General features: G+C 35.4%; 52 protein-coding genes and 2 pseudogenes (2 of these 54 cut by a window edge). 12 read left to right on the forward strand and 42 right to left on the reverse strand.

Annotated elements, in window-relative coordinates:
* The 5 genes and pseudogenes from Q9306_RS08405 to Q9306_RS08425 all read left to right on the forward strand — a co-directional run.
* On the forward strand, positions 1–1,589 hold the 3' portion of the coding sequence (locus Q9306_RS08405; protein WP_306197206.1) for a transglycosylase domain-containing protein. The gene continues 529 nt to the left of window position 1, outside the view; the window shows 1,589 of its 2,118 coding nt (coding positions 530–2,118); its start codon lies off the left edge, out of view; the stop codon is at positions 1,587–1,589.
* Between the two features lie 269 nt (positions 1,590–1,858).
* On the forward strand, positions 1,859–2,905 hold the full coding sequence (gene hemE, locus Q9306_RS08410) for a uroporphyrinogen decarboxylase (RefSeq protein ID WP_306197208.1): 1,047 nt from the start codon (positions 1,859–1,861) through the stop codon (positions 2,903–2,905).
* Positions 2,906–2,918: 13 nt separating this feature from the next.
* A complete protein-coding gene (gene hemH / locus Q9306_RS08415; RefSeq protein WP_306197210.1) occupies positions 2,919–3,854 on the forward strand; it encodes a ferrochelatase in 936 nt (311 codons plus the stop codon).
* Positions 3,855–3,876: 22 nt separating this feature from the next.
* Positions 3,877–5,301 (forward strand): protoporphyrinogen oxidase, encoded by a 1,425-nt coding sequence (gene hemY / locus Q9306_RS08420; RefSeq protein WP_306197211.1) that lies wholly within the window; start codon positions 3,877–3,879, stop codon positions 5,299–5,301.
* A 350-nt stretch (positions 5,302–5,651) separates the two neighbouring features.
* A pseudogene (locus Q9306_RS08425) lies at positions 5,652–7,919 on the forward strand (DUF6359 domain-containing protein); the annotation flags it as partial.
* Positions 7,920–8,400: 481 nt separating this feature from the next.
* Here Q9306_RS08425 and Q9306_RS08430 read toward each other — a convergent pair.
* Positions 8,401–9,801 carry a zinc dependent phospholipase C family protein gene (locus tag Q9306_RS08430; RefSeq protein WP_306197215.1) on the reverse strand — a complete coding sequence of 467 codons (1,401 nt, stop codon included), beginning with the start codon at positions 9,799–9,801 and terminating at the stop codon, positions 8,401–8,403.
* A gap of 225 nt (positions 9,802–10,026) precedes the next feature.
* On the opposite strand from Q9306_RS08430, the gene Q9306_RS08435 reads away from it, so the two are divergent.
* Entirely contained in the window at positions 10,027–10,599 is a 573-nt protein-coding gene (locus Q9306_RS08435) for a TetR/AcrR family transcriptional regulator (RefSeq protein WP_306197217.1), read from the forward strand.
* Positions 10,600–10,783: 184 nt separating this feature from the next.
* A complete protein-coding gene (locus Q9306_RS08440) occupies positions 10,784–13,546 on the forward strand; it encodes a YhgE/Pip domain-containing protein (protein WP_306197219.1) in 2,763 nt (920 codons plus the stop codon).
* Between the two features lie 20 nt (positions 13,547–13,566).
* Here Q9306_RS08440 and Q9306_RS08445 read toward each other — a convergent pair.
* The 11 genes from Q9306_RS08445 to Q9306_RS08495 form a co-directional block, all read right to left on the reverse strand.
* Positions 13,567–15,044 (reverse strand): IS1182 family transposase gene (locus tag Q9306_RS08445; protein ID WP_371932356.1). Its coding sequence is split into 2 segments (ribosomal slippage): positions 13,567–14,477 and positions 14,477–15,044, totalling 1,479 coding nucleotides; the frame shifts between segments, so codons are not numbered across the junction.
* A gap of 214 nt (positions 15,045–15,258) precedes the next feature.
* A complete protein-coding gene (locus Q9306_RS08450; protein ID WP_306197221.1) occupies positions 15,259–16,101 on the reverse strand; it encodes an SDR family oxidoreductase in 843 nt (280 codons plus the stop codon).
* Between the two features lie 235 nt (positions 16,102–16,336).
* The gene (locus Q9306_RS08455; RefSeq protein WP_306197223.1) at positions 16,337–16,834 is read right to left on the reverse strand and encodes an 8-oxo-dGTP diphosphatase; all 498 of its coding nucleotides are present in this window, start codon (positions 16,832–16,834) and stop codon (positions 16,337–16,339) included.
* A gap of 57 nt (positions 16,835–16,891) precedes the next feature.
* Positions 16,892–17,680, reverse strand: a complete 789-nt coding sequence (locus Q9306_RS08460) for a methyltransferase domain-containing protein (RefSeq protein WP_306197225.1) — start codon at positions 17,678–17,680, stop codon at positions 16,892–16,894.
* Entirely contained in the window at positions 17,664–18,341 is a 678-nt protein-coding gene (locus Q9306_RS08465; protein WP_306197227.1) for a nucleoside deaminase, read from the reverse strand. The genes Q9306_RS08460 and Q9306_RS08465 overlap by 17 nt, the downstream gene beginning before the upstream one ends.
* Positions 18,342–18,730: 389 nt before the next feature.
* Complete coding sequence (locus Q9306_RS08470; RefSeq protein ID WP_371932357.1) at positions 18,731–18,883, reverse strand: small, acid-soluble spore protein, H family; 153 nt, start codon at positions 18,881–18,883, stop codon at positions 18,731–18,733.
* Positions 18,884–19,154: 271 nt separating this feature from the next.
* Positions 19,155–20,648 (reverse strand): M1 family metallopeptidase, encoded by a 1,494-nt coding sequence (locus Q9306_RS08475; protein ID WP_306197229.1) that lies wholly within the window; start codon positions 20,646–20,648, stop codon positions 19,155–19,157.
* Between the two features lie 564 nt (positions 20,649–21,212).
* Positions 21,213–21,929: a histidine phosphatase family protein gene (locus tag Q9306_RS08480; protein WP_306197232.1), complete on the reverse strand. Its 717-nt coding sequence runs from the start codon at positions 21,927–21,929 to the stop codon at positions 21,213–21,215.
* Positions 21,930–22,258: 329 nt separating this feature from the next.
* The gene (locus tag Q9306_RS08485; protein ID WP_306197234.1) at positions 22,259–22,438 is read right to left on the reverse strand and encodes a small acid-soluble spore protein H; all 180 of its coding nucleotides are present in this window, start codon (positions 22,436–22,438) and stop codon (positions 22,259–22,261) included.
* Between the two features lie 179 nt (positions 22,439–22,617).
* Positions 22,618–25,167: an ABC transporter permease gene (locus Q9306_RS08490; protein WP_306197236.1), complete on the reverse strand. Its 2,550-nt coding sequence runs from the start codon at positions 25,165–25,167 to the stop codon at positions 22,618–22,620.
* Positions 25,158–25,868, reverse strand: a complete 711-nt coding sequence (locus tag Q9306_RS08495) for an ABC transporter ATP-binding protein (protein WP_306197239.1) — start codon at positions 25,866–25,868, stop codon at positions 25,158–25,160. Before Q9306_RS08495 ends, Q9306_RS08490 begins: the two co-directional genes overlap by 10 nt.
* Before the next feature lie 516 nt (positions 25,869–26,384).
* On the opposite strand from Q9306_RS08495, the gene Q9306_RS08500 reads away from it, so the two are divergent.
* The 3 genes from Q9306_RS08500 to Q9306_RS08510 all read left to right on the forward strand — a co-directional run bounded on the left by Q9306_RS08500 (position 26,385) and on the right by Q9306_RS08510 (position 27,973).
* Positions 26,385–26,588, forward strand: a complete 204-nt coding sequence (locus tag Q9306_RS08500; protein WP_306197322.1) for a GrpB family protein — start codon at positions 26,385–26,387, stop codon at positions 26,586–26,588.
* A 220-nt stretch (positions 26,589–26,808) separates the two neighbouring features.
* Positions 26,809–27,513, forward strand: coding sequence for an alpha/beta hydrolase (locus Q9306_RS08505; RefSeq protein WP_306197241.1), 705 nt, complete (start codon positions 26,809–26,811; stop codon positions 27,511–27,513).
* A 304-nt stretch (positions 27,514–27,817) separates the two neighbouring features.
* Positions 27,818–27,973, forward strand: coding sequence for a hypothetical protein (locus Q9306_RS08510; RefSeq protein ID WP_306197244.1), 156 nt, complete (start codon positions 27,818–27,820; stop codon positions 27,971–27,973).
* A 4-nt stretch (positions 27,974–27,977) separates the two neighbouring features.
* On the opposite strand, the gene Q9306_RS08515 is transcribed toward Q9306_RS08510, so the two are convergent.
* From Q9306_RS08515 to Q9306_RS08610, 19 genes are all read right to left on the reverse strand, one after another.
* Positions 27,978–28,259: a hypothetical protein gene (locus Q9306_RS08515; protein WP_306197245.1), complete on the reverse strand. Its 282-nt coding sequence runs from the start codon at positions 28,257–28,259 to the stop codon at positions 27,978–27,980.
* Positions 28,260–28,269: 10 nt separating this feature from the next.
* Positions 28,270–28,659: an SHOCT-like domain-containing protein gene (locus Q9306_RS08520; protein ID WP_306197247.1), complete on the reverse strand. Its 390-nt coding sequence runs from the start codon at positions 28,657–28,659 to the stop codon at positions 28,270–28,272.
* A gap of 13 nt (positions 28,660–28,672) precedes the next feature.
* On the reverse strand, positions 28,673–29,041 hold the full coding sequence (locus Q9306_RS08525; RefSeq protein ID WP_306197249.1) for a DUF2089 domain-containing protein: 369 nt from the start codon (positions 29,039–29,041) through the stop codon (positions 28,673–28,675).
* Between the two features lie 237 nt (positions 29,042–29,278).
* Positions 29,279–31,222, reverse strand: coding sequence for an AMP-binding protein (locus Q9306_RS08530; RefSeq protein ID WP_306197251.1), 1,944 nt, complete (start codon positions 31,220–31,222; stop codon positions 29,279–29,281).
* A gap of 220 nt (positions 31,223–31,442) precedes the next feature.
* Positions 31,443–32,984: an acyl-CoA carboxylase subunit beta gene (locus Q9306_RS08535; RefSeq protein ID WP_306197253.1), complete on the reverse strand. Its 1,542-nt coding sequence runs from the start codon at positions 32,982–32,984 to the stop codon at positions 31,443–31,445.
* A 2-nt stretch (positions 32,985–32,986) separates the two neighbouring features.
* Positions 32,987–33,775, reverse strand: a complete 789-nt coding sequence (locus Q9306_RS08540; RefSeq protein WP_306197255.1) for an enoyl-CoA hydratase — start codon at positions 33,773–33,775, stop codon at positions 32,987–32,989.
* A gap of 4 nt (positions 33,776–33,779) precedes the next feature.
* A complete protein-coding gene (locus tag Q9306_RS08545; protein WP_306197257.1) occupies positions 33,780–34,691 on the reverse strand; it encodes a hydroxymethylglutaryl-CoA lyase in 912 nt (303 codons plus the stop codon).
* A 21-nt stretch (positions 34,692–34,712) separates the two neighbouring features.
* Positions 34,713–34,928: an acetyl-CoA carboxylase biotin carboxyl carrier protein subunit gene (locus Q9306_RS08550; RefSeq protein WP_242218319.1), complete on the reverse strand. Its 216-nt coding sequence runs from the start codon at positions 34,926–34,928 to the stop codon at positions 34,713–34,715.
* Positions 34,929–34,956: 28 nt separating this feature from the next.
* A complete protein-coding gene (locus Q9306_RS08555) occupies positions 34,957–36,294 on the reverse strand; it encodes an acetyl-CoA carboxylase biotin carboxylase subunit (protein ID WP_306197260.1) in 1,338 nt (445 codons plus the stop codon).
* Between the two features lie 14 nt (positions 36,295–36,308).
* Complete coding sequence (locus Q9306_RS08560; RefSeq protein ID WP_306197262.1) at positions 36,309–37,454, reverse strand: acyl-CoA dehydrogenase; 1,146 nt, start codon at positions 37,452–37,454, stop codon at positions 36,309–36,311.
* A gap of 212 nt (positions 37,455–37,666) precedes the next feature.
* Positions 37,667–38,635: a YbgA family protein gene (locus Q9306_RS08565; RefSeq protein WP_306197264.1), complete on the reverse strand. Its 969-nt coding sequence runs from the start codon at positions 38,633–38,635 to the stop codon at positions 37,667–37,669.
* A gap of 4 nt (positions 38,636–38,639) precedes the next feature.
* The gene (locus tag Q9306_RS08570) at positions 38,640–39,293 is read right to left on the reverse strand and encodes a TetR/AcrR family transcriptional regulator (protein ID WP_306197266.1); all 654 of its coding nucleotides are present in this window, start codon (positions 39,291–39,293) and stop codon (positions 38,640–38,642) included.
* Positions 39,294–39,315: 22 nt separating this feature from the next.
* The gene (locus Q9306_RS08575) at positions 39,316–40,335 is read right to left on the reverse strand and encodes an ABC transporter permease (protein WP_306197268.1); all 1,020 of its coding nucleotides are present in this window, start codon (positions 40,333–40,335) and stop codon (positions 39,316–39,318) included.
* Entirely contained in the window at positions 40,332–41,063 is a 732-nt protein-coding gene (locus Q9306_RS08580) for an ABC transporter ATP-binding protein (protein WP_306197269.1), read from the reverse strand. The genes Q9306_RS08575 and Q9306_RS08580 overlap by 4 nt, the downstream gene beginning before the upstream one ends.
* Positions 41,064–42,034: 971 nt before the next feature.
* Positions 42,035–42,427, reverse strand: a complete 393-nt coding sequence (locus tag Q9306_RS08590) for a GtrA family protein (protein ID WP_306197270.1) — start codon at positions 42,425–42,427, stop codon at positions 42,035–42,037.
* A 155-nt stretch (positions 42,428–42,582) separates the two neighbouring features.
* Positions 42,583–43,044: a putative iron-sulfur cluster-binding metallochaperone gene (locus tag Q9306_RS08595; RefSeq protein WP_306197271.1), complete on the reverse strand. Its 462-nt coding sequence runs from the start codon at positions 43,042–43,044 to the stop codon at positions 42,583–42,585.
* 288 nt (positions 43,045–43,332) lie between these two features.
* A complete protein-coding gene (locus Q9306_RS08600) occupies positions 43,333–45,006 on the reverse strand; it encodes a M56 family metallopeptidase (protein WP_306197272.1) in 1,674 nt (557 codons plus the stop codon).
* Positions 45,003–45,401, reverse strand: a complete 399-nt coding sequence (locus Q9306_RS08605; RefSeq protein ID WP_306197274.1) for a BlaI/MecI/CopY family transcriptional regulator — start codon at positions 45,399–45,401, stop codon at positions 45,003–45,005. The genes Q9306_RS08600 and Q9306_RS08605 overlap by 4 nt, the downstream gene beginning before the upstream one ends.
* Positions 45,402–45,577: 176 nt before the next feature.
* Positions 45,578–45,712, reverse strand: a complete 135-nt coding sequence (locus Q9306_RS08610) for a YuzL family protein (RefSeq protein ID WP_306197276.1) — start codon at positions 45,710–45,712, stop codon at positions 45,578–45,580.
* Positions 45,713–46,102: 390 nt separating this feature from the next.
* On the opposite strand from Q9306_RS08610, the gene Q9306_RS08615 reads away from it, so the two are divergent.
* On the forward strand, positions 46,103–46,420 hold the full coding sequence (locus Q9306_RS08615) for a DinB family protein (protein WP_306197278.1): 318 nt from the start codon (positions 46,103–46,105) through the stop codon (positions 46,418–46,420).
* 237 nt (positions 46,421–46,657) lie between these two features.
* Here Q9306_RS08615 and Q9306_RS08620 read toward each other — a convergent pair whose 3' ends face one another.
* The 10 genes and pseudogenes from Q9306_RS08620 to Q9306_RS08665 form a co-directional block, all read right to left on the reverse strand.
* Positions 46,658–47,503: an MFS transporter gene (locus Q9306_RS08620; RefSeq protein WP_306197280.1), complete on the reverse strand. Its 846-nt coding sequence runs from the start codon at positions 47,501–47,503 to the stop codon at positions 46,658–46,660.
* Complete coding sequence (locus tag Q9306_RS08625; protein WP_306197282.1) at positions 47,490–47,915, reverse strand: MFS transporter; 426 nt, start codon at positions 47,913–47,915, stop codon at positions 47,490–47,492. The genes Q9306_RS08620 and Q9306_RS08625 overlap by 14 nt, the downstream gene beginning before the upstream one ends.
* Positions 47,916–47,965: 50 nt before the next feature.
* Complete coding sequence (locus Q9306_RS08630) at positions 47,966–48,673, reverse strand: SDR family oxidoreductase (RefSeq protein WP_306197284.1); 708 nt, start codon at positions 48,671–48,673, stop codon at positions 47,966–47,968.
* Positions 48,674–48,872: 199 nt separating this feature from the next.
* Positions 48,873–49,097, reverse strand: coding sequence for a hypothetical protein (locus Q9306_RS08635; RefSeq protein WP_306197286.1), 225 nt, complete (start codon positions 49,095–49,097; stop codon positions 48,873–48,875).
* Between the two features lie 34 nt (positions 49,098–49,131).
* A complete protein-coding gene (locus Q9306_RS08640; RefSeq protein ID WP_371932359.1) occupies positions 49,132–49,446 on the reverse strand; it encodes a DUF2085 domain-containing protein in 315 nt (104 codons plus the stop codon).
* 90 nt (positions 49,447–49,536) lie between these two features.
* Positions 49,537–50,151: a response regulator transcription factor gene (locus tag Q9306_RS08645; protein WP_306197290.1), complete on the reverse strand. Its 615-nt coding sequence runs from the start codon at positions 50,149–50,151 to the stop codon at positions 49,537–49,539.
* The gene (locus Q9306_RS08650; RefSeq protein WP_306197292.1) at positions 50,120–51,709 is read right to left on the reverse strand and encodes an ATP-binding protein; all 1,590 of its coding nucleotides are present in this window, start codon (positions 51,707–51,709) and stop codon (positions 50,120–50,122) included. The genes Q9306_RS08645 and Q9306_RS08650 overlap by 32 nt, the downstream gene beginning before the upstream one ends.
* Positions 51,710–51,787: 78 nt before the next feature.
* Positions 51,788–53,758: an FtsX-like permease family protein gene (locus Q9306_RS08655; RefSeq protein WP_306197294.1), complete on the reverse strand. Its 1,971-nt coding sequence runs from the start codon at positions 53,756–53,758 to the stop codon at positions 51,788–51,790.
* A gap of 23 nt (positions 53,759–53,781) precedes the next feature.
* A complete protein-coding gene (locus Q9306_RS08660) occupies positions 53,782–54,537 on the reverse strand; it encodes an ABC transporter ATP-binding protein (RefSeq protein ID WP_306197296.1) in 756 nt (251 codons plus the stop codon).
* Positions 54,538–54,884: 347 nt separating this feature from the next.
* Positions 54,885–55,058, reverse strand: a pseudogene (locus Q9306_RS08665) (aminotransferase class V-fold PLP-dependent enzyme); the annotation flags it as partial.
* Positions 55,059–55,382: 324 nt separating this feature from the next.
* Between Q9306_RS08665 and Q9306_RS08670 the strand changes: the two are divergent.
* A complete protein-coding gene (locus tag Q9306_RS08670) occupies positions 55,383–56,783 on the forward strand; it encodes a protoporphyrinogen oxidase (RefSeq protein WP_306197298.1) in 1,401 nt (466 codons plus the stop codon).
* A gap of 448 nt (positions 56,784–57,231) precedes the next feature.
* Here the strand turns inward: Q9306_RS08670 and Q9306_RS08675 are convergent, their stop codons facing one another.
* Positions 57,232–57,671 carry the final stretch of an aminoacyl-histidine dipeptidase gene (locus Q9306_RS08675; RefSeq protein ID WP_306197300.1) on the reverse strand. Its footprint extends 1,027 nt past the window's final position, so the window shows 440 of its 1,467 coding nt (coding positions 1,028–1,467); its start codon lies beyond the right edge, outside the window; the stop codon is at positions 57,232–57,234.

Raw genomic sequence — 57,671 nt, forward strand, 5'->3', positions numbered from 1 at the left:
AATTTTATTTTAATAAAGAAGCGCGGCAGTTAACGGTTGAGGAAGGAGCGATGCTGGCAGCTCTTCCGAAAGCGCCGAGCAACTACTCACCATTTTTGCATCCTGAAAAAGGTAAGGAGCGCCGCGATTTAATTTTATCGTTAATGCATAAGCAAGGATATTTATCAGCAGAAGAAACAGTGGGTTACCAAGGGAAAATAATTGCTCTTTATGTGAATCAAAATGAACAGGATCTTGCTTATATGCCATACATCGATATGGTAATTGATGAAGCGGCCCGCACTTACGGGTTATCTCATCAAGAAGTGCTGCGCGGCGGGTATACGTTTGTTGTGGCGATGGATGATAAGATGCAAAAGACAGCATATGAACAATTGCAAAATGTCCGTAATTTTCCGATGCAAGACGATCATATGCAAGGTGCCGTTCTTTTCATGGATAGTAAAACAGGCGGAATAAGAGCGGCAGTTGGAGGAAGGCATTATATTGCCCGCGGATTAAATCGAGTTTACGCAAAGCGGCAGCCAGGTTCTGTATTAAAGCCGCTTCTTGTGTATGCGCCAGCACTTGAAACGAAAAAATATACGCCGTATTCTTTATTAACAAATGAGCGAGTTTCGTTTGATGGCTATGAACCGCGCAATTACAACGATCAATATTCGAAGGAAGTAACGATGTATGATGCCCTGTTGCAATCGGCTAATGTTCCAGCAGTATCCTTGCTGCATGAAATTGGGCTAGAAGAAGGAAAGCAGTATTTAGAAAAAGGAAATATTCACATTCCGGAACGTGGTCTTAGTACTGCACTGGGCGGTTTGCAAGAGGGAGTTTCGCCGTTTGAACTGGTGAAAATGTACCGTGCGTTTGTAGCGGATGGGAAAATCATTGAACCGCATGTAATTGAGAAAGTGTTAAATCGGCACGGAGAAATGATTGGGCAAGCAACCAATAAAGAAATGAAAGTTTTTTCGAAGCAAACTGCTTGGTATATGACAAGAATGCTTGAAGGTGTTGTGAAAGAAGGGACTGCAAAAGATGGTGTATATAAAGGAGCGCTTGCTGGGAAAACAGGAACAACGTCACTTCCAAATCAAGACGACGGGGCAAGAGATATTTGGTTTGTTGGGTATACACCTCATATTGTTGGAGCGGTTTGGATGGGATATGACCGCACGGATGACAAGCATTATGTGCGGGGGAGCAGTTCCTATCCAACAAAATTATTTAAAACCATTTTAGCGAAAGCGAATGTAAAAGCAGATTATACATTTACGCAGCCGCGCGGTGTCGAAACGATTGGAGAGCCAATTCGCTTAAGTAAAGTGGATGGTTTAGAAGCAAGGTTAACGTTTACTCCGCTTGGTTTGTTTACCGCAAAATTAGCATGGAATCGAATTCCTGATAAGAGAGTACAATATCGAATTTATAAAATAGACAAAGGGAAAGCGATTCATATCGATACAGTAACTGGAAAAGGGGAGTATGAAGTAAAATTTATGAACGTTTTTAAAGCGCCGCGTTTTTATGTTGTACCGTATAATCCGCAAACAAATCGAGAAGGAGAAAAAACAAAAGAGGTTAAGCCGTAATTTCGGCTTGTGCTATAATGAGAATGTTCCGGAAAAAACAGAGTATTACCATATGTTTGTGTCAATTTCATGAACATCAAACATAATGTTGTACATTTTGTTTTTACTAATTGTATAGTAAAAAAAGATAAAGTGAAACTTCCATCAGTAGGGAATTTCATATTTTTGGCAGTTCTTACTAATCAGGCTTTTACGGGCAGTTATCTGCCTGTTTATATGGAATAAAAAGGATAGGATTCGAGCTGTATTAGAAAAAGGGGGACAAGGATTTGGTACGACAAATCAATGAAACATTTTTACAAGCATGCAAAGGAGAACGCACAGATTATGTACCAGCATGGTATATGCGCCAAGCAGGTCGTTCCCAGCCGGAATACAGAAAGATTAAAGAGAAGTATTCTCTGTTTGAAATTACACATCAGCCAGAACTTTGTGCTTATGTAACAAAGCTGCCTGTTGATCAATATAATGTGGATGCCGCAATTTTATATAAAGATATTATGTCACCGCTTCCAGCGATTGGTGTAGATGTAGAAATTAAATCTGGAATCGGTCCTGTAATTGATAATCCGATTCGTTCACTGCAAGATGTCGAAAAATTAGGGGAAATTCACCCAGAAGAAGATGTTTCATATGTGCTTGATACGATTCGCTTATTAACAACAGAAATGCTTGATGTTCCGTTAATCGGATTTGCAGGAGCACCATTTACGTTAGCGAGCTATATGATTGAAGGCGGTCCATCTCGTAATTATCATAAAACGAAAGCGTTTATGTATGCAGAGCCAAAAGCATGGTTTGCGCTAATGGATAAGCTTGCAGATATGACTATTACGTATTTAAAAGCGCAAATTAATGCCGGCGCAAAAGCAATTCAAATTTTCGATTCTTGGGTTGGGACAGTAAATGTGCTTGATTACCGCGTATTTATTAAACCAGTAATGGAGCGCATTTTCACAGAGCTTAGGCAGGTGAATGTACCGCTTATTATGCACGGTGTTGGAGCGAGTCATTTAGCAAATGAATGGAATGATCTCCCGCTTGATGTTGTCGGTTTAGACTGGCGTTTGCCGATTGAAGAAGCGCGTGCACGAGGGATTCAAAAGGCTGTCCAAGGAAATTTAGACCCATCCATTTTACTTGCGCCGTGGGATGTGATTGAAACGCATGTAAAAGCGATCTTAGATCAAGGAATGAAGCAGCCAGGATATGTATTTAACTTAGGACATGGTGTTTTCCCAGAGGTGAACCCAGATACGTTAAAACAAATGACTGCATTTATACATGACTATTCAAGAGAACAGCTGGCGAAGTAAAGGAGAGGACTGCATGAAGAAGAAAATCGGTTTACTTGTAATGGCATATGGAACGCCGAATAAAGAAGAAGATATTGAACGTTATTATACACACATTCGCCACGGCAGAAAGCCAAGTGCGGAAATGTTAGAAGACTTAACAGAACGATACAAAGCAATTGGCGGAATTTCGCCTCTAGCGAAAATTACACTAGAACAAGCAACAAAATTAGAAGCGTATTTAAATGAAATGCAAGATGACGTGGAATTTAAAATGTATCTCGGTTTAAAACATATTGAGCCATTTATTGAAGATGCAGTGAAGAAGATGCACGAAGACGGAATTGAAGATGCAATTGCGATCGTGCTCGCGCCGCATTACTCTACTTTCAGCGTGAAGTCTTATATCGGACGAGCACAAGAAGAAGCAGAGAAACTTGGCGGCTTGCAAATTCACGGTATTGATAGCTGGTATAAAGAACCGAAATTTATTGATTACTGGGTAAACGAAGTGAAAGCAATATATGAAAAGATGACAGCTGATGAGCGTGAAGAAGCGGTACTTATCGTATCTGCACATAGTTTACCAGAGAAAATTATTGCAATGGGCGACCCGTATCCAGAGCAATTGAGTGAAACGGCTGATTATATTGCCCGCGGAGCTGAAGTGAAAAACTATGCAGTCGGCTGGCAAAGTGCTGGTAATACACCAGATCCATGGATTGGGCCGGATGTACAGGACTTAACACGTGAATTGCATGAGAAATATGGATACACATCTTTTGTATACGCACCTGTTGGCTTTGTTGCTGATCATTTAGAAGTATTATATGACAATGATATCGAGTGCAAAGTTGTGACAGAAGACATTCAAGCGAACTATTATCGTCCAGAAATGCCAAATGCAAAGACTCCATTTATTTCTTGTTTAGCAGATGTTGTTATGAAAAAGTGGAGTGCAGTTTCATAAAGTGAGAAAGAAGGAAGCAGTCGTGAAAAAGAAGGTAGTGATTATAGGCGGCGGGATTTCCGGCTTAACAACAGCATATTATTTGCAAAAAGAAATTCGTGAACAAAATTTGCCGATTGATACGATGCTTATTGAAGCATCAGGAAAGCTTGGCGGGAAAATTCAAACCATTAGAAAAGATGGATTTACAATTGAACGTGGCCCGGATTCGTTCCTCGAACGAAAAGAGAGTGCTGCAAGGTTAGCACGTGAATTACAACTTGGTGATCAACTTGTTAACAATGCGACAGGGAAATCGTTTGTACTTGTGAATAATCGATTGCATAGCATTCCAAGCGGTTCAATGATGGGAATTCCAACACAAATTACACCATTTGTATTTTCAGGGTTGTTTTCTCCTATTGGAAAGATTCGTGCAGGATTTGATTTTGTGCTGCCTCGTTCAAAACCAGTATCAGATCAATCGCTCGGTCAATTTTTCCGTCGCCGTTTAGGCAATGAAGTGGTTGAAAATTTGATTGAGCCATTGTTATCAGGTATTTATGCCGGTGATATTGATAAAATGAGTTTGATGGCTACGTTCCCGCAGTTCTATCAAGTCGAACAAAAATATCGCAGCATTTCACTCGGTATGCGTACATTAGCTCCGAAACAACAAAAGGATGCAACGGCAAAAACAAAAGGAATCTTTTTAACGTTAAAAACAGGTTTACAATCTATTGTTGATGGAATTGAAGAACGACTAGAAGATGGAACAGTTTTGAAAGGGACGCGTGTCGAAAAGATTACAAAGATCGATGACCGCTATAACATTGCACTTAGCAATGGAAAAGAAATAGAAGCAGATGTAGTTGTGATGGCAGCATCTCATAAATGGCTGCCATTGATGTTCTCTCAATATAAACAGTTTCACTTCTTCCGCAGCATTCCATCTACATCAGTGGCGAATGTAGCATTAGCATTCCCGAAAGAAGCGATTCAGCGCGATATTGAAGGAACCGGATTTGTTGTGTCACGTAATAGTGATTTTACGATTACAGCATGTACGTGGACACATAAAAAATGGCCGCATACAACGCCAGAAGGAAAAGTACTCCTGCGCTGTTATGTTGGGCGCCCCGGCGATGAAGCAATTGTGGAACAAACAGATGAAGAAATGATTCGCTTCGTATTAGAAGATTTGCAAAAGACAATGGATATAACAGCTGATCCAGAATTTGTGGTTGTGAGCCGCTGGAAAGATGCGATGCCGCAATATACGGTCGGTCATAAAGAGCGCATGAAAACGTTAAAAGAGTTCATGAGCGAAGAACTACCTGGCATTTACTTAGCAGGAAGCTCTTATGCCGGTGCTGGATTACCAGATTGTATCGATCAAGGTGAAGCAGCTGTAAAATACGTATTGTCTTATTTAGAACAAACGAATCAAAAAGAGTTAATGGCGTAATAAGAGGAGGGCTGACCGAAATGATTTCTGGTCAGTCTCTTTTTTTATCGGTGTTATAGAATATAAAGACCTTTGGCTAATGTTCAACGTGTAGGAAAGTGAATAACCCCTCCTTATCATTCCTTGAGGAAGGGAAATTCTTTTGGAAGTATGTTAAATTTTTTGTAAATTTATATAAATATAATGTTCTTTATATAGAACTCTGCTATGATAGACATGCTAGGGAATAGGAAAAATATTTAGGGGGAGGATTTTCTTTGAAAAAGCTAGCAATTATCTTTTTTTCACTTGTATTCGTTGTACTAGTATCAGATGTTGTAGCGAAGGCCGAACAAGAACAAGTATTAACTGTTGATGAAGCAATTCAATTGTTTCAGCAGCAAGGCAAAAAACCAGCAGTAGTAGAGGGATATATTGTTGGATACACACAAAATCCAGGAAAATATACGAAAGATCCAGCAAAGTTTGGTGATACAAACGTTGCAATTGCCGCTTCTCCAGATGAAGTGAACGCTGATAAAATTATGCCTGTTCAGCTGCCGATAGGTGAAGTTCGCAAAGCAGTGAATGTAAAGGATCACCCAGAAAATATGGGGAAAAAGGTTCGTCTAACAGGTACGCTAGATAGTTATTTTAGCAGTCCAGGGTTAAAATCTGTTACAAATTATGTGTTTCAAGATAAAGAAACGCAGAAAGTAAGTGATGTCATTGCTAGTCCAAACGGGGGCGAAGTAGAAAAAGGAACAGCAGTAACATTATCCACTGTAACAGAAGGTGCGACGATCTATTATACGTTAGATGGATCAAATCCAACGACTCAAAGCATTCGTTATAATGAACGAATTATACTGAATGAAAATAGTGTAATTAAAGCGATTGCCGTGAAAGAGGGATTTGAAAATTCCGCTACCTCGACATTCTCGTATACCATGATAAAAAATGAACCGGTTCGTATTCACGATATTCAAGGGAAATCTCATATTTCTCCTTACAAGGGAAAAGACGTGAAAGCTGTTACTGGTATTGTCACACAAGTAGATAAATCTGGATTTTATATGCAAGATCCGCAGCCTGATGAAGATCCAGCTACATCAGAAGGAATTTATGTTTATAAAAAAGACGGCGGCGTAAAAGTCGGCGATTCGGTTTCTGTTGATGGACAAGTAGAGGAATTTATCGGAGCAGGATACGCAGACCGTTTTGATACAGATTTATCAATTACAGAAATTAAAGCAAAGCTTGTTATCGTAAATGAGAGTAATCAAACATTACCTAAAGCAGTTGTATTAGGAGAAAACGGTGTGAAAATACCGGACGCAATTATTGATAATGATGGATTTGGCATTTTCGATCCAACAGAAGATGCAATTGACTTTTATGAAAGCCTAGAAGGTATGCTTGTAAAAGTGCCACAGCCAAAAGTTATTGGACCGCAAAAGAATGGGAACTTGTATGTAACAACTGCAAATGGCAGCCAAAAAGTAACGACGAAATTTGGAACGCCGCTTTTGCAAGCTGACAATGCAAATCCAGAGCGCCTTTCTATTAAAGTAGCGCGTAACTATGTCGCAAAAGCAGGGGATCAACTTCTTGGAGATGTAACAGGTACCGTTGGCTATGATTACGGAAACTATCGCATTTCACCAATTGGAGATTTTCCGGCTCTGCAAGACGGCGGATTTAAACAACTTGGCGCTAATATTCAACCGCGCCTTGATAAACTAACAGTTGCAACATATAACATTGAGAACTTCTCAGCAAATAAAAAAGAAACATCAGATGAGAAAGTAAGACGTCTTGCTTACGCTATTAAATACAATTTAAAAATGCCAGATATTATTGGTGTGCAAGAAATGCAAGATAACAATGGAACAGTTAATGATGGTACAACAGACGCAAAACTTAGTGCGCAGCGTTTAATCGATGCCATTCAAGAAATTCGCGGACCAAAGTATGAATATGTAGAAATTGCACCAGAAAATAATAAGGATGGCGGTGCACCAGGAGCGAATATTCGCGTTGGTTTCTTCTATAATCCGTCCCGCGTGAAATTAGCACAAAAACCAGTTTTACTTGAGAAAAATGTTGTCCGAATTGGAGAAAATAATGCATTATTTGACGATACACGTAAACCGTTAGCTGCTGAATTTACATTCCAAGGACAAAATATCGTTGTCATTTCTAATCACTTAAACTCTAAATTAGGAGATGCATCGCCGTTTGGAAAAATCCAGCCGCTTGTATTAAAAAGTGAAGCAAGACGCGTGCAGCTTGCTGAGGAAGTAAATGGTTTTGTAAAAGGCATCCAAGGGCGACATGCAAACGCACCAGTTGTTGTAGTAGGCGATATGAATGACTTTGAATTCTCAAAACCAATGCAAGCATTAAAAGGCGACATTATGAAAGAAATGCTTGAAACAGTTCCACAAGAAAATCGTTACACATATATTCATGATGGGAACGCACAAGCATTAGACCATATTTTCGTAACGAATAATATCGCACCGCACACAATTGTTGATCCAGTTCATTTAAACTCAAACATTATGGAAGAGAATGGACGCATGAGTGATCATGATCCAGTGCTTGCGCAAATTGATTTGAAGAAGGCTTCGTAAGAAAGAAAACTGAATTGTAATGTCTGTTATGTGAAAAACACACTCGTTTATATGGAGAACGAGTGTGTTTCTTTTTGCTTTGATATAAGAATAATCCGAATTTTATCAAAGGAGCAGGGTTATTTTCCATCTTATAGAACGTATAATGGGATAAGTAAGAACAGAGGAGGTGAAAAATGAAAGAAGGGCTAAAAGAAACCTTCACCAGCTTCTAAATAAAAAATAATTTTCAGGCTTTTCTTTCATTGTCTGTTATGAAAAAAATGGTGAATGCGATTGATACGATACTCCTGTTTTTAGTGGTATTTGTATTTTTGTTCGCATTTGATTTTTATAAGTTTCCTGTTTGGTCTATTGCCTTTGTTATAAGTGTGGGAATCTGGGTAATCAGTGTAATTGTTAAAGTAAAAGCTGTTAAAGATAAATGATATTATAGTAGTTATAAGAAAGGAGAAGGTTAATACTTTCTCCTTTCATTCATTTATCTACAAGGTACAAACTTCCACGAACTAGGCATTTGCGTTTTTTTACCTAGTACGATCCAACTTTTCTCTGCATTTATATTTTCATAATTTAATGGATAACCATCTGTAAAAATATTATATTCTGTAGGGTTATTCGGGTTAATTTGAATTTTAAAATCAGCTAAACTATCAGATTTTTGAGCAAGGTGAATCCAACTAGAATACTTAGACCAATTTAAATATTGATATTGATCATAATTGGAGTGCTTCATGCGAAGATATACGCTCTCACCATGGTGCAATTTTGCATCATGATCTTTGTAAAATACAAATTCGATAGGTGTACCAGATGGTGCATTGTTGTTTTTATTTGCAAGTAAGACATAATCGTAACGATTTGCCATGTACCATTCAAATGTTAAACCTTGATAAGGGGATTCACTTGGGACGATATAATAGTTTTTCCCTGCCTCTATAACATCTCCTTCTGTGTCATAGATTAATGCAGTCTCTATACTTGGAGCAGTCTCGTTTTTCGCAAAAGTTTTAAACCAAAAATTTAAGAAACCTGCAGTGTTGCGCTGCGCTTCTCCTAAACTTCGCTGCACAGCTGGGGTAACCGTCTCTTGCCATAATTGCGCCTTGATATTATTGTAATATTCAAATATTTTATCGCGTGCGATATTCTCAATTTCATGTTTAGCTATTCGTGCAGCATAATCAATCCATTCTTCAGGTTTAGTTAAAGAAGTGTTATAATTTCCACCAGAATGAACTGCAAATTGATCTTGAATGGTTGTAACATAATTTTCGAAGTAGCTATGATATTTGATAGCCCTTGTATCAATTGCTGTGAAATTTGTTGCATGCATAGGTTGTGTAGCATCTGTAAAGTAGTGCGTCGCTACTCCTAAATAATAGAAAGCTTTTTCATAGTCTTTATTTCGAAAATACTCACCAGATTCATAAAAGTATTTCGTTCCTTGTGTTAGAGCAGTTGGATTTGTTTCGCCTCTATAATTTTTGTGGGTGTCAGGATCGTAAAAGTGGGACTTCCATCCGCCTTTGAAAATTCCGCCGATTCCTAGCCCGCCATCGTTAAATTCTGAGTTATAATCGGCATCATATAATCCTTTAGAAAATAAATCTTTATATTGGGGGAAATTTAAGAAGTCTACAGCTAGTTTATTTGATTCGACGTTAGCTTCTATTTTCATAATTTCAATGGCTTGCTTGGCGATCCATAAATGTGTACTTTTATCAGTATGATACGGAGCCTCTGCAGACCATTTTTCAGCAATGGGATCATTCTCAGATAAATCAATTTGATCAATGTGTGCATAGCTATTTTGTGGGAATGCACCTAAAATAGTTAAAGTCACTCCAGCTATACATAGTGTGGGGATAATTTTTTTCATTTTTTCTTCCTTTCTAAAAAGCAATGTTATAATAATTATTATATAAAAGTGAGTAGTAGTTTCAATATCCCTATGCAGAATATCTCTTGTTTTTCCCTTCATTGTCACATTTTGCTACAATGGAATCAAAAAATAAAACTTGAAAACATTGGTAAGCTATGGTAATATCATAAACGTACTATATGACCAGACTGTTCGAATGGTCATTTTTTGGGGGGTGGAAACGTGGCAGTCGATCGAAAACGAGCAATTATTGAAGCAGCAACAAAATCTTTTTCTGCATTTGGTTATAAAGCAACAACGATGGATCAAGTTGCAAAGCTAGCCAATGTTGGAAAAGGGACAATTTATACGTTTTTCAAAAATAAGGAAGAGTTATTTGGTGAAATTATTTCTAATTTAATTGCAGAAATGAGGCAAGTAGCCGAACTAGCAATTGATTCAAATGAACCATTTTTTGAAAACGTACATCGTGCTTTATACAGTATTTTAGAGTTTCGAAAAGACCATCAGCTCATGATTAAGCTCATTCAAGAAGAGCGAGATATGGGAACAAAAGAAGTGCAAGAAGTGATGAAACAACTGGATTCTACAGTTATTACGTTTATTAAATTGCGTCTTGAAGAAGCCATTGCCAAAGGCGAAATTATGGAATGTGATCCAGAAATTACAGCATTTATCATGGTTCGTCTGTATATATCTCTTATTTTTGATTGGGAAAAACATCATGAACCATTAGAAAAAGAGCATATCGCTGAACTTTTTGAATTATATTTATTAAAGGGATTGTCAAAATGAGATAATCCTCTTATTATTATTAAATGTGACCAATTGAATAATGTGGTCATTAGTCAATGGATGAAGAATTGCAAGAAAATAGCAACATATACGAGAAGATGAAGGGGTCGTTATTTTCTTCTTTTTTTTACAAAAACTGACTAAATGAACAATATAGTCAACTATTTAAAAGGAGGGATAAACAATGCGAGGATGGAAACTGCTTGGAAAAGAGTTTGCTACGATTATCAAAAGCAAAAAAATCTTAATTCCAATTATTGCGGTCTTATTTATTCCAGTATTGTACGCTGGTATGTTTCTATGGGCGTTTTGGGATCCATATGATCAATTAGACGATCTACCAGTTGCAGTTGTAAACCTTGATGAAGGTGTAGTGTATAACGGAAAACCGATTGAAGCCGGTAAAGAACTTGTTAAGAACTTGAAAGAAAAAGAAGGCTTCAAATGGGAGTTTGTCAGCGAGAAAACAGCAAAAAAAGGAATGGATGATCGAAAATATTACATGACGATTCGCATTCCAAGTGACTTCTCGAAAAATACAACAACATTGTTGGATGCAAACCCGAAAAAATCAAAACTAGAGTACATTCCAAATGAAAGCTTAAACTTCTTATCCTCACAAATCGGTGGATCAGCCATTGAAAAAATTAAAGGCGAAGTAGCAGCTTCCGTAACAAAAACATATGCGGAGACAATGTTTGATTCGTTAAAGGATGTATCGAAAGGCTTTGCTGATGCGAGTGATGGAGCTGGTCAGCTACATGATGGATCAGGGAAAATCACAAATGGCTTAGGTGAATTATCTGGGAAAGCTAATGATGGATTGAATAAGTTAGCAACTGGTTCTGGTGAACTGACAGGCGGCTTAGGTCAGTTAATAGATTCAAAAGGAAAATTCCAAAATGGATTGGGTCAATTAGCAACTGGTTCTAATCAAATTACAAATGGCTTAGGCGAGTTAAATAGTAAAGTAAGTGGCATGCCAGGTGGGGTGAATCAGTTATTGAATGGTTCACAACAAATTACAGGTGGTTTAGGTCAATTTGTAGATCCAAAAGGTGAATTACAATCGAATTTAGGCAAGTTATTGAGTGGCTCACAACAAGTCACAGGTGTTTTAGGGAAATTAACAAGCGGTTCTCAGCAAATTGCGGGGGGCTTAGGTCAGTTAGTAGATCCAAAAGGAGACTTCCAGCTGGGGCTTAATACTCTTTCTGGAGGTTCTAAGAAGGTAGCAAATGGTCTTGGTCAACTTCAAGGTGGTCAAGAAAAATTAGCTGCTGGAGCAACAGAAGTACAAAAAGGTATTCAGGGCACAAATGATGGTTTGAAAAAATCGTTAGCCGGTGTAACGGATATGCAAAGTAAGTTACCTGAGCTAACAAAAGGGTCTGAGCAAATAAGTGGTATTGCTCAGAAAACTGCAGGAGGGGCTAAAGAAGTTGCGGACGGCTTAGCGCAGTTACAACAGCAAATCAATGGATTACCAGAGGAATATAAACAAAAATTGGCACCAACTGTTCAAAAACTTGTCGAGGGTAGTGAAGGCGTTGCAACTGGTACGGAACAAGTTGCTGGTGGTACAAAAGCTATTCATGAGAAACAAGTTTTATTACAAGATGGTGTTGGTGCATTGAAAGATGGTCAACAACAGCTTGTAAAAGGTACAAATAAATTAGTAGAAGGACAGCAAGCATTTGTAGCAAACTTCCAAACTTTCGGTGATAAATTAAAAGAAGCAACAACTGGTATAAGTACTATAAGTGATGGTTTAGGTCAACTCTCTACTAAAACAACAACTGGCTTGGATCAGTTATCTGCTGGAGCAAATCAAGTAGCGGATGTTTTAGGTAAGGTGGAGAATGGATCAGGACAGGTTACAGGAGGAATAGGCCAGTTAGTAGATTCAAAAGGAAAATTCCAAACAGGTTTAAATCAATTGGCAAATGGATCAGGGCAAATCACAGGCGGTCTAAACGAACTAGCAAGCAGTGCAGGCCCACTAGCAAACGGAGTAAATGCTTTATATGCGGGCTCACAACAAGTCACAGGCGGTTTAGGTCAATTTGTAGATCCAAAAGGAGAATTACAAACGAATTTAGGTAAGTTATTAAATGGATCACAACAAATAACAGGTGGCCTAGGACAATTCGTAGATCCAAAAGGAGATTTCCAAAGTGGGCTAACTAGTTTAAAAGACGGTTCTGGAAAAATCACAGACGGATCCAAAGAACTAGCAACAAAACTTGGCGAAGGTGCTGAGAAAACAAGCGAAACAAAAGGCGACGAGAATAAATATGATATGTTCGCGAGTCCGGTGAAAGTGAAAACTGAGAAAGTATCAGAAGTTCCAAACTACGGAACAGGCTTTACACCGTACTTCTTATCTCTTGGTTTATTCGTTGGGGCATTGTTATTATCTATTGTGTTCCCATTACGCGAAACAGTTGGTATACCGAAATCAGGGTTTAGCTGGTTTATTAGTAAGTTTGGTGTACTACTTGCAGTTGGTATCATTCAAGCACTTGTGGCAGACGCAGTCTTACTGTTCTGGTTAGGTGTTGAAGTGCAAAGTGTTCCATACTTCATATTGTTTAGTATTATTACAAGCTTATCGTTTATTGCGTTAGTTCAATTTTTAGTAACGACTTTCGGCGATGCAGGACGCTTTGTTGCGATCTTGACATTGATTTTACAATTAACAACAAGTGCAGGTACATTCCCACTTGAGTTAATTCCGAAACCGCTGCAAATCTTTAACGCATGGTTCCCAATGACATATTCTGTATCAGGATTTAAAGCAGTTATTTCAAGTGGAGACTTCAGTTACATGTGGCAAAACGGAGGTATTTTAATGCTCTTCATTGTTCTGTTATCACTAGGAACGATTGGTACATTAACTTGGATGCATAAGCGTCAATATGGGAAATTTACGGAAGCGGAATAAACGAGAGAAAGCCTAAAGGTTTAACCTTTAGGCTCAGAGTGTTGGGAAACCCTTTGGGTTTCCCAACCTCTGATGACCTTTATTGTAACTATGTATAAAAAAATTGTACGAAACAATAAAAAATAAGAAAAACAGCCCTTCAACTGACCCTTTCTGGTCAGATGAAGGGCTATTTTTTTCATGTTTTGGCAGGCTGCGGTGAGATATGCCTGTATTTGGACAGACTTCATCCCTCGGAACCGAGCGTATCGATAGCCATGTAGTTCTTTTGCATCGGCAAAACTCCGCTCAATTGTAGAACAGCGTACTTTATATAATCGTTTTCCTGTTTTCGTTCGCTTGTATTCTCGTGCAATATCTTTATACTCTTCCCAAATATGACGCGTAATCTCTCGACTTTTTTGAGTAGCTGAAAAGCAATCTGAACGTAAAGGACATACTGCACAATCCTTTTTGTCCGCTTTATAATGACGATATCCTTCTCGATCTGTTGTCGCATACTTCATAATACATCCCTTTGGACATGTAAATACATCCCTTTCAGAAACATAGTGAAATAATCGTCTTGGTACTTCTTTATTTTGATTGCCAAATCGCCGATATCCCATCACCATGAAAATATTTTGCTCTAATAATTTCTTACAGATATGTCCCGTAAAATACCCTGCATCCAGTGCCACCGCTTCTACTTGGAATTGAAACTTTTGAACTTGAGCTTGAAGACGTGCCAAATACACCTCGGAATCTGCCACATTTCCAGGCGTAATATATGTATCCGTAATGATATTGTATTTCGCATCAACTGTTCGATGATCTAAATAGTGAAATCCATTTGGTTTTCCATCTCTCATTAAAAAACCACTGTCTGGATCTGTTGTACTTTCACGGATTTTATCTTTGTCGGCGACACCTTCCTTTTTGGGCTTTAAAGCTTTTTTCCATGATCCTCACGATCTTGTGTGACAGCCTCTTCTAATTCTTCTATATAAGATTTAGGTTTTTCTTGTTTTACTTTATGAATAAACTTATTTTTATTGGCATTCGCTTTAATATGAGTAGAATCTGTCATCAATGCACGACCACTTACCATGCGCTGTTCCGTAGCTTGACGTACAATTTCATCAAAGATTTCTTCAAAAATATTCGTATGAATAAAACGAGTCCGACGATTCCAGCTTATTGTGGAATGATCTGGTACAGTATCAGATAAAGAAAATCCTAAAAACCAACGATAAGCAACGTTCATTTTAATTTCTTTTTCTAATTGGCGTTCAGATCGAATTCCGTAAAAATAACCGATAAACATCATCTTGAATAAAACAATTGGATGAATCGACGGTCTTCCATTGTTTTCACAATAATAAGGACGTAATTTTTCTTCAATAAAATGAAAATCGATTGTTGCCTCAATGGCACGAAGGAAATGGTCTTGCGGAACTAACTCTTCTACAGAAATTGTTACGCGCTCATCACGATGATTTTTCAGCGCTCCCATCATGGGGCATCGCTCCTTTGCATCTTTTTTATCAGTGTTGACAGATAAAAAGATGTTCAGACACAAAAACAGGCTGTGGAGAAGGCTTTCTCCACAGCCTGAAAAAACGCTTGGAAAACCAAGCGTTTTTTACTTTATACGTATGTTCTATTAAAAACTCCTGTTAACTGAATAAAAATTTACTTAACAAGTATCTCCCATAGTTTCCCATAAGTATTTAGCCGTTTACAATTTCTCCGCCATTCACGTGCAGAATTTGCCCGGATATGTAAGAGGCATCATCAGAAGCTAGGAAAACATAAGCAGGTGCCACTTCAAACGGTTGACCGGCTCGCTTCATAGGAACATGGTCTCCAAATGTAGCAAGCCATTCTGGAGGTAATGAAGATGGGATTAATGGCGTCCAAATTGGTCCTGGGGCCACACCATTAACTCGAATCCCTTTCGATGCTAGTGACAATGACAGTGAACGTGTAAATGAAACAATGGCTCCTTTAGATGCCGAGTAGTCAATTGCATCCTGATCCCCATCATAGGCACTAAGGGATGTTGTATTTATTATGGAGCTCCCTGAATTCATGTATGGCAAAGCAGCTTTCGATAACATAAACTGTGAAAAAACATTTGTGTGAAAGGTGCTTGCTCGTTGATTCGAATCTACATCAAGTAGACTGTTCCTTATGTATAGTACACCGGCATTATTCACCAAAATGTCAATACGACCAAATTGTTGAATCGTTCGCATAATAACTTGTTGGCAATGCTGCTCATTTCCAATATCACCTGGAATACTAATGCAACTACGGCCGTACTTTTTGACATAGAACTCTGTTTCTTTTGCATCACTGTGCTCATTTAAGTATGAGATTGCAATGTCAGCACCCTCTTTCGCGAAGGCTACAGCAATAGCTCTCCCAATTCCACTATCCCCACCAGTTATAAGAGCTATCTTATTTATGAGCTTTCCGGCTGGTTTGTAATTGGGGTTATCAAATATTGGTCTGGGTTTCATTAATGATTCAATTCCAGGTTTACTTTGTTGTTGAGGAGGAAAACCCATCTCATACACCCCTCTCGACATTTTTCTATAATGTATTTTGATATTCAGGGAAATATATCCTTTTCAAAAAAATAAATAGAGGGGGGAGGTTATAAAAATGAGTTTTTGCTCCCTTTCTAAAATAATTCTTCAACGTATTCGAAGACTCTGCATAACTGAACTGCCAAAGTAGCTTATATCTTCTAAGTAATCGAATCCAGGTGGTGAGTCAAAGCTGTTAAAAACGCGTACACATTTACACTTTATGTAGCTCTGATTCTTTATAATGTTTTTCCACCCTATTTAAAACAACATCACGCTCTTTATCCCATACTGAATGCCACTCAAATGTTCCCGGTTCAAAGAATAGTGGAAACCTTTTTCTAAACCAATCTTGCATCGGTAAATTTAATGCATCTTTTTGATCTACCCATACTAACTCTCCTTCAGGCGGATCCTCAAGTAGCTTTCCTTCAAAAGATGTTGCCAAATAATTAAATACCATATATCGTAACTTTGTGTTTGGCTCACAAAACTCGGTGATTCCTTTAAAGATGATATCTTTTACCATTAAACCTGTTTCTTCACGTACTTCTCGGATCGCTCCATCTACAATACTTTCTGGAAAGTCGACTTTTCCACCAGGAGCAATGTACCCAGGAAAACCTAAACGATCTGGACGATTCATAAGTAGAACTTTGTCCCCATCTTGCACCATACACATCGTTAACATTTTGCATTCAAAATTACTCATCAAAAATCCCCCTTGTGTAGATTCATTGCTGAAAAATGTATTGTAATAAATCACTTATCATTTTTTTCGTGCTAAATACAACGCAACAAACTGTGGTTTTTCAATTTTCCCACCATGTTTTTCAATGACGTTTTGAATACTATGAAACAATTTTTCTTTTACCTCTTGTGAAAGCAAATGATGGGCAGATTGCGTATGTAATAATGCAATGTAATCATCACTTGTATATGTATCAGTCCATTTATAGGTTTTAACAACTAAATCTTGAAACAAATCATGCTGCATTGTAAGGTTTTTACGTTCTTCAATTAGTTCTTCTGGTGTTGGTAATTTGTTAGGATGTAAATGCGGCGCATACTTTTCATAGCAATCTCCAATCTCTCGAAAAACATCTGCACAAGGTTGTATATGATATGTCCAAAAGAAGGCCATTGTCCCATGTTTATGCAGCGAATTTGCTACTTTTGGATAACCAATTTCAGGATTAATAAAATGAAACGCTGTTGCTGAAACTGCAAGTGAGTATGAATCATCCTGCCGATCCCAGGTTTCAAAATTCCCTTGATACACGTGTATCCCATTCTCATTTCGAAATTTAGAAGCTGTAAATTGAGCTAATCGTTCTCCTAGCTCAATACAATCAATCTGCTTATATCCTAATCCGACAAGTCCTTCCGTTGCTTTACCTGTACCACAACCAATCTCAAGAATTCGCTCTTCCTTCTCAATATTTGCATACATAAACAAATCTTGAAAAAGTTCCTTGGGATATGTTGGTCTTATTTTCTCATATTCTTCGACAATATCATCAAAAGTATATTTTCTTTCTTCAAAATTTACATCCATTCTTTTCTTCCACCTCTTTCTTTAAAACTTCTACTTCACTTATAATTTCATCTATAATAATTGAAATATCTGTCTTTTCTTGTTTCGCTTGTACTAACTTATTTAACTCATACCATTTTCGCCCTATCGTAATACCCACCGGACAATCTTGCTCCCACGTTTGTAGTAATCGGTCTACAGCATGTCCTCTCCGCAATACAAAATCTGTCTTCAGAACAAATTGGACGATTTCAAGTTCTTTATACGGACCTGAAACCTTCATATTTTTCCCTTGTAAATAAGTATTTGCATCTTTCAAATTGGTTGCTCCGACCACCTTATCTCTCGCGGCATAGTGAATATTTGTGATTCCAGACATAACAATAGCACCAAAACATAAAGGGCACGGTTCCATTGTAGAATACAGTTCACATTCCTTACGCGATGCGTTTGTTTCTAAATTGTTTATTTTTAATATTGCATTGATTTCTGCGTGAGCAATTTTGTTATTACATATTTCATTTGGTATTGCTTCCATCTTGTAAACTGTATTTCTACCTTTTGAAATGATATTCCCACTTCCATCTACAATTACAGCACCAATAGGAAATGAACCGTTACAATACGATAACCATGCTTGATTGAAGCATTCTTTCCATGGTTCAGATAATGTATACCACATATCAGATTGTGACCTCCCTTCATAAATTTTTTATCGGAGTTTACAGAAGAGAAATGACTTGCTTATATAAATCGTCTTTCTCACCTTCAGGTATTCCTTCTATTAATCTTGCTGCCATATTTCTCTTTCTTCCCACAAGTAGACCCCTGCTGTATTTCCTGCTCCAATTTTTCCTTTCATTAGTTAGTCCTACTTTCATTAATCTTTTATACACCATCTATTTATTTTCTTTCCATAGGCTCCTTTTCCTTCTTTATTCGACAAAATTCAAGGGAGATATTGTTGTAGAAAATAGTTAATTCAAAATCAATGTATAGGATTTGAGACAATAAAAAGCAGCTGTCAAAATTTTTCCGGCAGCTGTTTTTATCGAGAAAACATTTAAGCAATTAATACTCTATTAAGCTAGATAATGGAATCTCTTGTTCGTTATTTAGTTCATTAAGAGGATAGATTCTCGTTGTTTCAATATTTTCATCTACATTTTGAATATAGATTTGAACCATTAGCCATAACTGATGAAGCGACAGTCTCTTTTGCACGTTGTGTATTCATGATTCTAACCTCTTTTTCTTTTACTAATTATAATGTGAACTTCACTCACACAAATTATTCTGTAATGAATCGACGGTCTTCCGAATTACATTAAGACTTTTTTGTCGATGATTGAACTTTTATCCATGATGATTTGAAAACTTAAGGAAACAAAAGAGTTAAAAAACAACTAATTTATAGTAAGTTATGTAAAATTAAGTGTAAAGATTAAACATAAAAACCTGCCTAATTCGATTCACGACAGGTTTATTTATACGTTTATTCTTGATCAGAAACAAATATTCTATGTGACGCAAAGAAATTTTCCAAATCTCTTCCGGTTGATTTCTCCATAATTTGGATAAAATCTTTTGTCGTACTCACACCAAACTTCTTTTCATTAAAGTAATCTTTCATCGCTTTGTAAAAGACTTCATCGCCAAGTTCAAGACGAAGATCATTAACTGTTCTTGAACCGTAACCATAAATCATTCTATAATATGCTTCAATCCCGCCTTCTGCAGCACGTTCAGCAAATGTTGAAACAGGATACGAAAGATGATAGTCTCCAACAGGTTCTGCCTTTAGTTGATCAAGTTCTTTACTGTAGAGCGCAGCTGCAAAACTAGCAAATGATTCGTCAAGCCACGCTTCATCGTGCTCATTATTTCCAATAATGCCGTAAAACCATTGATGTCCAATTTCATGCGCAGTAACATTTTTAACCCATTCTTGAGAAGGATTTTTAGCGATACTAATCATCGTTAATTGTGGATATTCCATTCCACCAAACCAGCCTTCCATGCCAACGATATCTAGTTCTGGCCATGGATACTCTCCAAAACGGTTACTGAACAGCTTGATGCTCTCAACCCCTGCCTCAAGCATAGAATCAGCATATTTTGCTTGTTCATCTGTATAATACACATTAATATTTACATTATTTACTTTCTTTTGTTTTACTTTGTAACCTGGATCCATTTCTATTGCAAAATCACGAACTTGTTTGGCTTTATAATGATGCGTTGCTAAATTTCCTGAAATATGTGGTTGTCCCACTTCCGTTCCTGTCGTTGCAATGACCTGTTCTTTATCAGTCGTAAGTGTTACATCAAAATCTCCAGTTAAAGAATAAAAAGATTCTCCATATGGAAAATAAGCATCTACATTCCAGCCCTCTTTATCGTATACTGCTAGAATTGGGAACCAGTTTCCAAGCGAGACTGTGTTTTTGTTCCAACCAAAACGATCTTGTTGTTCCGGTACATGAACTACAAAATCCATCGATACAGTAGATTTTTGATTATTAGGAATTTGAACAGATGAAATATGCAGTGCAGTACTATCCACAGCAAATTTTGCTGTTTTCCCATTTATTTTTACATTAGAAACAGACATACTTCCGCCATTTTCTTTAGATGTTTCTGCGTTTCCCCACAAGTTAAAATAAAGTTCGTTCAGCTGCGTACGAGTATTGTTCGTAAAAGTGACTGTCATTTTTCCTTGAATAGTGTGATTGATAGAATTATAGTAAACGTTCATTTTATAGTTTGGATTTGCTGGACCAAATATATCTTGTCCTTGCTTGTTCATAAATTGCGACTGAAATGGTGTCTTCAGGTGAACAGGAGATGTAACTGCTGGATGGTATGCTCCTTTTACAGGGGAATCCTTTTCCAAAGCACTTATAGTAAGTCCAGAAGGAAATAATATACCAGCCATAAATGTCGAAGCTGTTACCCATTTTGCAGTCTGTTTTACAAACTTTTTCATAAAAACTCCCCCTTTTCCATTTTCCACCACATAAATTCGCCATAAACTGTAAAAACCCCTTGGAATTTTATTTGAAATTACTTGAGAAAGTTATAGGGGAAATCTTAAATGTTTTACTTTAAATTCTAATAAAATTTTTTAATTTCATCTCAAATAAAAGAAAGCACTTGTTTATATAAATCATGTTTTTCACTTTCGGGTATTCCTTCTATTAATCTAGCTGTCATAATAGCTAGGAGTTACTTCACTTCCATTTCAACCATTTTAATAATTAACTCTATATGATCTAGTTCCATTATTGTACGTAACCCAATTGGAAAGACCCCCGCTCTTTCCAATTGATACTCTATATAGTTCATCATTCTTTATCTAAGAAATCTTTACTAGAAAAAAGTAACCTCTCAATCTTTTATGAGAGGTTCTTTGTAATTAACATAGTCAGTCTTAATGACAGTGGAATCCTGTCAGCATTCCACGTTGTTGACAGGATCCCGCTTATCAGCAGCAAGAAAAAAACAGTCTCTTACTCTCGTAAGAAATCTGCCTTCTTCTCATTCTATTACTTTATACTCTTGCACTTTCTTTACCTTTTTCAACATAACTCATATCTCCAACAGATTCGATTGTATACTTCCCATCTTTATAGAAAACTTTAGTTACACTTGCATTTTCTAGTCCAAGTTTTATTTTACTACAATCAATCATGTCTACTAATGCTGTGATTGTAATGCCATGAGAGACAACTAAAACGTTACCTCCTCCATTTTGAGCAGTCTCTTCACTAATTTTATCAAGCTCTCTTTTTATACGGGTTGAAAAGGTTTTCCAATCTTCAGCTTGATTTGTATCGTCTGCTGCTGCAATGAAATTCACAATTTCTTCAATAGAGAACCTCATTAATTCATCTGCTGATTTCACACCAGCAACAACCCCGATCATTTTTTGCATATTTTCATTTTTATCACCTTCAAAAATCCCGAAATTTAATTCGCGTAAGTCTTTCCTTTGTTCAAGTTTTAACGTTGATTGCTCACTATATTTTAATACTAAGTTAACAGTTTCAATTGCACGCCCACTATCACTACTATAAGCATCAACAAAATGAATATCTTTTAAGCCATGTCCTAAATTTTTGGCTACTTCAACACCCGTTTCTACTAATGGAGAATCCGCCCAGCCTTGCACACGTCCACTAGCATTTAACATTGTTTTCCCGTGTCTAGTAATATATAACGTTACGATATTATCTAATGTATTATTACTCTTTTCCATCTTATTCATTACTTTCTCCCCTTTTAGGCTATAACCTATCTGTGTAAATTCCTGAGTAAAAAAATTGAAATTTAGCTTAATCCTCTATTGCTTGAGGAGTTTTATAATCAGTACTAGCTTGTATTCTTTTACAATTATACCATCCATAGAGTTAGATTTTCCATTTTGGGCGCTAACACGATACAAGCGTTAACATCCTGAGATTTTCTATTACATTAACTTAGTTATCTTCTTATAACAATAAAAAGAGTGAAATCCTGCATAATCAATACAGAATTTCACTCCTTTTATAAAAAATCAGATTTAATTCTAAAACTAGAGCTATCAAAATTTTTTATTTAATGCTCAATTAGGCTAGATACAGATACCTCTTGTTCATTATCCGGTTCGCTTAGAGAGTAAATTCTTGCTGTTTCGCTCGCTTCATCTACATTTTGAATATAGATTTGAACCCCGTTATAAGTTACATTCGCCATAACTGGTGAAGCTGCAATTTGTTGTGCACGTTGTTTGTTCATCATTATAAACCCCCTTTTCGGTTAACAATTATAATATGGACTGTCACTCCCTTAAATATTCTGGTGAATTCATATTAAGTTAACAAGAAGAGAGATTGAAAAATATAGTTGCTTAATGAACAGAAAAAACGTAGTTTGATTTTTTCATCAAACTACGTTTTTTCATTCGTTATATACTTCTATTTACTTTGCAGTAGATGTATCGGCTTAGCTGATAACGATTGTTTTGCTGCAATCCAGACAACAATTGCTGTTGTGCTAACAGATAACAGTATACCTAAAACAGACCAAGTTACATCAATTTTCATTGGCATTTGGAATAAGAATCGCAAAACAACACCTGAAAAAGCTAAAGCAACTCCAGCCCCGACTAATCCGGCTGATAAGGAAATGATGGTGTTTTCTAATAAAATGGACTTCATTAAATTACCGGAAGACATACCTACTGTCTTGATAATCGCTACATCCCGCGTTTGTTGAAGTAAGCGAATGACCACTTGATTTCCAATTGTCAGAACAGCAGTTAAAAATGCAAATAACGCTACGATAGAAAAGAAAGTACTTTGCATATGAATGATGTATTGTAGACTATCGATTGCTGTAGCAGCAATCGAATAGGCCATTGCTGAATTAGGAAGTTTATTATTTAACTCTGTTAGAATCGTATTCGTTTGTTTTGGATCGCTATCTAATGAATAGGTAATGCGATTCGGCTTTCCATATGTAGCTAATGTTTTTGTTGGAATACGAATACCCACCGTTTTTACAATACCTGATTGAAAGAAGCCGACAATTTCACAATTCACTAATTCATTTCCTATTTGAATATCAACTGTATCACCTGTTTTTACCCCAAGCTTTTTATAACTATCCAACAGGATTGCTTTTTTCCCTCCTGCATCCGCCGATGTTAAATCGCGACCTTCAGATATGGTATATGCTTTAGAAGTAAGAGCGGTATCTATGCCTTCTACTGAAATTTTAGTTGAACTAAAAAATTTATCTTCTTTTACTTTTTGGCTGAATTTAGTTGCCGCTTCTTCACCGTTAATATTTTGAATCCTTCCATCTAGTTGATAACCTTTTTTCCATGCCTTTATTTCCTTCATCGATTGAATTTGCTTTTCCACTTTTTCTTCATCGTTAACTGAACTTGTAATAAGGAGATTTCCCATTACCTCTTTTTCTAATTGTCCTTGCACAGATTCAATTAAATTATCAGCAAATACGTGACTGGAAACTACAGAAACGACGCCTATCGTTAAGGTAACTGCTAATAATCCATTTCGTTTATTCGTAGCAGCTATATTATGCAGGGCAAGAAAAAGACTTTGTGGGACCCTGTTTTTCAAAGCGCCAATCATTCGGAATAATAAAGCGTATATAAATCCAATCAAACGAACGAAAGCAACCACACATAACACAATACCAGTTGTAAGCATGAAAGCAAGGAGCCATTTAAACACACTACCATTTGCATTGGCTGTAAATGCTATTTTGTAAACATAAACAGAAAGAATACCACAAACTAAAAGAAAAAGTTGAAAATTTTTCCTAAAAGGTAACGAATAATTAACACTAGTATTCTCTGTATCTCGTAACATTTGAAGAGGTGACACACGCATTCCACTTTTTACTGGTATCCATGATGCTAAAAAGGTTACGACAAATCCGACGATGATTGTAGTACCAATAACAGACCATGACATCCCCCACGTAAGAGGTAAAGAAAGTACACTTGATAAATATGAGGTGAGCCATACACTAGCTAATAGCCCAATTCCAATGCCACCAGCTGTTCCAAGGATCGCTAACCAAAATGCTTCTAGCAAAAAATATCGTACGATAGACCGTGTTTTCATTCCTACCGATTTCATAACAGCGATATCATGTGTGCGCGTGGCAATGATTACTTTCATTGTATTTGAAGTTGTGATTGCTGCGATTCCAAGAGCTAATACACTAAATAGTTGAAGAAATGGAAGTAACATATGCAAATCTTTTTGTTTTTCTAATTCTTTATCACGAATGTCAATTACACTGCTTTGCGGTAATTGTTCTTGCATTTTACTTTTAAAAGTAGAGACGTTAACGTTATCATTCAATCCAATTAAAGCTTCATTAACTGTATTTGCTGGTACATGTAAGAGCTTTTGAGCTTGATCTAAATGCAGATAAGCTGTTCCAAAGATAGAAGCATCGCCGTAAGATTCTTGAACCCCTTCAACGAAACCACGAATTTTATAAGAAGACATTTCTCCAGTAGAACGATTCGGGATCTCCACTTTATCTCCGACTTTCACTTGTAAACGATCCCCAGTACTTTTTGATAGAAGCACTTCATTTTTTTGTAAATTGCGAACGTTAGGAAACTGTTTATCTCCATACAGCGGATATTGCTTCGGTTCTATTCCCTTTATTATTAAACTTGTTGTTTTTTTATCAGATTTCACCATACTCTGGCCTAATAAAGAGGTTGTAAGTGCTTTTTGTCCTTCTTTAGGAATAGAAGAAATCAATGTATCACGATTAACAGGGTTTAAGTAGGATTGAATAGCTACGTCTCCTCCTAGAAGAATTTTAGAAGATTCGTGAATAGAACGAGGAACTAATTCGACTAACATTGACATTGAGAAAAAGCTAGCTACTCCAACTACAATACTAAGCACAGTAAAGAAGGTTCTCAAACGATTTCGCACTAAACTACGTAATGCCGATTTTAATAACATGACGTTGTTTCACCTTCTTTAATTAACAGTCCATCTTCTATTTGTAAAATACGATCTGAAATCTTTGCTACGTAAGAATCATGTGTAGCAATAATAAAAGTCATGTTGAATTGATCACGTAGTTGAAAGATTAAGTCCAAAATAGTTTGTCCTGTTTTCGTATCTAAATTACCGGTAGGTTCATCCGCAATAACAATAGCGGGATTGTTTACTAATGCACGGGCAATTGCCACGCGCTGCTGCTGACCTCCTGACAGCTGACTTGGTAAATGATGATAACGTTCTTTCATCCCAACAAGATCAAGCATCTCTCTTGCCTTTTGGATCATTTCCTTTCGATTCTTCATCCCGGCACACATAAGCGCCATCATTACATTTTCCTCGGCCGTCATTGTTGTCACTAAATTATAGGATTGAAAAACAAAACCAATTTTTTTCGCACGAAAATCTGCTAAATTTTCTTCAGACAGTGATGTAATATCCTCATTTCCGATGATAATATGCCCTTCACTTGGAATATCTAAAGAACCTAGTAAACCAAGTAATGTAGACTTCCCACTACCGCTAGGACCTATAATACTAACCACTTCTCCGCGGTAAATTTGTATATCAATTCCTTTTAAAATAGGAATGATTCCTGCTTCTGTTTCATAATTTTTCTCTAGGCCCTGTACTTGAAGAATAGACTGTTTAGCTACCATGCTTTTTTCCTCCATAATTTTTTTATTTGAACAAGAAGACAAGTATGTTTCTAATGAAAATACCTTTTTCATGCTCACGCCTTAAGCTTTCTCTTCTCTTCCCCCTACTCTCTATGCAAGAAATAAAATAAATACTAAAAATGCTGCTAAAATCCTCGGTGTTTCCCCCTTCCTTAACAATATTTATAGCTATTTCTAATTTTGTCATAAATACACTATTTTTTCTATATTAAGGAAATTGTATTTTTGTGAATTTTCAATTTGTAATTACTACTAATATAACTTTGAAATAATACCATTAACCTTTATAAACGAACAAAAGAAAAGAGCGTGTTTTGAAAAAGGTTAATCAAAACACGCTCTCCTTTTTTTATTTCTATTTTATCTATTCAATTTAATAATCAATTAGTACTTTCTTCTTCATGTACAGAAACGGAGCAGTTTAGGTGAAGAAGGATTTTTGGGAACGAGAACGAATCATTTACATAATCCTTAGAATGAGGTGGTTACAATGAAATAAGATTAGAAGCATATACAGTTGATTGGCAGAAAGAGTTTCATAGGGTGAAACAGGATATTCTAAATTCAACACCTATTCAGGAAAATCGAATTGAACATATTGGAAGCACAGTTATTAAAGATATGGTTGCCAAACCAATATTGTGTGCAGAGATAATAAAGTTGTTTAAAAATCCTTCTTCCACTAACGGTGCAGGTTAGCTCAATAAGGAATCAAAATAAGAGAACTTGTAAGCTTCTGAAGAGGTGGACAAAAGAAAGGTTTAAAATATAAAGTAGACTATGTTATACAGATATAGAGAGATATTATAATTAATTTGTGGTAAGTTATGAATAGTTTGATTTATTTTAACTAGGTAGAAGAATATAAAATGTATGTGATTTTTTGCAAATCCCATACGTCTTATTCTATGGAGGAAATATGCTTAAAGACAATTTTAAAATTAGTAATATTCCCGCAGTTTTATGGGGAGAAAAGAGTGAAAAAATTTTTATTGCAGTACATGGAAATATGTCAAATAAAGAAGATGCAGTGATTCAAATATTAGCTGAAGAAGCCAATCAAAAAGGTTATCAAGTATTAAGCTTTGATTTACCTGAGCATGGAGAAAGAAAAAATGATAATACTCCTTGTAAAGTACAGTTTTGTGTTAGTGAATTATCTATAATTATGAATTACGCAAAAGAACATTGGAAAGAAGTAAGCGTGTTTGCATGTAGTATGGGAGCTTATTTTAGCCTTTTAGCTTATCAAAATGATGTGCTAAAAAAGGCATTATTTTTATCACCGGTATTTAATATGGAACGAATTATCGAAAATATAATGAAATGGTTTAATGTAACACCAGAGCTTTTGCAAAAAGAAATGACTATAGAAACACCTATTGGTCAAAAGTTATATTGGGATTATTTATGCTATGTAAAAGAACATCCTATTAATACATGGAATACAGATACATATATTATGTATGGAGCCAAGGATGAACTATGCGAATTTGAAACTATTAACTATTTTACAAAAAAACACAGTTGTGAATTAGAAGTCATGGAAGCAGGTGAACATTACTTTCATACTGAAGAACAGTTGAAAGTATTTGAGCAGTGGTTACACAAGCACATCGATTAACAAATTACAATTTATCTAAGAGATTTAGTGAAGAGCCTGTTAGAGAAGAATTGTGAATATATAAACTGATATTATATTTGAGAGGAATTATAAATGTGAATTTATTCACTTAAACAAACAGGTGCTTTAGTTCAATAAGAATTAAACTACTTTATTAATGATTTTTAAGTACAAATACCTTTTAAATGTATAGAAATTAAACAACTTTAAAGAGCCTTACTACACACTAGATTGTAGCAAGGCTCTTATATTTTCATAACAAAATTAAACAACTTTATTATCGATTTACATATTGGATTTTGTCGTGGGTGTAGATGATATTGAAAATGTTGATAATGCTATTTTTCAGGGGCTAAAGGAGGCAGGCTTTTTAAGACTTCAGATTCAACGTCCTAATGAAATCGTGCTTTCCAAGTTTACTGATGAAACCCACGAAGAAAAGACTCACTTTATTCATTAATAACTTATAGTCTAACCTTAACCTCAGTACCGTCCTTAGCTTTGACATCTACTAGCACGATCCCCTTATAATTTTTCAGTTCCTTGACGATAGGCTTTAGCGTTTTTTTGTCTATTAGTGGAAAGGTAAAGTCCAGGTTTTTTCTTTCGAAGTGCTCTTTTGTCCATTTGTTTGCATTTTGCTGAAAAAATTTTGAAGTCAAAATTGAAATAACAATGTTTAAAATAGCATATGGGATTGGGATGGTAAACCGAACATCTTTTGCTTTCACTTTTACATGCATCATAAGCAAATCACTAATCAATGATGACCGCAACGGTATCCCCGTTTGCCGATTTAATATCAACAATTTGGCCATCTAATTCGTTTTCGATTGCTTCAATAATAAGGCTTATGTCTATATCTTTAACGTATTTTTCCGATTGAGGAATACTCGCTGCGATGCTGTGTCCAGCCATTAATACTGCCTTGACAAGTTTTATAGGCAAATTAACCGTGACGTTATCATTTTCGGCTGATACAACACGAATTTTTAATATTTTATCTAGATATTTAGTCGGTTTTTCCAAAAGCTTATTACCTGTTTCTTCTTTCTCTTTTAATACTTGAATCAGTTCTGATCCCTTTTCAGCATCAATCTTTCCTTCTTGAACCATTGTTAACACTCTTGTAATTTCCTCTTTCATGATAAATTCCTCCCTATTCCTCTTTTAAGAGCTTAATGGCTTCTTCTGGTGTGATTTCGCCATTTTCCAACATGGTGACAACTTTTTTCTCGTCTACTTCATTTTTCTTCTTCTTCGGCACATATCCAAGGAATGAAATGATGTCTGTTAGCTTACCTCGAACCGTTGGATACGAAATCCCCAGTTCCTTTTCAACTTCTTTGATATTCCCTCTGCATGTTAAAAATACTTCCACAAAATGAAGCTGATCCTTTGATAAGGATGCCAACTTAGATAATTCAAACTCATTTTCAATCGTAGTGTGACAATGGGAGCACTGCAACTTTGTAATTTTCAATGTTTTACTGCAGACAGGACAATTTGTGATTACTTTATAAGCCATAATGAAATCCCTTCCTTTTAGTTGATTCAATTATATAACAAGTAATCAAAAATATAAATAAAAAAGTTAAATTTTTAAATCAAAAAAATCAATAATATTAATCCCTAACTTAATATTATTGATTTTTCGATTTCGTTATTCATTTTTTATAAACAGATCAACTTTGTTTCAGACCGACAACTAATAAACACAAACAAAAAAGCAAACTCCTTCATATCGGGAGTTTGCTTTTTAAAATTATCGTAGCTTCTGAGACTGTATTGCTTGAATATATGCCACAACCTCAGGATTCACAAGTGAAGATAAATCTCCAAGTTCTTTTCCTAAATACGCAGCTTTAATAACGCGGCGCATTACTTTTGAATTACGTGTTTTCGGCAGATCTTCGACAACATGAATATCTTTCGGACACAATGCTTTCCCAATATGAGAGTTTACTAGGCTTAATAATTCTTTTTTCAGTTCTGGTGTAAACACAGTGCCTTCACGTAACACAACAAAACAATGACATACTTCACCTTTCACTTCATCTGGAACCCCAATTGCACCAGCTTCGATTACATCATGGTGTTTTACAAGAATGGACTCATACTCCGCAGGTCCAATACGTTTTCCGGCAATATTTAACGTGTCATCAGAACGACCTGTGATGATGTATTGTTCTCCATCATATAATACCCAGTCACCATGCACCCATTTGTTTTCAAACCGGGACCAGTATGTGCTTACATAACGCTCGTCTTCTTCCCAGAAACTTTTCGTCATTCCGACCCACGGTTTTTCTAGACATAGTTCTCCGACTTCATTTTGAACTGGTGCACCGTTTTCATCTAATACAACAGCGGCCATTCCTGGCAGCGATGCGTTAAAACTAATTGGCGCAATTGGTTTAATGAGGACGTTTCCAAAAATACCACCAGAAATTTCAGTGCCACCTGAGTAGTTACAAATTGGTACTCTTTTTTTGCAAACTGTTTCAAAGAGCCACATCCATGGGTCTGGATTCCACGGCTCACCTGTTGAACCGATTACTTCTAAACTTTGCAAGGAATGTTTCTCAACCCATGAATCACCTTTTGCCATTAAGGAACGAATTAATGTTGGTGAAATACCAAGATGCGTTACTTCATAACGATCAACCATTTCCCATAAACGATCTGGTTCTGGATAATCAGGAACCCCTTCATACATAACCATTGTCGCACCGTTAAGAAGAGAACCAAATAGTAAAAACGGCCCCATCATCCAGCCCATATCAGTAATCCATAACACACGGTCACCTTGTTTCACATTCATGCCAAAACCAGCATCAAAAGCTGCTTTTAATGGGAACCCCGCATGCGTATGAACGGTCCCTTTCGGCTTCCCTGTTGTACCAGATGTATAAATAAGCATAAGCGGGTCGTCACTTTTCATTTCTTCTGCGTGCGTAAATGGTTTGTCTTTTTCTAAAACACTCCATGAAATATCGTAATCCTGCGGTGTAAATTCATTCCCCGCATGACGAACAATTACGACTTTTTCCACACTCTTGCAATGCTCACACGCCTTATCTACTTCGTCTTTTAAAGAAACCGTTTTACCGCGGCGCGCAAATCCATCAGCAGTAATAATCATTTTAGAGCCTGCAGCTTGTACGCGCGTCATCACTGCATCTGAAGCAAACCCAGAAAAAATAGGAGACATGATCGCACCAATTTTCATGACAGCTAACATGGCAACTACTGTTTCGGGAATCATTGGCATGTAAATGGTTACACGATCTCCTTTTTCAATTCCTAAATGCCTTAATCCATTTGCAACGCAGCTTACCCAGTGGTCTAGTTCCTCATATGTAAATGATTTTGATGTACCATTTTCGCCTTCCCAAATAAGAGCCTGCTTTGTTTTCGTATCATCTTCCGCAATCCAACGAGATAGTGCAGATTCTACAACATTGCAAGTTCCATCCGCATACCACTTTGCAAATGGAATGCCGTTTGCTAAGTCTAACACGTCTGTGTATGGACGCATCCATTGATAACCTACCGCACGCTCTGCTTCTTCCCAAAACCATGCCGGGTCTTCAATTGAATTTTCATAAAATGTTTCATAATCATCATATCCGAGCGATTGCATCCATTGATATAAGCGTGTGTTTGCTTTATATTCCTCTGTTGGAAACCAAACTGCTTGCTTCACAATTTGTCCCTCCTTAATTTTTTTGAAAAAGAAAACCCTTTGGCAGGGCGTTCTCACTTTTATAAAACTTTATTTTGATGTTTCAACATCTAGACCACCGTTATACAAAGCAAGAACCGAGTTGCTTTTATTTTCGAGAAAAAGGATCTGACCACACCTGTGCACGGCCAGATGCTCTCGTCCATCTAAAAAGAAAAGGTTTTTATGCCTTTTCTCATTTCTATACTGGATAAACTGGATGTTTACGATCTGTAAATACTTGATACTTACTCATATACATCTCAAAACGTTGCTTCAATTCAGTGCGTAATTGGTTTGGATGAACAATACCATCGATAACCATTTCTGATGCAAGACGATAAATATCAATATCTTGTTTATACTCTTCACGTTTTTGCGCGATATAGCCTTGGCGCTCTTCTTCTGGTAGCGCTGCGATTTTATTTGCATACACTGCATTTACAGCTGCTTCTGGTCCCATTACCGCAATCGAAGCTGTTGGAAGAGCAAGACAGCAATCAGGTTCAAATGCAGGACCTGCCATCGCATATAAACCTGCACCATATGCTTTTCGTACAACGATAGAAATTTTCGGCACAGTTGCTTCGCTCATAGCGGAAATCATTTTCGCACCGTGACGAATAATACCAGCTCGCTCTACCTTCGTACCAATCATAAATCCTGGTACGTCAGCTAAGAATAAAAGCGGAATGTGATAAGCATCGCAAAGTGTAATAAATTTCGCTGCTTTATCCGCAGAGTCATGGAATAATACACCGCCTTTCATACGAGGCTGATTCGCAATAATACCAATTGGCATACCGTTAATACGCGCAAACCCAGTAATAAGCTCTTGTGCAAATAACTTTTTCACTTCAAAGAAAGAGTCTTCATCAATTACACGTTTAATTAAATCGTGCATATTAAAAGGTGCATTTTGATTTTCCGGGATAATTTGTTCTAACGTCTTTTCGAATTCTTTCGGTTCTTGAGGTTCTGTCATTGGAGCTTTTTCTAAGTAGTTGCTTGGGAAGTAAGAAATATATTGACGTGCTTTTGAGATTGCATCTTCTTCTGTTTTGCAAAGTACATCTCCGCAGCCAGATACAGAGCAATGCATACGTGCTCCGCCCATTTCTTCTAATGTCACTTTTTCACCGATAACCATTTCAGCCATACGAGGCGAACCAAGATACATAGATGCATTTCCTTCAACCATCATTACAACGTCGCAGAAAGCAGGAATATATGCACCGCCGGCAGCAGATGGGCCAAATAGTAAACAAATTTGCGGTACTTTTCCAGATAATTTCACTTGGTTATAAAAAATACGCCCTGCCCCGCGTCTGCCTGGGAACATTTCAACTTGATCTGTAATACGCGCGCCGGCAGAGTCGACAAGATAAAAAAGTGGTACACGTAATTTTTCAGCTGTTTCCTGAATACGTAAAATTTTTTCTACTGTACGAGAGCCCCATGATCCTGCTTTTACAGTCGAATCATTTGCCATTACACAAACAGTGCGTCCATTTACTTTACCAGTTGCGGTAACAACTCCATCTGCAGGCAATCCTTCTTGTTCACAGTTTGCAAATAACGCATCTTCTACGTACTCACCGTTATCAAACAAAAGTGCAAGACGCTCACGAACAAATAATTTCCCTTTTGATGCATTTTGCTCATGATATTTAGGCGCCCCGCCCTGCCTTATCGTTTCTACACACTCTTCTAATGTACGAGATTGTTGTTTTTGATCTAGCATATTCATTCCCCCTTATAAATCGGCTTCCGTTTTTCGCGAAATGCTTGTAATCCTTCTAAGCGGTCTTTCGTATGAATAACACCTTCGTACGCTTGCTTTTCCATTTGCAAACCTGTCTGCAAGTCAACTTGCATCCCATTTGTAATTGCTTCCTTCGCACGACGAACTGCAATTGGACCATTCACTGCAATTTTTTTGGCGATTTCAATTGCTTTTTCTTCTAATTCTTGGGCAGGAGTAACATACTCAACAAGTCCGTATTCCTTTGCTTCTTGGGCTGATATACGTCTTGCCGTATAAATTAATTCTTTTGCGCGTCCCATTCCAATTAAACGCGGAAGACGCTGCGTCCCGCCAGCTCCTGGAATAATCGCAAGCGAAGTTTCTGTTAAACCGAGACTTGCTGATTCTGAAGCGATGCGAATATCACAAGCAAGGCTTAATTCTGTCCCGCCGCCAAGCGCAATTCCGTTTATTACTGCAAGAACAGGTTGTGATAATTGTTCTACCATATCCATAGTAGAACGGATCATTCCAACTGCATCACGTACTTGTTCTTCGTTCATATTGGCACGCTCTTTTAAATCTGCACCTGCACAAAATGCTTTTGTACCTGCTCCTGTGATCATTACGACACGAACATCGTTTTCTTCATTAATACGACTTAGTGTATCTTGTAGTTCTTCTAAAAGAGAAAGTGATAAAGAGTTTGCTTGGCCTTCACGATTCAATGTGATTTTCACGATATGAGGCGTTACATAATCAACTGAAATATTTTGCAGCTGTAACATAAGATCACCTACTCACAGTTTTATGTTGCAAAGCGTGGTATACATGACTCGGAATCTGCGTACCTAGCTTGCTTTGGATAAATTTTGTTGCTTGTAATAGCTTTTCTTCATTTATATTTGTTTGTACACCCATTTTATGAAGCATATGAACTAAATCATTTGTTGCGATATTCCCAGACGCACCTGGTGCATACGGACATCCGCCAAGACCGCCGCAAGAACTATCAAAAGTTGTAACACCGCACTCTAATGACTTTACTACATTAGCTAGTGCCATACCGTACGTGTTATGGAAATGCATCGCAAACTTAGAAGAATCATATTTTTGGAGTAAGTGCTCTAGTACACGCTCTACTTGCACTGGATTTGCCACCCCAATTGTATCCCCAAGCGATACTTCATAAATGCCATATGAAAACAACTTGTTACAAAGTTCATCAACTTTATGAATGTTTACTTCACCTTCATATGGGCAACCAAATACAGTCGATACGTATCCTCGAACCGTTTTCCCAGCAAATAATGATTGTTTCGTTATCTCTTCAATAACAGACAGTGCTTCATCAATCGATTTATTAATATTTTTCTTATTATGTGTTTCACTAGCAGATAAAAAGACGTTCACCTCATCTACATCTTGCAGCAGCGCCCGTTCCAAACCATTTTGATTTGGAACGAGAGCTGCATATGTAACATGCGGTTTCCGCTCAAGCGCAGCAAACACATCTTGTGCATCGGCTAAAGCAGGAATCCATTTAGGGTGAACGAATGATGAAACTTCAATATAAGAAAGACCTGCGTCTGCCAGCATATGAATCCATTTCACTTTATCTTTTGTACCAACAACTTTCTTTTCATTTTGCAAACCATCACGCGGCCCGACTTCTTTAATAGAAGCAAAAGAAGGTAATTTCAATCGATTGCACCCCGTTTCTCACTATTCAATTTCTACTAAAACATCTCCCTCGTTCACAAAATCGCCTTCTTGCACAAGAATTTTCATTACAGTGCCAGCTTCTTCTGCAGCGATTGGAATTTCCATTTTCATAGATTCTAAAATGACGACATCTTGATCTTCCTCTACTGTATCTCCTACACCCACCACAATTTTCCAAACATTTCCTGCCATCGATGCATATACTTTTGTCATCATTTATTTCCCCCTTTACATTTCGTAACCTTTATTTTTTCACAAGCTGCTTCGTTACAAAGCTTGTTGTGTAAATACCGCTTTGGAATACTTCATCTTCTAAGACTTGTAGAAGCATCGGCGTATTTGTTTTAATACCCTCTACTTTTAGTTCGTCTAATGCTACCTGTAGCTTTTGGATTGCTTCTCCTCGCGTTTCACCATGTGCAATTACTTTTGCAATCATCGGATCATAAAACGGAGTAATTGCTACACCATCTTCTAAGAAATGATCAATCCGTACTGATGTTGGAAGGGACAGAGATGTAATTTTTCCTGGTGATGGGAAGAACGTTTTAGGATCTTCAGCATAAATGCGTGCTTCAATGGCATGACCACTTCGTTTTACTTCATCCTGTGTAAACGAAAGGGTTTCACCTGATGCAATTCGCAATTGCTGTTCGACTAAATCAAGACCAGTAATCTCTTCTGTTACCGGATGTTCTACTTGTAATCTCGTATTCATTTCTAAGAAATAGAAATTCTTCTCATCATCAACAAGAAATTCAATTGTTCCTGCATTCGTATAACCGAGCGCTTTCGCAGCTTTGACTGCAACCTCTCCCATTTCTATGCGCGCTGCTTCATCTAAAAATGGAGACGGAGCTTCTTCAATTACTTTTTGATTGCGGCGCTGTACCGAACATTCACGTTCCCACAAATACACCGTATTCCCTTGTTTATCAGCAAGCACTTGAATCTCAATATGATGCGCATTTGTAATCAATCGTTCCATATACATTTCTCCGTTGCCGAAGAAATTCTTTGCGCGCGTTTGATTACTTTCAAATGCTTGAGTGAGCGCTTGTTCAGTTTCTATCACTTGCATACCAATGCCCCCGCCGCCAGCGGATGCCTTCAACATAAGCGGATAACCAATTTGGCCTGCAATTTCTTTTGCTTCTTCAACTGTCGGAATGTTAGATGAAATACCAGGTACAATCGGAACTTCAGCCGCTAACATTGCTTTGCGAGACTCAATTTTACTTCCCATCTTTGCAATCACATCTTTGGAAGGACCGATAAAAACAATTCCTTCTTCTTCACAACGCGCTGCAAATGTTGTATTTTCTGATAACAATCCGTAACCTGGATGGATTGCCTCTACTTTTGTTTCTTTGGCAATTTCAATGATCTTTTCAAGATTTAAATAACTTTCTTGAACACGCGGACCACCAACAAGATGTGCTTCACTTGCCATTTTCACATGAAGGGCAGATTCATCAGCTTCTGAATAAATTGCTACAGTTTGAATTCCAAGTTTTTCACACGTTTTTATAATACGAACAGCAATTTCACCGCGGTTAGCAATTAATATTTTTCGAAACATAGTGAACCCTCCTCTTAACGACATCCTAAATGTCTTGAAATAACGAGACGTTGAATTTCAGAAGTACCTTCACCAATTTCTAATAGCTTTGCATCACGAATATGACGCTCTACTTCATATTCACGCATATATCCGTAACCACCATGAATTTGCACAGCTTGGTTAGATACACGGCTTGCTGTTTCAGATGCAAATAGTTTTGCCATTGCAGCTTCTTTTCCAAATGGTTTATCATTGTCTTTTAACCAAGCAGCTTTATGTACCATATTCCGTGCTAATTCAATTTCTGTTGCCATATCTGCTAATTTAAATTGAATTGCTTGGAAGTTTGATAGAGAGCGACCAAATTGCTTGCGCTCCTTTGCATATTGCAGTGCACGCTCAAATGCAGATTGAGCAATCCCTACTGCCAATGCAGCGATCGAAATACGACCACCATCTAACGTATATAAAAATTGTTTAAATCCTTTATTTACATCCCCAAGAATATTTTCCTTCGGTACACGAACACCATCTAAAACAATTTCACATGTATTGGAAGCACGAACGCCCATTTTGTCGTACGGACTAGAAATTGTTAATCCTTCGCTATTTGTCGGTACGATAAAAGCAGAGATGCGTTTTTTGCCGCTTTCATCCATACCATTTATAGCGGTTACAATAATCGTATTTGCATACTCAGCGTTTGTAATCCAGCACTTCTCACCGTTAATTACATATTCATCGCCATCCAATACCGCTTTCGTTTGTGTACCGCCAGCATCAGATCCAGCATTTGGCTCCGTTAATCCAAATGCACCAAGTGTCTTACCAGATGCCATTGGAACTAAATATTTTTGTTTTTGTTCTTCTGTGCCAAAATAATAAATCGGAGAAGCTCCAAGTGAAATTGTTGCCGCATAACTTAATCCTGTACCACCGCAAGCACGGCCAACTTCTTCAACTGCTAGTGCATACGATAACGTATCACCGCCAGAACCACCGTATTCTTCAGGGAATGGGATTCCTAACAAACCAAGTTCGCCCATTTTTTGAAACGTTTCATATGGGAATTCTGCCGTTTTGTCATAATACACAGCCTTCGGAGCGATTTCCTTTTCAGCAAAGTCGCGCACCATTTCTTTGATCATTTGTTTTTCTCTAGTAAGAGTAAATTCCATTTGTCACACCCCTTATCGAATTCGTTATTTCGACAGCGTGCGCGTATATAGTACAAACATTACTCTATATAAAGAATGAATAGTAGTAAGATAATTGCTACAATTCTGTCACAATTTAATTGTAAAACAGAATCTGTACTAATGCACAAAAAAATTCCTACATTGTTCTACAACAACATAGGAATAAAAAGTCGAATTATGCGGTTTTTCGTTTAATAATCTCGACCTTTTCCAGAATCTGTGATTTCCACTAACATTTCTGGATATGGTTCGAAATACGTTTGTCTTAATAAATATGTTTCTTCAAATCGGATTGCCCAAGACTTTAAAACGGTAAGTAAACTGCTTAATGGTATTTTCTTTTCGGCATACTTACTGAGTAAAGAAAGAAAATGGTCTTTTTCTTCTTTCTTCAATTTATTTTTAAAATACCCCAAAATATGCTGACATACGTTGATATTTGATGTATACCGCGGTGTCCGGTTTAGCAATACGTACAATATTTCTTCATATTTTGCAAACACTTCATCAATCGAATGCTTTTCCTTATTCGCAATGATGCGCCCCAATTCTTTTTGCTTCGTTTGATTATATGCCATGAATAAATACTTATGATTAGACTGAAATTCAACTAATACTTTCATGTTCTTATTTTTCTTCAATGTTTTAAAATGCGCAAGTGTAAATAGCTGCGTCAAAAAATGTTCACGAATGATAAAATTCGACAATCTTCCTTCTTCCTCAATCGCTAAATGTGAAAATCGCGCTAAAACTGCACTACCAAATAATCCGGCACCCTTGCCTTTTGTGGGTGCTTTTTCTAATCCAGCATATATTTTCACGTCACGTGTTCCGCAGCTTGGTGACCTATTTTTTAAAATAAAACCATCCACATCCGGTAGAGAGGATAAAAATAAATCTGAAAACTGCTGCATTTTCTCCGTCAAATCAGCACCTGTTGATGGCTGCACTAATTTTTGCGTTCCATCATGTTCCACAATACGAATTGTTTCTCTTGGAATCCCAAGTCCAATCTCCACTTCTGGACAAACTGGGATGAATTCTACATATGGCTGTAAATTACGTACGGTTGCATCGGACAGCTTATCACCGTTATAACGACATGCTTCAAATTCTAAACATTTACTTACGACAACTGTTGGTTTTACAAATTGCCTCATATGATTACCTCCGAGGAGTTAGCCCGTATAAAATGAATTGAACGGTAGATTCGATTTCCGTCTCATCATCCCATTGTTCTTCTGGTAATAATAAAAAACGAGTTAAAATCAAGCCAATAACAGCTGATAAAGTGAATCGTAATACTGCTGGAGTTGGAAGTTCAATAATTTGTCCTTGTTTCTGAAAGTGATCCACAATGTTTTCAAAACGAGAGTAAATTTCCTTTGCGAGTAATTGTTGGATTTCATCTTTCAATTCAGGTTGAAACGGTACTTCTTGAATTAAAATTTTCAGCATTGGGAAATGTTTTCTCGCAAATTCAAAGCGGTTTCGGATCACCGTACGTAAGAAATTTTCATATGAATCATACGTATTTTCAAATATTTCTTTCGCGAAAGTTTGTACGAAGAACGGAGCAGCAAACTTCGTTAACGTTGGCATCACAACAGCAAACAACAAATCTTTTTTCGTTTTATAGTAGCGAAAAATCGTCCCTTCTGCTACACCGGCACGCTTCGCAATTTCACTCGTTGAAGTTGCCGAATACCCTTTCTCACTAAACATGTCTACCGCCGCTTCTAAAATGCGCATTTGCCGTTCATTGCGCTTATCTGTTCCTGTGGCGGCAATTAGTTCTTCTAGCCAATCCTCTTTCATAAAATACCCCTTTTTCGTTCCATTATATTCTTCTATGCTTCTTCAAAGCAAACACGTTACCAAATGTAAACACAATCGCAAATAATAATAAAACGCCAAGATCGCCAGCAATTTCGCTAAATCCTTGATTTCGAATCATAACTTGCCGCATCGCATCTGCACCGTATGTTAATGGAAATAACTTTCCTAATAGTTGTAACCACGTATTCATAGATTCAATCGGAAATAAACCAGAAAAGAAAATTTGCGGCACGATGACTAATGGGATAAACTGAATCATTTGAAATTCATTGTTTGCATATGCTGATAAAAATGTTCCAAGTGTTAACGCTGTTAATGAAAGCATGCATGTAATGAGTAGCGTCAGCCAAGGCGAACCTGCAACATATAAATCAAGAACATACACAGAAAAACTAACAATGAGTACAGATTGGAAAAATGCAAAGATACCAAATCCAATTATATAACCTGCGACAATTTCCCAGCGCCGAATTGGCGTCGATAACAATCGTTCCAAAGTACCGCTTAAACGCTCCCTGACAAATGAAACTCCTGATAAAATAAAAACAAAGAAGAATGTAAAGAAACCGATTAATACCGGACCTAATCCATCAAACATCGTAAAATCAGCTGATCCATGCAAATAAGAAACATCAGGCTTCATAGTCGTCGTTTCGGTTTTCTCCATACTCTTTTGCAAAACTTGCATGACAGCACGATTTTTCGATGAATCACTGCCTTCTAACGTTACTTTCATCTTTCCCTGTTCTACAATAACTATCGCATCAATTGTTTGATCTTCTAATTTACTTTGTGCTTTCTCTTTATCATACTCATAAAAAGAAGCATTTTGTTTTTTCATTGCGTCTACAATTGGTGCTGGTACATCGACTAAAGCAATATGAGGCTTATAATCTTTTTGTGTGAATACAAGTGAAAGAAGCCAAAGAAGTAGCATCGGTGCTCCGAACATAAGCGCAAGTGACCGTCTATCTCGGAAAAACTGACGAATAATACGGATAACAACTCCAAATACTCTCATCGTTCCATCGCTCCTTCCAGTAAAAAGACATCCTCAATACGTCCAGATGTTGTTCTCGCTTTTAATTCTACCGGGGAACCAGTTGCAATTAACTTCCCCTCACGAATTAAACCGAGACGTTCACAAAACTCAGCTTCATCCATAATGTGCGTTGTCACAATAATTGTTGTTCCTTGTTTTTTCAGCTCATAAAATTTATCCCAAATTGATTTTCGAAGAACAGGATCAATCCCAACAGTTGGTTCATCTAAAATAAGAAGCCTTGGTTCATGCAAAAGTGACATAGCAAGTGATAAGCGCTTCTTCATTCCACCGGAAAAATGTTGCACTTGTTTTTTTGCATCCTCAGATAACTGCACAAGCTCAAATACTTCAGAGATACGTTCTCTCTTTTGTTTTCCCTTTAATCCATACATTGTCGCGATAAAATCAGCATTTTCATAAGCGGATAGTTCTTCATACAATGCATCAGCTTGCGCCATATACCCGATGTGTTTCATTCCATTTAAATTCGGCATAACTGTTTGCAGTGCTGTTACGTCACCTGACGTTGCTTCACTTATACCTGCAACCATCTTAATAAGAGTGGTTTTGCCAGATCCCGAAGGACCAACTAAGCCAAAAATTTCAGCTTCGCGGACAGAAAATGAAATATCTTGAATCACTTGTTTCTTTCCAAAGTACTTGGAAACATGATTAAGCGTTACAGCCTCGTTTATTAGAGACATAAACTTTCCTCCTCTTTATTTTAATGAGTGAGTACTCACTTTTATTTTAACCTAATTTTAATCTATGTCAAAAGGTTCTTTTTGTTGTTGATTTCAAACACCTTTTCCTGCCTCATGCTGCAGTTTAGTAATTAAGTTTGAAAAAAAGACACTGCTAATCCTTATTAGACAGTAAGCAAAAAGAATCTATTTTGAAAATAGATCAATCAAAATGGATTCTACATTTTTGATAAAGATGTGATTTTTATCAAAAAGTTTACTTGTGTTAGGCTAGACTATGTTGGACATTTTATACTAGTAAAAATGATTCGTAGATATTATCACTATCTAAAAAAATGTTTTATTGCTTCAAGTTGTATTTTATGATTACATTCTTCACAACAATATTTTCCTTCCCGATTTTTCTTAAATCGCTTATATTTTTCAGTTCTTTCATTTGAAACTATTTCTATAACAGCGAATAGCGTGTTTTTTATTGATTCACACGAACCTTTCTACTTACTTTACATACAAACCTCATTAATTTCTGTGGACTGATGTAAATAATGCGAAAATAATGTCTATCGTTCTTCGCATCGGCATTGGACAAATAATTAGTTTATTTTTATAAATACCATTAAGCGTTATTTTTGCCTACGGAGACATCATTTTTTGTTTTTTCAACTGTTCAGTTATCACTGATTTATCAATATTAACTGCTTTTGCGGTATGGAAAATTGGCGTATCAACGAATGTGGGGCATAATGTGCTTACTTTAATACCATATTCTTCTGCTTCATAATGTAAAGATGTGAGTATTCATATACAATATTTCGGCATTTTCTTCTCGCTAATTTAACTGATGAATCCACTTTTCAAATGTTTATTCACTTGGTCTAGATATCTATTCAAAACAAAAAATGAAATAAAGAACCGTTTAAAAACAAAAAAATTCTTCAACATAAATGCTGAAGAATTTTTTATAATATGTTTTACATAGCAGCTTCTTTTTTTGTAACTAATATTTTTTTAGATATTGCAAATGTAAAAGGAATTGCGATTACAGATGATATTAAAGGTGCAATATCTTTATTTAAATTCAATACATCAACTAAAACATAAATACTAATTGTCGTAATGATAAAGTTTACAATATAAGTTAATGGAAACTGGAAAAACTTCTTTAATGTTACTTTTGTTTTATAAGTAAAGTATGTATTCATAAAAAAAGAACCAATCATACTTATGATAAAAGCAATACTATGTGAAGTTAAAACATGAAAATGAAAAACATGGGTAAATAATAAATAGAGTAGCCAGTAGTTTAATGTATTCATACATCCTACAAAAACAAATCTAATTATTTGTTTGTAATTATTGTTCATCGTCAACCTCCTTTCACGCAAATTATACCATTCTAAGAAATTGTTAACAATTTGAGGATTATATACGACCACTTATCAGTAATAAAGAAAGGCTCACTCTTAAGATAACAAGGAATGCATTTTTTACTTACTGCTTGAATAAATGATTCCACAAATTAATATAATTTTTCAACTTGCTTTATAAACGAAGATACGTTTCCTAAACAACAAGAACCTTGAGGATTATTTACCTCGCACCCACAACGATTTGCTTTAATATGCATTGATATCTCATGTACCGCTTCGCTCTTTCCCGTTTGCTTTATTTCTTCACGAATACGTGCTCGTGTCCAATTAAAACAGTAACAAGCAAGTACATCTTCTTTTAAATCTTTTTGAAAAACAGGAACCTTAAGATCGTTTTTGATAAATACTTGCTGTTCTTCATTAAAGTACACTACATTACATTCTTGCTCTGAACAAAAGTAGTATGTTTTATCTGACTCTAATTGAGCGAGGGCATTAGCGTTCAGTAAGCCTTCTAATGTAATCAACTTGACTTGTTTTCCTTTCGTTTTGGATAAAGGACAAACAACATTGCTAGTTACACTTTTCGAAGCACCACAGCAGCTTTCCATTTTATATAAAGCCTCCTTTCTTCAACACTCAAAAATTTTTCAATTTTATTTAATTAAAAAACTTCAGCTATTAAGCTTTAAATAAATTACACCATATCATTATTCATACGTAATTTTAAGGGTTTCTACTTAATATCCGTCTGCTAAAGCATGAAAAATAGAGTTTGATTTTTAAGGAGAAACTTTTGCTAAAAAATAATGTACCTTCCTTACCATAAATAATAATATACATACGCTCTTTATCTTACTAATCAATACTCTCTTCTTTTAGAGAATTCCATTCTTACCTTATTTCGTTACAGGCGGCAATGCTGAATATTCCTGATCTTTTGCAGTCAATGTTTCTTGTTTTTTTAACATAAATAACTTATCGCCAACTCCGTAGCATTTCCCTTCATCAGTTAACCAAATAAAACGAAGAGCTACTTTCGCAGTTTCTCCTTCAAAATTTGGCAAATCCACTACATGATCCAAATATAATATAGGGTCTTGATAGGGCTGTTCATTTTGATAAGGTTGTTTCCAGGTATATGTATTTCCTTTTTCGTCCTTTAACTTTCCTAAAATAAAGACTGGCCACGGATTTTTTCTACTAAAAGAAGCATCCATTTTATATTTTCTAGGGAGTGGGCTTACTTCTATTGTTTCGTTTGCAAAAGCTTGATCAATATCAATATCATTTGTTTGAGTTTGCCCTTTGTAAAATTCTCCTTTTTTCGATTGATTCCAAAATACCTCTTTAAATAAACTACGATGAGTTTCTGTTGGTAAGACAACGGTATAGCGCTCTTTCTTTGTTTTTTTCGAAATATCCGTGATACTAAGTCCAGGATCTGGTGCTTCTTCATCCATACTGATTTGTCTGTCGTTTTGATTTTCTCCAAATAACTTTTTAGCTTTTTGAGTAGGTTCTTCCGCATTCACTAATGAAATCGCTGATATAGAAATAACAGCAGTAAGACCCAATAGCGACCAACGATACGATTTTTTTTGAAATTGTTTAATCATCAAAATTCTCCTTTTTAATGCTAGCTTGTTCCTTGTTAAATTTGCTAAGCTCGGAATCTGATAACGATTTGAATAGTTTTCTATTAAATTGATAATTGTATGTCCGTAAGCAATTCTCTGTTCACAATCGATATATGTAAGCGCAAGTGCATCACATGCAATCTCTTGATCTTCACGCATACGGTAATATGCATACCAAAGAATTGGATTAAACCAGTGTAAAATAAGTACGCTATTCATCAAACAATTCATGCCAACGTCTTTTCGCTTCACATGCGCTAATTCATGGTAGAAAATAAAACGTAGTTGATCATCATCTAGCGTTCTCATATGATTTTCAGATAGCAAGATTCTCGGTTTTATAAACCCAAGAACTGTTGGACTTGAGATGTTACCAGATACAACTATAGGAATATTTCGTTTAATAGACATTGTACGTTTACAATGCTCCAAAAGATTGATAATTCTTTTCTCAGTAATAAGTGGTTGTTTTTTTATATACATATAGACACGCTTGTTTAATACAATCATAAAAATTCCAAAACAAACAACGCCAAACAACCACACATATAGTACAATTTTGTAAACTGAACTGTAATTTTTATGGTGCGATTTTGATTGGGTAAATGATCCTTTTCCTCTTTCAATAGTGACTGCTTCACCGGAAACATTTGTCTTTTCATAATTCACAGTAGAAACATTGACAGTAGGAGGAACTTCACGATTCGGTAAGAAGATGTTATATATACTGTACGAGCTTTCAGGTGCAGACGGTAAAAGTAACCGAAAAATAACAATAATCCATACTATATACTGCCATCTCGGCGTTAGCTTGTTTTTAAGCACAAGTTTAATAAATAAAATGATTCCAACTAAAATACTAGCCATTAATGAAGATTCAAGTATCCAATTGAAAACTTGCGTAAGTTGACTATTTAAAATTTCTATACTCATCGTTCTTTTCTTCGCTCAGCTTCACTTTTATCATCAAGAATACGTTTAAGTTCATTAATTTCTTCTTGTGAAAGCTTTTCTTCCTTTAAAAAGTTTACAAGCAATGGTTTCAATGCTGCACCATAAAAACGTTTAAGAAATGACTTTGTTTCTACTTGCAAATAATGATCTTGAGAAACTAAAGGATTATATGTATACATTTTTCCGATTTCTTGATGAGCTGATATTGCTTCTTTTTGCACTAATCTGTTAATTAACGTTCGAATTGTTTTTGGACTCCAATCCATTTTCCCTTCAAGGTCTTTAATAATTTCATTTGCTGTTTGAGGCGCCTTTGACCAAAGAGCTTTCATTATTTCCAGCTCAGCTTCAGATATTTTAGGGATTTTTTTCATATTTATGCTTTCTCCTTTCCAATATTACAAATGTAGTCTAATAAATATATTACATTTGTAGTCTGATATTGTCAACCATATTTTGGGCATGAAAACAAGTGCAATTTTCATCTTAAAATTGCACTTGTTTAACATAAATAAAGCTTTCACAACAACGAAGAAATAACAAATTATAATTAGCTACGTTTTTGTCTCTTATTTGATGAAGGAACTTTAGCGTAACCTGTTTCGTGTGTAGTCGTTCCTTGACCTTCAACTTGAGAAGAGCCAAGACCTGCTCTAGAAGGATCCTGTTTAATTTTTCGACCCACTTTGCTCACCTCCAACGTTACTTTTTGCTTTGAGGCGTGAAACTATGCAGGGCAAAGGAAAAGATTCCCCTTTTCTCTTAATAAACCGCTTTTTCATAGTTTCTAACAGGAAAGTCAAAAATGTTAGTTGTATATTTAAAGTAAGCTATTTCTTTATAATTTGAATTCAACTGAAACTGGAGGGATTTTTAATGAAGTATTCTGTCTTACAAGCTTATAATTATCACGTTTGGGCTAACAAAAGGCTTTTTGAACACTTAAAGACATTACCAGCAGACATTGTCTACAAAAATACAAAGTGTATTCCCTTCTATTTCACAAACGTTTATACATATGTATATTGCTGATACAATCTAGCTAGGTACTTTATTAGAAAAACCTTTTGATGAGATGAAGACATCTGCCATACACCTTACAGAAAAAATAAAAGATACAACTCTTCAAGAAATGGAAAAATTACTTTTTATTTTATCCGAAGATTATCAAGGATTTTTCGCCCGTGAAGAAAACTTAGAGAAAGTCATTTCACCTGAACATCCTCACTTTGGACGATTAGACACGAATGCCTTTGAATTGATTCAACATGTTGTGAATCATGGAACATATCATCGCGGGAATATAACGGCTATGTTAAGACAGTTAGGTTATACGGGAACTTCGACTGATTATATTTTTTACTTGTATACAATGAGTGGGGCAAATAAATAATTTTTATTTTTTATAAACAAAAATATATAATAAGCAATTGCCATTAAATATCTAAACATTTATATTTATTAGGGAAAATATGAATTCTAAATACAGACAAAATAAAGCAGATAAGCATTCATCTATTTTGAATGTTTATCTGCTTCTTATGTTGAAGTAAAAATTTTTAGTACTCTAGTTAAATACAATCTTCTTAAAGAAGTTGTATATCTTCACTGAAAGTATATGTAAATCTTTCTAACAAGAACGTTCTATACTTGGTTGCTTTCCAACAGGTTCAACCAATTTGTTTGTGTAGTATGCAATTAACCAATATAAGCTCACAATCACACAAAGCAAACCAAATAATAGCCCGACGCATTGAGGACTAATGTAGCTTAGCAAAATACCAGTGAAAAAAGTAGACAGTTGCATAAAAGAGGAATACGTAACGGTATGAAAAGTAAAAACCCGCCCTAATATTTCATTAGGTGTATATTTTTGAAGTAGTGTACTATCTATAGGAGAGATTAATCCCCCGGCTGCTCTCAAAATAAATAATAAAATTACACCTAACCATAATTGGCTCGAAATGATAAAAAATACGAAAAATAAGCCTTGAATGAGATAGGCCCATCCAAACACTTTTTTCATTTTGTTTGTATTTGTACTATAATATTTCGCAACAATCCAACTCCCAACTAGAGTACCAATCCCTTGAGTAGAATATAATACTCCAATACCAACCTCTCCTGCATGAAAGATTTTCGTGGCATATATGATGATTAAAACTTGATCGGCCCCTGCTACAATGCCCCAAGACATACCAACCAACACCAAAGCTGATACAATCTTATTTTGTAAAATAAATCTATATCCTTCTACTGTACTTTGCATGTAAGTCATCTGCTTTGATTGAGCTCTGTTTTTCATTAAAGGAATTGTAGTAAATGATACGATTAAAGCACAAAGAAAAAAGGACAAGGAATCAATTAGAAAAGCAAATTTATAAGAAACGAAAGCCGTTAACGTCCCGCCTAACGAAGCACCTATAATTCCCATCGCTCCATAAACCACATTAGAAAGAGAATTAGCTATGATCATTCTTATGTACTAAAGCAGGTATAGTTGCCTGTCTTGCTGGGGTGAAAAATATACTTGCTACTGAGTTTAAAATAGTGAGTATAAACAAAGCTGGTAGATGATTTGAAAAAGGAATCGCCAATATAATGAAGCATCCCCTAAAAAGATCTGTTATTATCATTATTTTTTTCTTATTAAAGCGGTCAATAAAGACTCCTACAAAAGGGCTGAACAAAAGCCTCGGCAAGGCTCCTGCTAACAATATCATGCTAACTACTTGAGGTGAATTAGTAGTTTTATATATGAATCCCATAAGGGCTACAGAGTAAAACCAATCACCCAATGTACTGATAGATAATGCAAAAAATAAATTTCTAAATGGAATGTTATTTTTTAATAAATCTTTATATGTTAAAGGAGAATTTTTCGTCATTCTTTACGCCTTCTTATTCATCAACACCAATCATTATTCAACCAGTGAATTTAGCAAACCCTAGGGCAAGTAAGGGATTTCCCATTATCATTTGATGTAATGCTAAGTAAATACGGAACAGCAACATGTGACCAAGCCTCAGCTGTTGGAGAACTCGATACATACTCTGGTGCACATGATTGTAACATCGAAGTATGAATGCCTCCACCTGGATCTAGTGCAACTACTGCCAGTTCTTTCGGTAATTCTAGTGCCATTGATTGGGTCAAACCCTCTATAGCAAACTTGGAAGCGCAATACGGTGCAAGTTCTGCCTCACCGGAACGTCCCCAACTTGAACTAATATTGATTATGATCCCTCGTTTATTATGAATCATAGCTGGTACAAATGCCCGTATCACATTGACTACACCATTCACATTGATGTTCATAACATTTGCAAATTCTTTCGAAGAAATAGTCCAAAGCGTTGCATTTTTATTTACAATAGAGGCATTATTAATAAGTAAATCTGGTGCACCATATCGCTGAAGAATATATTCTCCCCAAGCTTTAACAGCCTTATCGTCCGAAACATCAATGGATTGAAAATCATATTTGTTGTCAAATTGTCTCTTGACTTGTTCTATCTTACTTTTTGAACGACCACATCCAACAATCAACCAACCTAGTTCAGAAAAACGGTCAATTAATGACCGACCTAATCCTTGTGTTATTCCAGTGATTACCACAAGTTTTTTATTATTTTCTCTATCCAATTGTTTTCTCTCTCCCTTCCAACATTTTGATTCTTAAATTTATTTTACATTTTTTCAATTAATGATACTTGCTACATATTGACTATATTTTTTACAACTTTAGTAGTAGAATAAATTTTTTATAAACTGGAAATTTACGGTCCACTAAGATGCGAACCTTTTTTACATATAAATATTAAAAATCTAATTGAGCAAAAGATCAATCATTGCAATCGCAGTCTAAGTCTGAGCATTCGCCACAATCTAAAGGACCATCGCTTGAATGTCTTTTTTGAGACTTTCTTCTGAGATAAATACGTAATAATACTATGAATATAAAGCAAACAATAAAAGCTATTATAGCTTCTACATATTTTTCATAAATGATAAAACCGATGCCGCTACCACCGGATATGACAATGAGAAGGGAATAGATCCAAAACATATAAAATACCTCCGATTATTAAATAAAAACGATTCTAAGAGATTATCCAACTAATACTTGATGAGATTAGTAATGCCATGCCATTTCCACTTAGAAATCCAGTTGAAACTCTTAGTATGTTTGTGCTGCTTCTCCATCCCCACTTCTGGGTAAACCCATCGATTAACAATGGAACTTGAGCAAAGAAAGATAAAGCTAATACGAGAATAAAAGTATATGAGGTCAAAAAATAAATCGGAAACAAAAGAAAACCTAAAAGTATACCAGTACAACGTGCACATAAAGGTATATATTTTTGTAGTGAATGATAGCTCCTTTCAGGCTTTCTATGACAAGGAATTTGTGAAATATAACTATGTAGCAATAATGAACACCCTTTCTCTTTATACTGCCTTTAGTATATAAGAAATGCTTACTTTGTAAGGGGACAAAACTATTTTTAATAATTAGGCTGAATATACCCTAATTTTATTCCTCTCGTTACAGCCTCTAACGAAGATGAAACATCCAACTTATCAAATATGTGTTGAATATGATTTGAAACAGTGCGTTCACTTACAAATAAAATAGAAGAAATTTCTTTACGCTTATATCCATCACATAATAATTGTAAAATTTGTTTTTCACTATTAGTTAATTCCTCAACATAGTCCGTAGACATTGGAAAATAACAAATACCCTTATTAATCTCAATTAAAATCTGCAACAACTTATCTGGCATAATGTTTTTATTAATAAAACCACTTACACCGATTTTTTGAGCTTCATACCGATAAACTGGCAAATCATAGCCTGTTAATATAACTATTTTCGTATCACATTTGCTATCTAAAATATGTTTTGCTACGCCTAAACCATCTTCATTACTGATGTTACTTAAATTAATATCTATTAATGTGATATTTGGCTTAAACTCATTAATGAATGCCATAACCTGTTCAATATTTTGTAATGAGTAAAAATGATCTATTTCAGGATAATCTTCCAAGGCTATCTCTAAACTTTTTGCAAATAAAGCGTGATCATCTATTAATAAAATATTCATAGGAATCATCCCCTTTCATTGGGATAAGAATAGCAATGCATAACCCAGAAGGATTACATTCTGAAATTGTCATTTTACCGTTTAATAAAAGCAGCTGTTCTTTAATAGAATTCCATCCTCTATGACCATTAGGAACATATTTCTCATTAATCACTAAGCCTATACCATTATCTTTTACTATAAGCTCTATTTCGTCATTTTCTAGTTTCAAACTCACAATTAGCTTTGAACATTTAGAATGTTTGAATGCATTTGTTACCAATTCTTTTAAAATTCTGTATATAACATATTCATAGGGCTCAACTAAAAATAATTTTTCACTACAATTAAAAGTGATATCAATATTTTTTATTCCATATTTTTGCTGCACCATTTCTAGTAAATTACTATAATTTTCTTTTAAGGTGAGTGTCTTTAATAGTGTTGGATAGTACTCTTCCATTTGTACTCGTATAGACAAATTTAAGTGATCTAACGTTTTTACTATTATTTCATGAATCTCCTCATTGTTAGATTTATTCATCATATTTTTAACGGCTAAAATATCTTGTAAAATTTCATCATGCAAAAAATTAGAAAAATCACGTTTTAATTTTTCCTCTTTAGTTATCTGTACGAGGTTTTGAGCATAAAAACTTTCTGATTTAATTTTTGCTCCTCCTGTATCTGAATTTAATATAGTTTTTTGAATGTCTTTATATAATAAGGTGAAATAAAGTAACACGAACCAAAAAGTCGTATGTATTATGATGAAATAGGTAATCATATTAAACTTAAACAATAACCCAAGTGAAATAATACAAACAAGAAAAAAGAAGAGAATCAGTCCTTTTTTACCTTCCTTTAAAAGAAAATACTGCTTTATAAATCTATGATTTTTAAAAGCAACTGCATGAATACTAAATAACGGGAAAAGGATCATGATATACCATGCTAGATTATTTAAATATTCAGGATTGTCTGCAAAAAACATGGCGTATCCAATAAAGAAAAAAATAAGAACAGCAAAAGATTTAAGTAAATGATTTTTTTCGCTTTTTAAGATAAACATGATTCGTTCTCGATGTTTCAAAAGTAAGAAAACAATACAAATAAAACTTAAAATAAATTGACACAAAAATAGAATGGCGAACATTTTATCGTTGATCACTTTCGCAACCAATGTCAATAAACATATAATCTGTAATATCCAGTCTATTTCTTTTTTATACATATAAGTAGAATCTTGAAAAAAGAAATAGAGAAAAAACTGTGCTGTCTGATATAGAATCACTACGCTAAGTAGCGTACTTAACGTATAAAAAATTTGTGTTTCACTAAGTGTGAATAAAAACTGCCATGAAGCAAGGATTAGCAAATTAGAAAATTTCCATAGGGTACTATTTTCTTTTATGTTTACAAATCCAATGTAATCCCCGTAAATAACCAAAATAGTAATAAGTGTCAATGGAAGCAACTTTGCTGTTCCTACAATATTATTTTGCGAAAATTCATAGCATAAAAAAATAATCATACACAGTTGGTTAATTAAGATGAGAAGTTGCTTTTGCTCATAATACTTTTTCATAAACTCCCTTACCTTTACTAGCATAAATCCATATAAAGCTAATGCTTAATTACTACTATTAGCCTTATATAGGAATTTTTACTTTTTATTGTCAAAGATAATTTTATAGCATGCTCGCTGTGTTAACAAATAATAAATCATATACACCAAAGTGAAAATAATTAGCGCTAAAAGAATTGGGAATATGAAGGCACTGTTTTTTCCTAATAAATCGTCCATTAAAGCCGTTTTGTAGGCTATCAGTGCAAAAATACTATGCGCTAATCCTAATACGTAGGGAATGCTAAATAACGTAAGGACCTCTTTACTTATTATTCTTTTTATCTTTTTCTTGTTATACCCCATTCTTTTTAAAATGATAAATTCATTTTTGTTTGACATCATACTCGAAAGGTTATGGAAGTATAGAATACTACCCGTTGCAATAAAAAAGATGATCGTAACAAAACTAATGAGCAAGAATGTTGAACTATTTTGCTGAATAATGTAATCATTTTTTTGATAACTACTTGTAAAATAAATATTATTTTTAAATAGCGGAGCTAAATTTTCATAAACTTTCTTATTATCTTTCATATCAGCTCCATTAAAACTCATCATTGTTGTTTCTTTATGCCCTAAGGTTTTTATCTTTTTATATAGTTGATCTGAAATGACAAGAGTTCCTACACTATTTGCAAACCCGATTGGATTAAGTAAAGTAGTATCTTTAACTTTTATATCCATGTTATTTGTAGTTGTTAAGTTCAAAGTATATATTTTCCCTTTATCTAACTTCTCTTTTTCAGGGCGGTATTTTACTAAGATACTTTCATTTTTAGCTAAATTATCAAAGTCTATGTTTTTCCCTTGCATTTTTATTAATTCTTTATAATCCGACTCGGACATAAGATCAAATCCATGTTCTTTCTTTATGCTATATTCTTTAGGTAAATTGTCAGAAGAGGATGTTACGTGAATAATAGTTGTTTCTTTATATTTCATATTTTCTTTACCAACAGTATCTTGTACACTTTTAATTGCTTTAGCAGCCAATTGTTTATCTTCTACTCGAAACTCAATAGCTGACGGTATGATACGTTCTGTAGCAGCAACAGGATAGTAGAGTGTTAGTAATGTAGAACCGAATATAGCCAAAGTTCCTGCAACTAATAAAGTTAACAAAATTAAAGTTTTTGCCTTCGAACGGATTTTACATACAAATTTTGGAACGATAATAATATTCGCTTCCTTATAAAACCATGTTTTCTTTTTCTTTAATTTTTGAATAACATATGGTAGAAAAGAATGAATAAAGAAAATTGTCCCTAGTATTACACTTAACATTGTTAAAAGCGCGATTGGTGAAAACCCTATCGTTTTCCACAATGATTTCGTTCCTCTTGTAATATCAATAGCTAAGAAATAACCAATTAAAATCAAGAATAATCCCAGTAACGAGAAAGCTGTATTGATTTCCACCTTCTTTTCTTCCTTTTTTTCCATACGTACTAAAGTCAGTAAGGAACTTTTCCGAAGAATGATCCAGTTTGATAAAAATAAAACAGTCAAAACAGCAAATATAAAAACAAAAGTGAATAGTACCGCATCAGGATTAATAAGTGGCACTTCAGAAATATCGATTTGTAATTTTAGTATTCTAACTATCGCTTCGACAATTCCTTTATGAGTAAGAGCCCCAAAAGCGATTCCTACAATTAGAGCAGCAAAACAAATAATAATATTTTCAAAGGTTAATAATTTTAGCATTGTTGACTTTCGATACCCCAAAAGCGAATAAATTCCAAGTTCTTTCATTCTTTTTTTCATAAAGAAAGTATTGGAGTATGACATATAGAATAGTACAAATGTCATAACAAAGATTGCCACCGTCCTCGACATTGTTTCTACTCTACCATCAGACGAAATCTTTTCCATGATCATATCGTTCATTGAAAAAGAAATAAAGGAGAAAAACACCATCAGCACAAAAGCTACTGAAACGAAATAGAACGAATAGAAGGAATAGTTATTCTTCAAATTCTTTTTTGCTATTGTTAATAATCCCACAATTATGTCTTCCTTTCATACTCTTAGTTATTTCGATTTTCATCAATTTTCGCAATTCCCTTTACAATCTCTTCAAAAAATTCTTTTCTCCCCTGTCCATTTCTTCTTAATTCTTTTATGATATTTCCATCTTTAAATATTAAAATTCTACTTGAAAAACTTGCTGCATAAGCATCATGGGTTACCATTAAAATTGTTGTATGAAGTTCCTCATTAACCTCTCTTAATTTTTGGAGTAGCTCTGTTGCAGAGCTTGAATCTAATGCGCCTGTCGGTTCATCTGCAAATAAAATACTTGGCTGTTTCGCAATTGCTCTCGCTGCTGCAACCCTTTGTTTTTGTCCCCCTGAAAGTTGACTAGGGTACTTAGATAATTGTTCAAGTATTCCAAACCGCTTTGCTAAACTATGTATAGATGATTCAATTTCTTTTGGAGATTTATGTAGCAAAGTAAGTGGCACAGCGATATTTTCCATTACTGTTAGACTATCGAGTAAGAAATACTCTTGAAAAATAAAGCCTAAATGATCCTTCCTAAAATCTGTAGATTTATTATCATTGAGTTTTTTAATATCGATGCCCTTTATCAAAACATCTCCATCTGTAGGCGTATCAATGGTTGATAGGATATTTAATAAAGTTGTCTTTCCAGATCCAGAGGCTCCCATAATACCAACAAATTCCCCCGATTCAATATCAAAAGATACTTTATTAAGACTAGGTAATTGGTTCTTGTTGTAAATCTTTATCAGATTTTTCGCAGATAATAGTGCATTCATTATATTTGCTCCTTTCAATTTATTTACATGTTAAGTTTATTCTTTAATATGCAAAGAAGCATGAGTAAAAAACGCAATCTTCTATTATAAAACGAAAAACTGCAGTTGAATTCTTACTCATAAAAAAAGGCTGTCCACAAGCCCGTTACACCGACTTATGAGACAACTCTTTTCCCATCCCAAACCTATTTAAATCAATGACTTTGTTTCCCGCAATACTTCAATAAAATACTCTAGTTATTCATAACGGAAAGAATGCTTACATGCTTATCTGGTGTGTGAACATGAAACATATCTGGTCTGGGTGAAATCGCATCTAGTTCTGGAATTTTCTCCATTATCATGTTTTAGAATGTTACCGCACTTTCCAATTCTTCTAAACACCTTTTGAAATACTGTAACATACTGCGGATTTCTCTTTCTTTATAATGATTCATACAAGCTATTTGAATCCAATTTCGCTCTTGTAAATAAGCAGATTCATAATGCAAAGCATAGCCTTGCAGCGCTAACATATCTCCCTGCGAAGAAATGCAATCGTAACATTCAACATTAGAAAAACTTTGTTTACCAATGAGGAACTTTGTTAGTTTATTATTAAATTTATATCATAAGCCGGTTTTGAGTAATTTGTTCATTTATTTAGTTAAAACAAGTGTAGCTTTGAAATCAATAAAGATGTTAAAAAAAGAAAGTCTTTTAATTTACAAGAGAAATTAAAAGTGTTCGTATATATTGTCTAATTTTTTACAGACTGTGTAAGCTGCTAGTCGAGAAAGCTAACTTTTGGGTATAATAATAAAGAAATTTATCAATTTATAGTATCGGTTAGGAGCTCAGTAGATATGAAAACAGTTGTTGTCGTAGGTGGAGGTATTACAGGACTCTCTACTATGTTTTACTTAGAAAGATTAAAAAAAGATTACAATATAGATTTAAAATTGATCCTTGTAGAAAAAAAGGAATATTTAGGCGGAAAAATTCACAGTGTAAAAGAAAATGCTTTTATTATGGAAACAGGAGCAGATTCAATTGTTGCTCGAAATGAAAATGTGATGCCCCTTGTAAAAGAACTGAATCTAGAAGATGATATGGTATATAACGAAACTGGTATTTCTTACATTTATTCAGAGAATACGTTACATCCTATTCCCGCTGATACAGTATTTGGAATCCCTACAAGTGTAGAGTCGTTGTTTAACAGTACGTTAGTCTCAACGAAAGGGAAAATTATTGCACTGAAAGATTTTATTACTAAAAACAAAGGTTTTACGAAAGATACATCGCTTGCTTCATTTTTAGAAAGCTTTTTAGGAAAAGAATTAGTTGAGAAGCAAATTTCTCCTGTCCTTTCAGGGGTATATTCTGGTAAATTAAATGAACTTACAATGGCATCTACATTACCATATTTACTTGACTATAAAAATAAATACGGCAGTATTATTAAAGGGTTTGAAGTGAACAAAAAACAATTCCAGGCAGCTGGAAATAAAAAGTTTTTATCGTTTAAAGGAGGACTTTCTACGATTGTTAATCGGTTAGAAGAGGTGTTGACTGAGACGGAAATACGAAAAGGAGTAACAACAACGAATGTAAGTAGAGTCGGTAATGGGTATGAAGTTTCTTTTTCGAATCAAGAGAAACTAAAAGCGGATTACATTGTTTTAGCTGCTCCTCATGATATTGCACAAGCAGTATTAAATTCTGCCGAATTAAACAGTGATTTCAATAAATTCAAAAATTCATCTCTTATTAGTATTTATTTAGGATTTGAAATACCTGATAATCAATTACCGGCAGATGGGACAGGTTTTATCGTTCCAGAAAATGGTATTCTATATTGTGATGCTTGTACATGGACAAGTAGGAAATGGAAGCATACATCAAATAAACAAAACTTATTAGTAAGAATGTTTTATAAAAGTTCAAATCCAGCGTATGAAAAGATTAAAAATAATAGTAAAGAAGAATTCATTCAAGTTGCTTTATCTGATATTAAAAAAAGTCTTGGAATTCAGGGTGAGCCGCAGATTGTTGAAGTTACAAACTGGAAAGACTTAATGCCAAATTATCATTTAGAACATAATCAGGCAGTTCAATCTTTGAATGAGAAATTATCAGCTGCTTTTCCAAATGTTTACTTAGCTGGTGCTTCATATTATGGTGTAGGCATTGGAGCTTGCATAGGGAATGGAAAGAATACGGCAGATAAGATTATGAAAGCATTACATAATTGTTCGGAGTAATGCTACCTTTATCCCGCTATTCGCGAGCAGTAATACTCCCACCTCAAAAGAGAGGTTTTATGTCGGTTTTTTAATTGATGTATATATCTTACTATTTAACTTTGATTAAGGTTTCTACACGTGTAGTTTTATTTTCTTTAATTGTTAAAGTAACATTTCCAGCTTCTTTAAATGAGTAAGGAGAAATTCGATACACTTCTTTAATTTTATATTTCTTATCGATTTCTTTTGTTGATGTATTTGTTATTAAGGATATATGTAAACGTCAAGTAACTCCAAAATATACGACAAAAGTTAATTTTGGAGTACTTTTTTATATTTCTTTTTTATTATTTTATATAATTTATTAATACGGTATGTGAAATTAAAAGAGATTTTGTGTGATTACTGCAGCAAACAAAAGAGATGCTTTCAATGAAAGAGCATCTCTTTTCCCTCTTAAATACGTTTAAACTAACGACTTCGTTTCCCGCAATACTTCAATAAAATACTCCCAGTTATTCACTACAGAAGGAATGCTTACATGCTCATCTGGTGTATGAACATGGAACATATCTGGTCCAAGTGAAATTGCATCTAGTCCTGGGATTTTTTCCATAAATACACCGCACTCAATGCCGGCATGAACCGCAAAAATCTCTACATCTGTGCCATACTTTTCTTTATGCACCTTTTCAAATAAGCTGCGGATTGAGGAGTTTGGATTATATGGCCATTCTGGATACTCAGATTCTTTTTCAAACTGCGCTCCCACTACTTCTGCGATATGCTTAATTTCATTTACAATATGTTGTTTTAAGCTTTTCACAGAACTTCTTACTTCGTTTCTTAATTTTATTTCAGTATGTAACGTTTCTACAACACCTAAGTTTGTAGAACTTTCCACTA

It is taken from the genome of Bacillus multifaciens, assembly GCF_030756675.1.
Classification (GTDB): Bacteria; Bacillota; Bacilli; order Bacillales; family Bacillaceae_G; genus Bacillus_A; species Bacillus_A multifaciens.

What these genes read in the sequence shown, in the direction of transcription:
- hemH (WP_306197210.1), top strand. Translation starts at nt 2,919, where the DNA reads ATGAAGAAGAAAATCGGTTTACTTGTAATGGCATATGGAACGCCGAAT.
- Q9306_RS08430 (WP_306197215.1), bottom strand. Translation starts at nt 9,801, where the DNA reads ATGAAAAAAATTATCCCCACACTATGTATAGCTGGAGTGACTTTAACT.
- Q9306_RS08440 (WP_306197219.1), top strand. Translation starts at nt 10,784, where the DNA reads ATGCGAGGATGGAAACTGCTTGGAAAAGAGTTTGCTACGATTATCAAA.
- Q9306_RS08450 (WP_306197221.1), bottom strand. Translation starts at nt 16,101, where the DNA reads ATGGGTTTTCCTCCTCAACAACAAAGTAAACCTGGAATTGAATCATTA.
- Q9306_RS08455 (WP_306197223.1), bottom strand. Translation starts at nt 16,834, where the DNA reads ATGAGTAATTTTGAATGCAAAATGTTAACGATGTGTATGGTGCAAGAT.
- Q9306_RS08460 (WP_306197225.1), bottom strand. Translation starts at nt 17,680, where the DNA reads ATGGATGTAAATTTTGAAGAAAGAAAATATACTTTTGATGATATTGTC.
- Q9306_RS08465 (WP_306197227.1), bottom strand. Translation starts at nt 18,341, where the DNA reads ATGTGGTATACATTATCTGAACCATGGAAAGAATGCTTCAATCAAGCA.
- Q9306_RS08475 (WP_306197229.1), bottom strand. Translation starts at nt 20,648, where the DNA reads ATGAAAAAGTTTGTAAAACAGACTGCAAAATGGGTAACAGCTTCGACA.
- Q9306_RS08480 (WP_306197232.1), bottom strand. Translation starts at nt 21,929, where the DNA reads ATGAATAAGATGGAAAAGAGTAATAATACATTAGATAATATCGTAACG.
- Q9306_RS08485 (WP_306197234.1), bottom strand. Translation starts at nt 22,438, where the DNA reads ATGAACAAACAACGTGCACAACAAATTGCAGCTTCACCAGTTATGGCG.
- Q9306_RS08490 (WP_306197236.1), bottom strand. Translation starts at nt 25,167, where the DNA reads ATGTTATTAAAATCGGCATTACGTAGTTTAGTGCGAAATCGTTTGAGA.
- Q9306_RS08495 (WP_306197239.1), bottom strand. Translation starts at nt 25,868, where the DNA reads ATGGTAGCTAAACAGTCTATTCTTCAAGTACAGGGCCTAGAGAAAAAT.
- Q9306_RS08505 (WP_306197241.1), top strand. Translation starts at nt 26,809, where the DNA reads ATGCTTAAAGACAATTTTAAAATTAGTAATATTCCCGCAGTTTTATGG.
- Q9306_RS08515 (WP_306197245.1), bottom strand. Translation starts at nt 28,259, where the DNA reads ATGATGCATGTAAAAGTGAAAGCAAAAGATGTTCGGTTTACCATCCCA.
- Q9306_RS08520 (WP_306197247.1), bottom strand. Translation starts at nt 28,659, where the DNA reads ATGAAAGAGGAAATTACAAGAGTGTTAACAATGGTTCAAGAAGGAAAG.
- Q9306_RS08525 (WP_306197249.1), bottom strand. Translation starts at nt 29,041, where the DNA reads ATGGCTTATAAAGTAATCACAAATTGTCCTGTCTGCAGTAAAACATTG.
- Q9306_RS08535 (WP_306197253.1), bottom strand. Translation starts at nt 32,984, where the DNA reads ATGCTAGATCAAAAACAACAATCTCGTACATTAGAAGAGTGTGTAGAA.
- Q9306_RS08540 (WP_306197255.1), bottom strand. Translation starts at nt 33,775, where the DNA reads ATGTTACAGCTGCAAAATATTTCAGTTGATTATGTAACGCCTCATATC.
- Q9306_RS08550 (WP_242218319.1), bottom strand. Translation starts at nt 34,928, where the DNA reads ATGATGACAAAAGTATATGCATCGATGGCAGGAAATGTTTGGAAAATT.
- Q9306_RS08555 (WP_306197260.1), bottom strand. Translation starts at nt 36,294, where the DNA reads ATGTTTCGAAAAATATTAATTGCTAACCGCGGTGAAATTGCTGTTCGT.
- Q9306_RS08560 (WP_306197262.1), bottom strand. Translation starts at nt 37,454, where the DNA reads ATGGAATTTACTCTTACTAGAGAAAAACAAATGATCAAAGAAATGGTG.
- Q9306_RS08565 (WP_306197264.1), bottom strand. Translation starts at nt 38,635, where the DNA reads ATGAGGCAATTTGTAAAACCAACAGTTGTCGTAAGTAAATGTTTAGAA.
- Q9306_RS08570 (WP_306197266.1), bottom strand. Translation starts at nt 39,293, where the DNA reads ATGAAAGAGGATTGGCTAGAAGAACTAATTGCCGCCACAGGAACAGAT.
- Q9306_RS08575 (WP_306197268.1), bottom strand. Translation starts at nt 40,335, where the DNA reads ATGAGAGTATTTGGAGTTGTTATCCGTATTATTCGTCAGTTTTTCCGA.
- Q9306_RS08580 (WP_306197269.1), bottom strand. Translation starts at nt 41,063, where the DNA reads ATGTCTCTAATAAACGAGGCTGTAACGCTTAATCATGTTTCCAAGTAC.
- Q9306_RS08590 (WP_306197270.1), bottom strand. Translation starts at nt 42,427, where the DNA reads ATGAACAATAATTACAAACAAATAATTAGATTTGTTTTTGTAGGATGT.
- Q9306_RS08595 (WP_306197271.1), bottom strand. Translation starts at nt 43,044, where the DNA reads ATGGAAAGCTGCTGTGGTGCTTCGAAAAGTGTAACTAGCAATGTTGTT.
- Q9306_RS08600 (WP_306197272.1), bottom strand. Translation starts at nt 45,006, where the DNA reads ATGAGTATAGAAATTTTAAATAGTCAACTTACGCAAGTTTTCAATTGG.
- Q9306_RS08605 (WP_306197274.1), bottom strand. Translation starts at nt 45,401, where the DNA reads ATGAAAAAAATCCCTAAAATATCTGAAGCTGAGCTGGAAATAATGAAA.
- Q9306_RS08615 (WP_306197278.1), top strand. Translation starts at nt 46,103, where the DNA reads ATGAAGACATCTGCCATACACCTTACAGAAAAAATAAAAGATACAACT.
- Q9306_RS08620 (WP_306197280.1), bottom strand. Translation starts at nt 47,503, where the DNA reads ATGATCATAGCTAATTCTCTTTCTAATGTGGTTTATGGAGCGATGGGA.
- Q9306_RS08625 (WP_306197282.1), bottom strand. Translation starts at nt 47,915, where the DNA reads ATGACGAAAAATTCTCCTTTAACATATAAAGATTTATTAAAAAATAAC.
- Q9306_RS08635 (WP_306197286.1), bottom strand. Translation starts at nt 49,097, where the DNA reads ATGTTTTGGATCTATTCCCTTCTCATTGTCATATCCGGTGGTAGCGGC.
- Q9306_RS08645 (WP_306197290.1), bottom strand. Translation starts at nt 50,151, where the DNA reads ATGATTCCTATGAATATTTTATTAATAGATGATCACGCTTTATTTGCA.
- Q9306_RS08650 (WP_306197292.1), bottom strand. Translation starts at nt 51,709, where the DNA reads ATGAAAAAGTATTATGAGCAAAAGCAACTTCTCATCTTAATTAACCAA.
- Q9306_RS08660 (WP_306197296.1), bottom strand. Translation starts at nt 54,537, where the DNA reads ATGAATGCACTATTATCTGCGAAAAATCTGATAAAGATTTACAACAAG.
- Q9306_RS08670 (WP_306197298.1), top strand. Translation starts at nt 55,383, where the DNA reads ATGAAAACAGTTGTTGTCGTAGGTGGAGGTATTACAGGACTCTCTACT.